This is a genomic window from Paenibacillus piri (assembly GCF_004354045.1).
Taxonomy (GTDB): domain Bacteria; phylum Bacillota; class Bacilli; order Paenibacillales; family NBRC-103111; genus Paenibacillus_S; species Paenibacillus_S piri.
Genome location: NZ_SMRT01000004.1, coordinates 230,686 through 288,356 on the forward strand (window position 1 = coordinate 230,686; position 57,671 = coordinate 288,356).

62 protein-coding genes and 1 tRNA gene (2 of these 63 only partly in view) are annotated in these 57,671 nt (G+C 49.6%); 11 read left to right on the forward strand and 52 right to left on the reverse strand.

The annotated features are described in order from the left end of the window. Both pyrE and E1757_RS11525 read right to left on the reverse strand, forming a co-directional pair. A protein-coding gene (gene pyrE / locus E1757_RS11520) for an orotate phosphoribosyltransferase (protein WP_133227921.1) crosses the window boundary here: on the reverse strand, positions 1–497 show its 5' portion. 46 nt of this gene lie to the left of the window's left edge; 497 of the gene's 543 nt are visible here — the first part of the coding sequence; its start codon is at positions 495–497; the stop codon falls past the left edge of the window. Between the two features lie 114 nt (positions 498–611). Then, a complete protein-coding gene (locus E1757_RS11525; RefSeq protein WP_133227923.1) occupies positions 612–2,270 on the reverse strand; it encodes a PucR family transcriptional regulator in 1,659 nt (552 codons plus the stop codon). A gap of 168 nt (positions 2,271–2,438) precedes the next feature. Here E1757_RS11525 and E1757_RS11530 point away from each other — a divergent pair, with 168 nt between their 5' ends. After that, positions 2,439–2,732 carry a hypothetical protein gene (locus E1757_RS11530; RefSeq protein ID WP_133227925.1) on the forward strand — a complete coding sequence of 98 codons (294 nt, stop codon included), beginning with the start codon at positions 2,439–2,441 and terminating at the stop codon, positions 2,730–2,732. 247 nt (positions 2,733–2,979) lie between these two features. Then, complete coding sequence (locus E1757_RS11535; protein WP_133227927.1) at positions 2,980–3,240, forward strand: YpbS family protein; 261 nt, start codon at positions 2,980–2,982, stop codon at positions 3,238–3,240. A 282-nt stretch (positions 3,241–3,522) separates the two neighbouring features. Here E1757_RS11535 and E1757_RS11540 read toward each other — a convergent pair whose 3' ends face one another. Together E1757_RS11540 and fumC are read right to left on the reverse strand one after the other, a co-directional pair. Beyond that, positions 3,523–4,188, reverse strand: a complete 666-nt coding sequence (locus E1757_RS11540; RefSeq protein ID WP_133227929.1) for an NUDIX hydrolase — start codon at positions 4,186–4,188, stop codon at positions 3,523–3,525. An 84-nt stretch (positions 4,189–4,272) separates the two neighbouring features. Then, positions 4,273–5,655: a class II fumarate hydratase gene (gene fumC, locus E1757_RS11545; protein WP_133227931.1), complete on the reverse strand. Its 1,383-nt coding sequence runs from the start codon at positions 5,653–5,655 to the stop codon at positions 4,273–4,275. A gap of 234 nt (positions 5,656–5,889) precedes the next feature. On the opposite strand from fumC, the gene E1757_RS11550 reads away from it, so the two are divergent. Beyond that, the gene (locus tag E1757_RS11550; protein WP_165972084.1) at positions 5,890–6,642 is read left to right on the forward strand and encodes a PAS domain-containing protein; all 753 of its coding nucleotides are present in this window, start codon (positions 5,890–5,892) and stop codon (positions 6,640–6,642) included. A 475-nt stretch (positions 6,643–7,117) separates the two neighbouring features. Here the strand turns inward: E1757_RS11550 and E1757_RS11555 are convergent, their stop codons facing one another. Then, complete coding sequence (locus tag E1757_RS11555) at positions 7,118–8,050, reverse strand: aldo/keto reductase (RefSeq protein WP_133227935.1); 933 nt, start codon at positions 8,048–8,050, stop codon at positions 7,118–7,120. A gap of 246 nt (positions 8,051–8,296) precedes the next feature. Here E1757_RS11555 and E1757_RS11560 point away from each other — a divergent pair, with 246 nt between their 5' ends. Then, positions 8,297–8,599, forward strand: coding sequence for a hypothetical protein (locus tag E1757_RS11560; RefSeq protein ID WP_246079150.1), 303 nt, complete (start codon positions 8,297–8,299; stop codon positions 8,597–8,599). A gap of 241 nt (positions 8,600–8,840) precedes the next feature. Further along, on the forward strand, positions 8,841–9,020 hold the full coding sequence (locus E1757_RS11565; RefSeq protein WP_133227937.1) for a DUF4025 domain-containing protein: 180 nt from the start codon (positions 8,841–8,843) through the stop codon (positions 9,018–9,020). A 194-nt stretch (positions 9,021–9,214) separates the two neighbouring features. Here the strand turns inward: E1757_RS11565 and E1757_RS11570 are convergent, their stop codons facing one another. Continuing rightward, complete coding sequence (locus E1757_RS11570; protein WP_133227939.1) at positions 9,215–10,075, reverse strand: DUF421 domain-containing protein; 861 nt, start codon at positions 10,073–10,075, stop codon at positions 9,215–9,217. A 203-nt stretch (positions 10,076–10,278) separates the two neighbouring features. On the opposite strand from E1757_RS11570, the gene E1757_RS11575 reads away from it, so the two are divergent. Beyond that, the gene (locus tag E1757_RS11575; RefSeq protein WP_133227941.1) at positions 10,279–10,485 is read left to right on the forward strand and encodes a DUF1657 domain-containing protein; all 207 of its coding nucleotides are present in this window, start codon (positions 10,279–10,281) and stop codon (positions 10,483–10,485) included. Between the two features lie 187 nt (positions 10,486–10,672). Here E1757_RS11575 and E1757_RS11580 read toward each other — a convergent pair whose 3' ends face one another. Next, positions 10,673–10,858 carry a hypothetical protein gene (locus E1757_RS11580; protein ID WP_246079151.1) on the reverse strand — a complete coding sequence of 62 codons (186 nt, stop codon included), beginning with the start codon at positions 10,856–10,858 and terminating at the stop codon, positions 10,673–10,675. A 256-nt stretch (positions 10,859–11,114) separates the two neighbouring features. After that, positions 11,115–11,213 (reverse strand): YjcZ family sporulation protein, encoded by a 99-nt coding sequence (locus E1757_RS36445; protein ID WP_246079152.1) that lies wholly within the window; start codon positions 11,211–11,213, stop codon positions 11,115–11,117. A 929-nt stretch (positions 11,214–12,142) separates the two neighbouring features. Here E1757_RS36445 and E1757_RS11585 point away from each other — a divergent pair. Then, positions 12,143–12,349, forward strand: a complete 207-nt coding sequence (locus E1757_RS11585) for a hypothetical protein (protein ID WP_133227943.1) — start codon at positions 12,143–12,145, stop codon at positions 12,347–12,349. Positions 12,350–12,579: 230 nt separating this feature from the next. Here the strand turns inward: E1757_RS11585 and E1757_RS11590 are convergent. Then, positions 12,580–12,661: transfer RNA gene (locus E1757_RS11590), tRNA-Leu, on the reverse strand. 79 nt (positions 12,662–12,740) lie between these two features. Then, a complete protein-coding gene (locus E1757_RS11595; protein WP_133227945.1) occupies positions 12,741–13,496 on the reverse strand; it encodes a YqjF family protein in 756 nt (251 codons plus the stop codon). A 106-nt stretch (positions 13,497–13,602) separates the two neighbouring features. Between E1757_RS11595 and E1757_RS35755 the strand changes: the two genes are divergently transcribed. Further along, positions 13,603–13,746, forward strand: coding sequence for a hypothetical protein (locus tag E1757_RS35755; protein ID WP_165972085.1), 144 nt, complete (start codon positions 13,603–13,605; stop codon positions 13,744–13,746). Here the strand turns inward: E1757_RS35755 and E1757_RS11600 are convergent. The 5 genes from E1757_RS11600 to E1757_RS11620 all read right to left on the reverse strand — a co-directional run bounded on the left by E1757_RS11600 (position 13,706) and on the right by E1757_RS11620 (position 15,503). Beyond that, positions 13,706–14,137, reverse strand: a complete 432-nt coding sequence (locus E1757_RS11600) for a spore germination protein GerPE (RefSeq protein WP_133227947.1) — start codon at positions 14,135–14,137, stop codon at positions 13,706–13,708. The two genes, E1757_RS35755 and E1757_RS11600, sit on opposite strands and share 41 nt — an antisense overlap. After that, the gene (locus E1757_RS11605) at positions 14,134–14,343 is read right to left on the reverse strand and encodes a spore gernimation protein GerPD (RefSeq protein ID WP_133227949.1); all 210 of its coding nucleotides are present in this window, start codon (positions 14,341–14,343) and stop codon (positions 14,134–14,136) included. Before E1757_RS11605 ends, E1757_RS11600 begins: the two co-directional genes overlap by 4 nt. Continuing rightward, complete coding sequence (gene gerPC / locus E1757_RS11610) at positions 14,340–14,993, reverse strand: spore germination protein GerPC (RefSeq protein ID WP_165972086.1); 654 nt, start codon at positions 14,991–14,993, stop codon at positions 14,340–14,342. Before gerPC ends, E1757_RS11605 begins: the two co-directional genes overlap by 4 nt. 64 nt (positions 14,994–15,057) lie before the next feature. After that, complete coding sequence (locus tag E1757_RS11615; RefSeq protein ID WP_133227953.1) at positions 15,058–15,264, reverse strand: spore germination protein GerPB; 207 nt, start codon at positions 15,262–15,264, stop codon at positions 15,058–15,060. Positions 15,265–15,266: 2 nt separating this feature from the next. After that, complete coding sequence (locus tag E1757_RS11620; RefSeq protein ID WP_133227955.1) at positions 15,267–15,503, reverse strand: spore germination protein; 237 nt, start codon at positions 15,501–15,503, stop codon at positions 15,267–15,269. A 147-nt stretch (positions 15,504–15,650) separates the two neighbouring features. On the opposite strand from E1757_RS11620, the gene E1757_RS11625 reads away from it, so the two are divergent. Together E1757_RS11625 and E1757_RS11630 are read left to right on the forward strand one after the other, a co-directional pair. After that, positions 15,651–16,106 (forward strand): Hsp20/alpha crystallin family protein, encoded by a 456-nt coding sequence (locus E1757_RS11625; protein ID WP_133227957.1) that lies wholly within the window; start codon positions 15,651–15,653, stop codon positions 16,104–16,106. A gap of 37 nt (positions 16,107–16,143) precedes the next feature. Next, positions 16,144–16,482: a L,D-transpeptidase gene (locus E1757_RS11630; protein ID WP_133228422.1), complete on the forward strand. Its 339-nt coding sequence runs from the start codon at positions 16,144–16,146 to the stop codon at positions 16,480–16,482. Positions 16,483–16,531: 49 nt separating this feature from the next. Here the strand turns inward: E1757_RS11630 and E1757_RS11635 are convergent, their stop codons facing one another. From E1757_RS11635 to sleB, 24 genes are all read right to left on the reverse strand, one after another. After that, on the reverse strand, positions 16,532–17,896 hold the full coding sequence (locus E1757_RS11635; RefSeq protein ID WP_133227959.1) for a cytochrome P450: 1,365 nt from the start codon (positions 17,894–17,896) through the stop codon (positions 16,532–16,534). A 281-nt stretch (positions 17,897–18,177) separates the two neighbouring features. Continuing rightward, the gene (locus E1757_RS11640; RefSeq protein ID WP_133228424.1) at positions 18,178–18,573 is read right to left on the reverse strand and encodes a YlbF/YmcA family competence regulator; all 396 of its coding nucleotides are present in this window, start codon (positions 18,571–18,573) and stop codon (positions 18,178–18,180) included. 97 nt (positions 18,574–18,670) lie between these two features. After that, the gene (miaB, locus tag E1757_RS11645) at positions 18,671–20,137 is read right to left on the reverse strand and encodes a tRNA (N6-isopentenyl adenosine(37)-C2)-methylthiotransferase MiaB (protein ID WP_425464836.1); all 1,467 of its coding nucleotides are present in this window, start codon (positions 20,135–20,137) and stop codon (positions 18,671–18,673) included. Between the two features lie 179 nt (positions 20,138–20,316). Then, positions 20,317–20,886: a phosphate propanoyltransferase gene (gene pduL, locus E1757_RS11650; protein WP_133227963.1), complete on the reverse strand. Its 570-nt coding sequence runs from the start codon at positions 20,884–20,886 to the stop codon at positions 20,317–20,319. 250 nt (positions 20,887–21,136) lie between these two features. Continuing rightward, positions 21,137–22,003 (reverse strand): 2-oxoacid:ferredoxin oxidoreductase subunit beta, encoded by an 867-nt coding sequence (locus E1757_RS11655; protein WP_133227965.1) that lies wholly within the window; start codon positions 22,001–22,003, stop codon positions 21,137–21,139. Next, a complete protein-coding gene (locus tag E1757_RS11660) occupies positions 21,991–23,742 on the reverse strand; it encodes a 2-oxoacid:acceptor oxidoreductase subunit alpha (protein WP_133227967.1) in 1,752 nt (583 codons plus the stop codon). The genes E1757_RS11655 and E1757_RS11660 overlap by 13 nt, the downstream gene beginning before the upstream one ends. Before the next feature lie 238 nt (positions 23,743–23,980). Next, positions 23,981–24,922 (reverse strand): dipeptidase, encoded by a 942-nt coding sequence (locus E1757_RS11665; RefSeq protein WP_133227969.1) that lies wholly within the window; start codon positions 24,920–24,922, stop codon positions 23,981–23,983. Between the two features lie 133 nt (positions 24,923–25,055). After that, positions 25,056–25,316: a stage V sporulation protein S gene (locus E1757_RS11670; RefSeq protein ID WP_006286829.1), complete on the reverse strand. Its 261-nt coding sequence runs from the start codon at positions 25,314–25,316 to the stop codon at positions 25,056–25,058. 129 nt (positions 25,317–25,445) lie between these two features. Further along, entirely contained in the window at positions 25,446–26,240 is a 795-nt protein-coding gene (locus tag E1757_RS11675) for a TIGR00282 family metallophosphoesterase (RefSeq protein WP_133227971.1), read from the reverse strand. A 73-nt stretch (positions 26,241–26,313) separates the two neighbouring features. Next, a complete protein-coding gene (gene rny, locus E1757_RS11680) occupies positions 26,314–27,861 on the reverse strand; it encodes a ribonuclease Y (RefSeq protein ID WP_133227973.1) in 1,548 nt (515 codons plus the stop codon). Between the two features lie 292 nt (positions 27,862–28,153). Then, entirely contained in the window at positions 28,154–28,882 is a 729-nt protein-coding gene (locus E1757_RS11685; RefSeq protein WP_246079153.1) for a regulatory protein RecX, read from the reverse strand. 68 nt (positions 28,883–28,950) lie between these two features. Then, the gene (gene recA / locus E1757_RS11690; protein WP_133227975.1) at positions 28,951–29,997 is read right to left on the reverse strand and encodes a recombinase RecA; all 1,047 of its coding nucleotides are present in this window, start codon (positions 29,995–29,997) and stop codon (positions 28,951–28,953) included. Between the two features lie 216 nt (positions 29,998–30,213). Continuing rightward, positions 30,214–31,464, reverse strand: a complete 1,251-nt coding sequence (locus tag E1757_RS11695; RefSeq protein WP_133227977.1) for a competence/damage-inducible protein A — start codon at positions 31,462–31,464, stop codon at positions 30,214–30,216. 59 nt (positions 31,465–31,523) lie between these two features. Next, positions 31,524–32,102, reverse strand: a complete 579-nt coding sequence (pgsA, locus tag E1757_RS11700) for a CDP-diacylglycerol--glycerol-3-phosphate 3-phosphatidyltransferase (RefSeq protein ID WP_133227979.1) — start codon at positions 32,100–32,102, stop codon at positions 31,524–31,526. After that, positions 32,099–33,427: a 30S ribosomal protein S12 methylthiotransferase RimO gene (gene rimO / locus E1757_RS11705; RefSeq protein ID WP_133227981.1), complete on the reverse strand. Its 1,329-nt coding sequence runs from the start codon at positions 33,425–33,427 to the stop codon at positions 32,099–32,101. Before rimO ends, pgsA begins: the two co-directional genes overlap by 4 nt. A 142-nt stretch (positions 33,428–33,569) precedes the next feature. Next, the gene (locus tag E1757_RS11710) at positions 33,570–34,061 is read right to left on the reverse strand and encodes a YajQ family cyclic di-GMP-binding protein (protein ID WP_133227983.1); all 492 of its coding nucleotides are present in this window, start codon (positions 34,059–34,061) and stop codon (positions 33,570–33,572) included. 105 nt (positions 34,062–34,166) lie between these two features. Further along, a complete protein-coding gene (locus E1757_RS11715; RefSeq protein ID WP_133227985.1) occupies positions 34,167–35,027 on the reverse strand; it encodes a helix-turn-helix domain-containing protein in 861 nt (286 codons plus the stop codon). A 36-nt stretch (positions 35,028–35,063) separates the two neighbouring features. Further along, entirely contained in the window at positions 35,064–35,828 is a 765-nt protein-coding gene (locus E1757_RS11720) for a YmfK family protein (RefSeq protein ID WP_133227987.1), read from the reverse strand. Positions 35,829–35,943: 115 nt separating this feature from the next. After that, a complete protein-coding gene (locus E1757_RS11725; RefSeq protein WP_133227989.1) occupies positions 35,944–36,780 on the reverse strand; it encodes a hypothetical protein in 837 nt (278 codons plus the stop codon). Between the two features lie 147 nt (positions 36,781–36,927). Further along, entirely contained in the window at positions 36,928–37,185 is a 258-nt protein-coding gene (locus E1757_RS11730; RefSeq protein ID WP_133227991.1) for a DUF3243 domain-containing protein, read from the reverse strand. A 74-nt stretch (positions 37,186–37,259) separates the two neighbouring features. Beyond that, positions 37,260–38,018: an elongation factor P 5-aminopentanone reductase gene (gene ymfI, locus E1757_RS11735; RefSeq protein WP_133227993.1), complete on the reverse strand. Its 759-nt coding sequence runs from the start codon at positions 38,016–38,018 to the stop codon at positions 37,260–37,262. Continuing rightward, positions 38,015–39,301: an EF-P 5-aminopentanol modification-associated protein YfmH gene (yfmH, locus tag E1757_RS11740; RefSeq protein ID WP_133227995.1), complete on the reverse strand. Its 1,287-nt coding sequence runs from the start codon at positions 39,299–39,301 to the stop codon at positions 38,015–38,017. Before yfmH ends, ymfI begins: the two co-directional genes overlap by 4 nt. After that, positions 39,298–40,584, reverse strand: coding sequence for an EF-P 5-aminopentanol modification-associated protein YfmF (gene yfmF, locus E1757_RS11745; RefSeq protein WP_133227997.1), 1,287 nt, complete (start codon positions 40,582–40,584; stop codon positions 39,298–39,300). The genes yfmH and yfmF overlap by 4 nt, the downstream gene beginning before the upstream one ends. A gap of 96 nt (positions 40,585–40,680) precedes the next feature. Then, positions 40,681–41,448 (reverse strand): spore cortex-lytic enzyme, encoded by a 768-nt coding sequence (gene sleB, locus E1757_RS11750; protein WP_133227999.1) that lies wholly within the window; start codon positions 41,446–41,448, stop codon positions 40,681–40,683. Between the two features lie 227 nt (positions 41,449–41,675). Here sleB and E1757_RS35760 point away from each other — a divergent pair, with 227 nt between their 5' ends. After that, positions 41,676–42,017 carry a hypothetical protein gene (locus tag E1757_RS35760; protein ID WP_165972087.1) on the forward strand — a complete coding sequence of 114 codons (342 nt, stop codon included), beginning with the start codon at positions 41,676–41,678 and terminating at the stop codon, positions 42,015–42,017. Positions 42,018–42,056: 39 nt separating this feature from the next. Here E1757_RS35760 and E1757_RS11755 read toward each other — a convergent pair whose 3' ends face one another. The 13 genes from E1757_RS11755 to pnp form a co-directional block, all read right to left on the reverse strand. Next, complete coding sequence (locus E1757_RS11755) at positions 42,057–44,582, reverse strand: DNA translocase FtsK (protein ID WP_133228001.1); 2,526 nt, start codon at positions 44,580–44,582, stop codon at positions 42,057–42,059. A gap of 64 nt (positions 44,583–44,646) precedes the next feature. Further along, on the reverse strand, positions 44,647–44,868 hold the full coding sequence (locus tag E1757_RS11760) for a YlzJ-like family protein (RefSeq protein ID WP_133228003.1): 222 nt from the start codon (positions 44,866–44,868) through the stop codon (positions 44,647–44,649). Beyond that, complete coding sequence (locus E1757_RS11765; protein WP_133228005.1) at positions 44,865–45,629, reverse strand: ClpP family protease; 765 nt, start codon at positions 45,627–45,629, stop codon at positions 44,865–44,867. Before E1757_RS11765 ends, E1757_RS11760 begins: the two co-directional genes overlap by 4 nt. Before the next feature lie 227 nt (positions 45,630–45,856). Then, a complete protein-coding gene (locus E1757_RS11770) occupies positions 45,857–47,533 on the reverse strand; it encodes a ribonuclease J (RefSeq protein WP_133228007.1) in 1,677 nt (558 codons plus the stop codon). 273 nt (positions 47,534–47,806) lie between these two features. Beyond that, the gene (dapA, locus tag E1757_RS11775; protein WP_133228009.1) at positions 47,807–48,682 is read right to left on the reverse strand and encodes a 4-hydroxy-tetrahydrodipicolinate synthase; all 876 of its coding nucleotides are present in this window, start codon (positions 48,680–48,682) and stop codon (positions 47,807–47,809) included. Between the two features lie 41 nt (positions 48,683–48,723). Then, positions 48,724–49,941, reverse strand: coding sequence for an aspartate kinase (gene dapG, locus E1757_RS11780; protein ID WP_133228010.1), 1,218 nt, complete (start codon positions 49,939–49,941; stop codon positions 48,724–48,726). Between the two features lie 154 nt (positions 49,942–50,095). Further along, positions 50,096–51,136 (reverse strand): aspartate-semialdehyde dehydrogenase, encoded by a 1,041-nt coding sequence (locus tag E1757_RS11785; RefSeq protein WP_133228012.1) that lies wholly within the window; start codon positions 51,134–51,136, stop codon positions 50,096–50,098. 32 nt (positions 51,137–51,168) lie between these two features. Beyond that, entirely contained in the window at positions 51,169–51,762 is a 594-nt protein-coding gene (locus E1757_RS11790; protein WP_133228014.1) for a dipicolinate synthase subunit B, read from the reverse strand. Beyond that, complete coding sequence (gene dpsA, locus E1757_RS11795; protein ID WP_133228016.1) at positions 51,759–52,658, reverse strand: dipicolinate synthase subunit DpsA; 900 nt, start codon at positions 52,656–52,658, stop codon at positions 51,759–51,761. The genes E1757_RS11790 and dpsA overlap by 4 nt, the downstream gene beginning before the upstream one ends. 313 nt (positions 52,659–52,971) lie before the next feature. Beyond that, positions 52,972–53,418 (reverse strand): dUTP diphosphatase, encoded by a 447-nt coding sequence (dut, locus tag E1757_RS11800; RefSeq protein ID WP_133228018.1) that lies wholly within the window; start codon positions 53,416–53,418, stop codon positions 52,972–52,974. Next, the gene (locus E1757_RS11805) at positions 53,411–54,661 is read right to left on the reverse strand and encodes a M16 family metallopeptidase (protein WP_133228020.1); all 1,251 of its coding nucleotides are present in this window, start codon (positions 54,659–54,661) and stop codon (positions 53,411–53,413) included. The genes dut and E1757_RS11805 overlap by 8 nt, the downstream gene beginning before the upstream one ends. Positions 54,662–54,736: 75 nt before the next feature. Then, on the reverse strand, positions 54,737–55,792 hold the full coding sequence (locus tag E1757_RS11810) for a polysaccharide deacetylase family protein (protein ID WP_246079155.1): 1,056 nt from the start codon (positions 55,790–55,792) through the stop codon (positions 54,737–54,739). A gap of 316 nt (positions 55,793–56,108) precedes the next feature. Next, positions 56,109–57,671, reverse strand: partial view of a polyribonucleotide nucleotidyltransferase gene (gene pnp / locus E1757_RS11815; RefSeq protein ID WP_133228022.1) — the 3' portion only. It continues 537 nt past the right edge of the window; 1,563 of the gene's 2,100 nt are visible here — the last part of the coding sequence; its start codon lies beyond the right edge, outside the window; its stop codon occupies positions 56,109–56,111.

Consider the following 57,671-nt stretch of genomic DNA (forward strand, 5'->3'; position numbering starts at 1 on the left):
GTAAACAGCGATTTCAAGCTCAGACCCTCGCGCTCCAGATTGATCCTGCCTTGCACGCCCCGTTCGATGACGCACAGCACCGCTCCAAGCCGAGCGCCGGACTTCAACAGATCCGCCGCGCTTAATAAAATTTGTCCGCCGGTCGTGGCTACATCCTCGATGATGCATATGTTTTTGCCGCGAATATCCGGTCCTTCCGTCAGCTTGGCCGTTCCGTAATCCTTCGGCTTCTTGCGGACGTATACCGCCGGAATACCGGTGCTTATAGACAGCGCGGTCGCGACAGGAATTCCGCCCAGCTCCAATCCGGCCAGCAGCTCCGTATCAGGCGGAAGCAGCGGTTTCAACTGCTCCGCAATAGCGGTGAGCAAGTTCGGGTCGGATTCGAACAAATACTTGTCGAAATATTGATCGGATATTTGACCGGAGCGCAGTTGAAACGTACCTGCAATATGAGCGGTTCTATAAATAATGCCGGCTAATTGACGATGATTCATCTTTATCCCCCAGACTTGATTTGGTTGTTTGCAGCCATTCAAATCATAGCCGGTAGTGAAAGGATAATCTATATCCGAATGGACAAAAAAAAGAACCGACATTCGTCGATTCGGCTAACTATCGATGCCCGCTTGCTTCATTTGGTGTAATTTCAGCCCGATATGCAGCAGCAGCCGCCGTTCGGCGTTATGGATGCCGCCATCGGTCAGCTGTTCGATTTTTTGCAGCCTGTATTTCATCGTATTGACATGAATGAACAGCTTCTCCGCCGTTCCCGATAACGAACAGTTTTGGGCAAAATATGCCGCCAGCGTCATCACGAGATTCGAATGATGCACCGCGTCGTAATCCGCCAGTCTGCCTACCGTCTCCGCATATAATTGTTCCAGAACGGCCTTATCCGGGAATGGCGTCAAAATACGATAAACACCCAGGTCCTCGAAATGGATACAACCTTGGACCGCCGCCGGCTTGCCCAGTCGAATCGCCTGAACGGCTTCGGTATAGCCGGAGTGAATTCCGTCAAACCCCGGATGGGACCGTCCGATTCCAGCAGTAAAGGTCATATCTTCATAAACGTCTGTCAGATGTCGGCAAACTGCCGCTGCCCATGTCCTGATCGGTTTGCTCGAGGCATCGCGGGCTTCGGATAACGGCTCGTTCCGCGGACGGAGTATGACAATCGCATCCTTCAGCCATATTGCGATTGCCGCGGACGGCTCGACCCGTAAAAACGACTGAACGCTAAGCAGCAGTCTGCGTTTCCATTCCGGGCGATCCGCTCCATGCAGCGCACCGGTGGTTCCGCGCTTGGAAGACTCTCTCTCCTGCGATTCGATGCACAGCACATCATAGCTTTCGGACAAATCCCAGCCGAATGCCCGGCCCTTCTCCAGCGCCGCCTTTTGATCATGCACTTGTCCGAGCAGCACTTCGGACAGCAGATGGTCCTTATAGTTCTGCTCGACGTCGGCCTTCGTCAACCATTTGAGAAACTCCAGCGCGATCAGCACCATCGTCCTCTCCAGCACGATAAAATCCCGCTCGTTAAACTGTCTGTGCGTCTGCCAGCATGTCATGTCGCCCGCCAGCTCTTCGTTGATCAGCAGCGGCGTCACGATGCATGGGGTTGGACTCCCGTTCAGCAGGCGCTGCATCCGAATCGGCCGTTTCGCGGCTTGCAGCTCGTTTTTTTGTGCGTAGGTCAGCGGTGCGGGCTTCAAGCCTTTATCCAGCTCCAGCATCGATAAATCCGAGCCGACTGTGATCGTATTAACCGTCATCCGCTCCACTGCTTCAATGACGGCAGCTATTCCTTTGCCTGCCATAGCCAACTCCGTAATCCATTTAAAGAAACTATCCAGCTGCCCTGCGCCGGCCTCGTCGTTTTTCAAGATCAGCTGCATCAAGGGCGTCATAATTTCCAAATACGATACCTCAGGGTCGATTTCGATTACCGGCAGCTGCAGCCGGTTCCCCGCTTCAATGATGGCCTGAGGAATCTCCTGAACGTACTGCTTCGTTTTGATCGCTAGAGCCGCGCTGTTTACCGTATGCAGCTGCTCCACGAGTTGAGCGATCGCCGCCTCGTCATCCTTGATCGGATACAGACTTGTCAGCAGCAGTACGCTGCCCTTCAACCATTGAACCACATCCGGCACTTCCATAACCGTTATCGAATCGATGGCCCGGTCCAGCCCTCGTTCTCCCGCCGCCACCCGGCAGCGGGCAAGACCTCCGATCCTCATAGCTTCCCTTACGGTAATGGCCACTTGTATCCCGCCCCCACAATTGTCGTCTTCACACCATTATACATGAAGCCGGAAAGGACAGTTGAACGAAAAACGATCAAACCGGCTTGTCCAATAAAGGGCTGGAAAAATCGCCCAACAAATGTTACAATACGTAACACAAAAGCGAATTGGAGGGACTTCAATCATATGAAACGTTGGGGCAAATGGATACCATTCGTTATCGCCGCCAGCCTGCTCGCTGCCGGATGGGGCATGTGGAAAACGAATCCTGATCTTCATTTTGATTTATTGGACCACCCCGATCTGGCAAATCCCGATCGTCCCGTCAGCCAGATGCCGAACGACGGCTCCAGCTTCAGCTTTAAAATTGCCCATGAACAGCGGCTTTTGGAGCAATCAGCTGCGGCAGGGAGCACGCATCTGCATAATGGAGGCGGCACTCCGACTGCTGGAGAAAGCAACGCCGTAACGAAACGCTAGACTGCGAGCCCATTCATCGACAGCCATGTCGAATAATGGAATGCGGCTCGATGAAACTATCGACAACAAGTTACATAATGTATCATTCAGTGTATGTATCACCATGAATTTCCGGTATTCGCGATCGTCTGCCGGAACCTATCGAAAGCTGTCGGCTTATTACGGATGCATGAACGGCTTGCCCGACAAGGTCGGACGTAGTATTATATCTACCAACAGTATCTTTTAATTGAAGGAGTTTGCTTAAATGTCCGTTCATGAAGCCATCACACGCCATACCCGCAGCATGCATGCGCATCTGGAAGCTTTTCAATTGCTTGATCGGCAGCGCGAGGAAGCGATTGACCAGGCTTTGGCCCTATGCGCAGCAGGCCAGCCGTTTACCGTCGACGCCATTAACCGGGTTACGACGCAAATTAATGAGCATGCGAAGCACGGCATCTCGCCGACACGTCCTTATGTAACGGAAGCTATGGTGAAGGAATATGCCAACCGCTCTTCCCGGTAACGATGCGCACAATTATTTAACGTGGCGGGATTGCATCACACAGTATCATTCGTTATAACGAATTTTCAAAGCGTGTAAGGGAACGTTTCCTCATAAAAACCGTATGGCCAAAAAGCTCTGCACAGAACAACCCGGTGCAGAGCTTTTTATGTGTTGAAAGTATAAGTTTTATATTTGGCTCCGGGTATTGGATATCTCGCTCAGCTCGCCTGCCGGATCTCGCACGCCATTAACGTCGCATTGCAGTGCCAGGCACGATGCTCAGTCCGGACCTTATTCATTTCAACGCGAATCCGCGCAGGCTCCGCTTCTGTTTCCGTCCCGATCCGCGACCTTAAGCATCATTTCGAAGTATGCCGGCTCACGCGGCACGAAGTTTTCCGCGCCAAATTCGCGTTCAACAGGACGCAGCACTCCTTGCTCATCAGTTTCAACGCCGGTCGCATGGAGCTTGCCGCTCCCAAGCTTCCCTCCGGCCAGCCGTCTGGCATCCCCGAATGAAATCCGGTACAATCCCGTAACCTCGTCGGCCTGCAGCCTGTAGTCTTGCAGCGGTTGACTGCAGCGGTATACGAATACGTGGCAAACTTCCCGATCGATCCAGCCGTTCTCCAGCCTTTTTTCTTCGCGGAAAATACCGCATGGCTCCAGCTGCCCGAACGAAACCGAAAGACCCAGCTCCTCCTCCAGCTCCCGCTTCCCGTCCTCGATCCGTTCCCCGGCCAGCAAATGTCCCGCACATGAAATGTCGAGAAAACCGGGAAACGTATCTTTGGCGTGATGACGCTTTTGAAACAGTAATGCCCTTTCTCCGTTCTGCTCATCTACAATCCAGCATTGAAACGTATGATGCCAAAGCCCTCTCTCATGCACTTCCGTGCGAGGCGCGATGCCGGCAGGCTGAAGCTGCTCGTCGTAAATATCAAAATATTCCTCCGCTTGACTCATATCCGCATACTCCTCCGTTCGGTCATGGAATCGATCGCTTTCCCCCATTATACCAGCGCGCAGCGAATTCCCCCTACTTTCCCTCTACTTCGGATGAATCATATCTTCCGGCCGCACATAGGCGTCAAACTGCTCGGCGGACAGCCCGCTGCGCAGCGCGGCTTCTTTCAGCGACAGCCCTTCCTTGTGCGCCTGCTTCGCGATCGCCGCCGCTTTCTCATAGCCGATATGCGGATTCAACGCGGTGACAAGCATGAGCGACTGCTCCAGGTAGCGTTGAATGACGGCACGGTCAGGTTCAATGCCAACCGCGCAGTTGTCGTTGAAGGAAACGATCGAGTCCGACAGCAGCCGTGCGGACTGCAGGAAATTGTAAATGATGACCGGTTTGTACACGTTCAGCTCGAAATTGCCCTGACTCGCGGCAAAACCGATCGTCGCATCGTTCCCCATGACCTGACAGGCCACCATCGTCATCGCTTCACATTGTGTCGGATTGACCTTGCCCGGCATGATCGAGCTTCCCGGTTCATTCTCGGGTATGACGATTTCGCCGATTCCGCAGCGCGGGCCGCTGGCCAGCCATCGGACATCGTTGGCCAGCTTCATCAAGTCCGCCGCCAGCGCTTTCATCGCTCCATGGACGTAGACGGCCTGATCATGGCTGGTCAACGCATGAAATTTATTGTCAGCCGATACGAACGTTTTGCCGGTTTCCTCGCTGATCGCTTCGGCGGTCAGTCTGCCGAAATCCGGATGCGCGTTCAGGCCCGTACCGACCGCTGTGCCGCCTATCGCCAGCTCCTTCATCGTGCCGACGCTCTCCGCGATCATCCGGCCCGTCTTGTCCAGCATCGCCCACCAGCCGCTGATCTCCTGCCCAAGCGTTAACGGAGTCGCATCCTGCAGATGGGTGCGGCCGATTTTGACGATGTCGGCGAATGCTTCCATCTTCCGCCGCATCGTCGCCTTCAACATCTCCAATGCCGGAAGCAGTCGATCCTCGACTGCAAGCACCCCGGCAATATGCAGCGCCGTCGGAAACGTATCGTTCGAGCTTTGCGACCGGTTCACATCATCATTCGGATGTACCCGCTGCACGCTGCCCTGCGCCTCGAGCAGCTGATTGGCACGGTGGGCGATCACCTCGTTTACGTTCATGTTCGACTGTGTGCCGCTGCCCGTTTGCCATACGACGAGCGGAAAATGATCATCCCACTGCCCCGCCCTGATTTCTTCGGCCGCAGCTGCGATCGCCGCGGCTTTCTCCGGTTCCAGCTTGCCGAGCTTCCGATTAGCCAGCGCCGCCGCCTTTTTCAATAATGCAAACGCCCGCACGATCTCCTGCGGCATCCGTTCCGTGCCGATCTTAAAATTTTCAAGACTCCGCTGGGTTTGAGCCCCCCATAATTTATGGGCGGGTACGCGGATTTCTCCCATCGTGTCCCGTTCCACCCGAAAATCCATGCTTGAAGCACCTCCAGTTCATAAAAGCTAATCATATTGTACCCTTATTTTCCAGATGATTAACGTAAAAGGGACTAAAAATCATACATGGCTGCGAATAATTTTGAAGAGCAGCATCCTCCTTAAAGACTATAATTGTTTAATAAGCGGTTTCATTTTCATATGAAATGGTTAAATAGTACAAGCGGTGCTGACTTGAATCAAATTTTTGCCGATGTAGGAGGAATCATATCTATGTACACCCTGGACAGTCGGTTTACGGATGCGGAAGAAGGCATGTATTATACGTACGAGGACGATAATGAAACGAAGTTTGTCGAGATGAATCATGCTTTTGCCAAGTTGATTGGCCGCCCTAAGACCGAGCTATTATCTCTGACGCCCGACATTATTTACAATCCTGAATCTTCCAAAAAGCTGCATCAAAAAAAGCAGCGGCTTCAACAAAAGGGCTATTTGTATTCAGAGGAACAGCTCATCGGTCACAACAATGTCAAGCTGAATGTCGAAGTGCACAGCAGCAAAGTGCTCGGTGCGCAAAAAGAAATTTACTTTCACGTCGTCAAGGAAATATCCGAAAAAAAATGGATTGCCAGCCAAGTCAGAAACAAGCTGATCCTCGCTTCCGGCCTGCTAAACGGACAAATGAAAATTACTCATATATACAATCATTATGAGCCACTTCCATTTACCGGAATGGAGCAAGATATTTGCGGCTCCTCGCTCTTCTCGTTCGTCGACCAGAACGACCTGATGAAGGTGAGACGCTGCTGCGCCAAGGCGATCGAATACCGTAAGGAAAAGCAGGTTACGTTTCAAACCAATGAATTATACTCCACAGGCGCCGTCAAGCTGCGGGCCGTTGTCAAGCCGATGGTAAACGGCAGCAACGAAGTCACCAAAATCGCCTTTGTGCTGTGCAGAGCCGACAATGCCGAGGAGCTAAGCGAAACGCTTCCGGCACCGCTCCTTCTGGCCTGCCTCTAGTACATAGGTCTGCATATACGCTAGGATAAACGGCTTCGCCGTCCTTCGGGAACGGACGCGTTTGTCAATGTTGTGCAAAGCAAAGTATATAATCTTATACTTTGAACTAAAACAACGGCTACCCTTCCAACACGGATAGGCAGCCGTTGTTTTTCGATTGTTTTTCTGTTTCGATCGTTTTTCTTGCTTTTTCCTTGATTGCATAGTATAATAAGAAAATTGTATCAAAAAGCAAGCAGCCTCAAAATTTTTATTCCCCGGTTCGCTTACTGTTCTACCACCCATAAAACTTTCAAATTCCAACAACCCTAAAGAATTTGCCAAGATGTTTACTGATTCACACTGGCGCGGTCTTCGGAGCCGCAAGGATGAAAGAGAGGTAGGGCTTTCGTTGTTTTAGTATTCAAACGTGTTTTTAGGCCAGGATAGATTCCTGCGGCCAGGTAGGTTAAATTGATACAATTACAGAGCCATCTTATTCAGCATCAATTGCTGCGATTGTTTTCCGGCTCAAGGTATCCAAAGCATTAAGCTCCTCGGAGGTTAATACAATGTCAACCGCTTCGACATTTTCCTTCATATGCTTAATGCTTTGCGAACCGACAATGGCTGTCGTCAGCGCTTGCTGATGAAGCAGCCAGCTGATCGCGATTTGCGAGAGCGCTTTATTTTTCGAATCGGCGATTTCTTTCAGCAGCTGAATCAGCTCTTTTTCTTTTTCCAAATGATCGGGTGAAAACAGCCGTCTTGTTGCGCGGAAATCGTTTTCGTCCAATTTTTTGCCGCCCAAATGGAACGCTCCGGTCAAGATGCCTTTGGCAATCGAGCTGTAGCTCATAATGCCGATCTGCTCCTGCATGCAATAAGGCGCAATCGCGTCTTCAATGGAACGGTGCAGCAGGCTGTATTCAGGCTGGATGACATCGATTTGCGCATACCCGGCAGCCTCTTTCAATTGCTCCAGCGAAAAGTTGGACACGCCGATCGCGCGGATGAGGCCCTCTTCCTTCAACTTGTTAAACTCGCTCAACGTTTCCGAAACCGGAATGTCGAAGCTTGGCCAATGAATATAATAAATATCGATATAGTCGGTTTTTAAGCGCTTCAAACTCGCTTCTGCCGAACGACGCACATCGCCAGGGGCCAGGTTGGCGCGGCTTACTTTAGTCGAAATCACGGTTTCTTTACGTTTACCTTCCAAAGCTGCACCGACGACTTCCTCCGAATGCCCGGCACCGTAACCTTCAGCCGTATCGAATGTCGTAATTCCCATTTCGAACGCCGCTTGGATCGCTTTCATATTGTTGTCGTCGCTTGTAAACTCCCACGGTCCGCCGCCGAGCTCCCAACAGCCGAACGTGATGCCGGAGACCTGCAGATTCGTTTTGCCTAGCGTCTTTGTTTTCATGTCCGATTTCTCCTTACCTGCCAGTTTATTACGGGTTTCCACCTATATTCGGCACTTTCCGCCTTTTTATCATACCTTATCCATGCTTATATTTCCAATTCGGCTAGTTTGGATATTCAATTATAATTTTGTAAAAATTAATTGACAAGCCTTGTCAACTATTGACGAAACCAATCTTTCCCGTTAAAATAAGCTGGAATTGCATAATTGCGATTTTTTTCCATATTAATCCTTGAGGTGATACGAATGAATAACGAAATGATGACTCCGAATACTGTGCCATATCAGACTCCATATTCCCAGCAAGGTCCGATCATGACAGTGAAAGACTGGATTTTAACCTTTATCATCAGCATCATTCCGCTTGTCAACATTATTATGCTGTTTGTATGGGCATTCGTTGACGGAACGAACCCGAATAAGAGAAATTATGCCCGCGCTTCTTTAATCATGGCTGCTATTGTCATTGTTTTGTACATTTTGATTATTGCGGTAATTTTTGCCTTGTTTGGCGCCGCCGGCGGCTTTTCCGGAAACCAGTTCTTTTAGTCGATATCGCTGCTGGAAAGACCGCAAGCCTGACCGCGAGGTCAGGCTTTTTAAAATGGGCATAAAGCTCAAAAATTTTAAACGATGCCTCGCATTTTACGAAAAGCTCAGTAAAGATATTTTAAAGATTGAACAACATTGAAGAGGCCTCGACCCGAGCTTCTCTAAAAGAGCGTGCATAAAAATCGAAATCAGGTGACATGATGAAAAGGCAACCCAACAAAGAGAGTGGTGAACCATTATGGAACCAAAGTACTCCAAGCAAACCGACGAGACTCTGTACGACCAGGAAGACGGACAGGCCGTCACGCGCGAGCAGCTGAGCGATGTATATTTCGCAGGCACCAGCGACGGTACCGTACAGCTGGATGACCGCACGGTGCATGTATCGGATACTGGCTATGAAGCGGCTGAAGAATAGAAGCAGCATAATTAGCTTCCTCTTGACGGCAGGCAGTTCGTGCGTAAAGCAGCTGTCCGCCGTCTTTTTTTTAACGGCTGTTTATCCGATTACGGCTTTATCGGGTTAAGACCCCCACCTCTAAGGTGGGCCTTGAATCAGGTGGGGTAGAGTCCCCCATCTGATTCCCCGATGTTCAGCAAAGCTGAACGAGTTCACTGGGTCAAATAAGGCTTCACATCGGCGATAACCTGTGTCATCCGTTCCGAGCATGCGGCGTACATTTGTTTGGCCGGCTTCGTATCCGTCGACAGACAGAACATTTCGATATCTGCCTCGCATTTTTTCAACAGTGCCAATAAAGACGCCTTTTCTTGCGGAGCGGGCACTTGAATTTTATCGTCATATAAATCGACATACAGCTGTCCGTACGAATCGACTTGTCCGAGAAACACATTTTCTATCGGTACGCCAAGCTTTTCCAGCTGCGTACGCAGCCATTTCGGATTTAAGCCGATGACGGCGAGCGGCTCTTCCATCATTTGACCATCCATAATTACAGCTTGCGGCACCTGTTCCGGCCCGACTTTGATACCTAGATGATACGGCGTTATCGGCTGGTGCTCTTTCTTCACAAGCACATTGATTTCCCCGTTAGCCTCCATGACTGCAAATTCTACATCTGCCGCTCTGAACACGCTTCGCTTCCGCAGCTTGCTCAACAATTCGTCGGAGGTCAGCCGTTCTTTTTTCAAATTGTCTTCCAGTATTTTTCCATCTTCAATCAGAACGGACGCTTTACTGTCGATGAAGTCTCTGGCTCGTTTGCTCTTTAGCTGTAAAAATTCGATACCGAGTGAAATCGACACCCATACGAGCATCGATACCAGACCCAAATACCAGTTCGATTCCAGATCTAAAGAAACGAATGCCGCCAAGTTCCCGATCGTAATTCCAGTGATATATTCAAAAAACGACAGCTGGGAAATTTGACGCTTTCCTAATATTTTGGTCATCAAAAACAGAGCAACGACTGCGACCAGTGTCCGGACCGCGATCTCTACCCATTCCGCCATAAAATCAGCCCCTCCCTTAACAATCACTCAAAGTAACGATAGTTCCATTATTTGATTTCGGGTGCGATTTTACCAAATATAATTTCAGGATGAACAGTCATAAATTGACAGCGGCCTCGTTCATCGACTTCGTATGCCGCTCTTCATTTTGGGATAGATTAATCAGGGTCGATACGTCGGAACAAGAAAGGAAGTGATTGAAAATGACCGTCGGATCTCAAGTGAAAACTTGCTTGGCTTCTTTAAAAAGCGCTCAAGCCAGCCTTGAGCAGTTTGCTTTGAACACGCAAAATCAAGATGCCAAAAATGCATTTACCACTGCTTCCCAAACAACGCAGCAAGTGATCAACGACATTCAATCTCGGGTTCAGCAGCTGGAAAATGAAGAACCTCAATATAAAGGATTTTAAGCAAAGGATAAACGGCATCGCCGTCCTAAGAGGACGGGCGCGTTTGTCAAGGTTGTGCGAAGCAAAGTCAATACAGCGCAGCAAAAACAGCAGCTCATCGAGCTGCTGTTTTACGTTCAAATGCCTTATCGAGGTGCGCCTATATTGTTGACGGCATACATCTTCCGAGTTAAGCGCTGTTGAGTCATTATTTTGCAGGATACTCCGCTTTCAAAGCTTCAAGACTGTTGTACTTGGATGTCTCAAATACGAGTTTGGCCGGCGTTTTATCTGTTTTGTTTTTCAGGATGTGACCATAAAATATACCGTTCATTTCAAAGACGCACATGGTGCGTTCTTCTTCGTTTAACAACGCATAACGTTCAATGATCATGAGCTTTCACCCCATCGGAGATTATAATTGAATTCTAACATAGAGAACCCATTTGCAAAAGAAAAATCAATGGAGTGAGACTTGAACCTGCGCGCCTGGCGGTTACTGCCCTTTTAAATTTAGGATGGTGAATCCATGACCTATAAAAACAAAAAAAGCCTTCAATCACGAAGGAAAGAGGGCTTTTTTGGGGGTGGGATAGCGCGGATACAATGACTAATAGCCAAATTTAACTTGATCCGAAATAGTCAAGCTGTTAAATCCAAGAACAGGAAACGATAACAAGAAGAATAAACAACACGAGAATCACACCTGTAGATGTAAAGAAACCGGCACAGCTGCCAACTGCTCCCATTGTTTTTTGCCTCCTTCCGCTTTAAGTTATGTATCTTATGTATGTCAGGAGTCTAGAGATTGGGCAGTTCATATAATCAGGCTTGTGCAAATGGAAATGTATCGTTCCATATTTGTTAAACTTTCATAAGATGTGATCAGGGTCATCCTCCAACTGACCCTCTCCTCCCTTCTAATTACTGAGTAGACGGTTGCAATCATTGGACCGTCTATTTGGTATCATGACCCAAACAAAAAGCCCCCAACCCGAAGGAAAGAGAGCTTTGCTTTTTGGATATTATTCAGGGTGGGAGCATGACTTTAATATCCAATATGTGGTTCACTTTAGCTCCTTCACACATTTTATTTTCGGACAAAACTGTTTCATTCCATCCCACTGCCCCCATAAACAACCCCTGCACTTTTTAGGTTGCTTGGGCTTAATTTCAATGCTCAATGAGTCTCTCTCCTATGCTCTTCATTTAAACCTGAATATATTTCCCAACTATTAAGCGAAATATTACTTATATACACTTTTTTATAATATCAGATTTTATATGTTTTCAGCGGAGCTGAACCATTCTGATATTGCAAGAAAAGCTACATCTAAAACACGAATGTATCTTCCTCGAAAGGGCTTCGATCAGAAGCTTTAAGGACAGAAGATTCGCATAGAAACAACAGACGGTAATCTTGAAGGTTTGCTTGATGGCGTTTTCATCGCTTTGCAGTTTGGCTTTAAGCATCCCGTATCTTCCTTCAAAAATAGGGAGATCGGACGTATCGAGATTTTATTGCGTCGACCATGTCAGTGTAGCGGCTCAATAGCCGGATGTTTTTGCGAATATCTACATAGGATTTTCAGTATATAACAATGAGGATACCAGTCGTTCATTTCTTTGCTAAATACATCGATATAAGATAAGATGATAACGAAGGGATGTGCTAAATATGTTAAAAGAATTTATTAATAAACAAGTCACGATTCTTTTTATTGACGGTGGAAGTGTCAGCGGCGGAACACTTATTGAGATGGACGAAAAATTTGTTAAATATCAATCGCCACAGAGCCTGAATATCATACCCATCACATCAATCAAAAGCGTCACTCTTCAATCAGGCGAAAATCATAATGCTACTGTCAGAGGTTTTAGATAAATCCAGGGCCATATTTATGGCCTTTTTTTATTGTTTGTGTGTCGCATTTAAAAACGGACAAGATGGTTCTTAAACCGTTGCAGCATACCAGATCAGATTATTTAGAAGTAAGTTCAATCCCTAAAAATAACATCCTACGGACTCATGGCCGAAAGACCATTTTGCATACACTTATTACCCTAGTGACCTAAAACAGAAAAAAGCCTTATACACTAAGGCTTTTCAACATATGCGGTCGGCGGGATTTGAACCCGCACGTCCATGGGACACTACCCCCTCAAGATAGCGTGTCTGCCGTTCCACCACGACCGCGAAGTAACCGGAATTAGAATATACCACACATGGAGCCCCAATTGCAAATATGCATTTTTTCCAGCCGCGCAAGCAAGCGTCAGCTTGAAATTTCGGCCTTGACCAGGGGCCAAATCCATACGTCCTGCATGTGAGAGAAATGCAGCAGCGGCTTGGACTTCATGAGGCGGATCCCTTGACCTGAGGCCATGCTGTTATGCCTAAACTCCGCTTCAGCCGATTGCAGGTTCCAGGGCAGATGATGTATGTCGCCGCGCCAGATCGTACCTTGGCGATCGAAGGTGTACAAACCATATCTTTCGGTCAGCCAGTGTTCCATCGAATGCGGAGTACTGACAAACTGCGGAGAAGCCGGGGCATACGCAGCTTCCAGGGAAACAGCCGCACCTCTGCCATCCCTTCGATGGCTGCTGTAATCGATATGACCTGTCTGCCTACGATTTACCCGCATATCGGCATAAAAATAAGGCAGGTATACGAACCGTCTGGCTGCCATAACCGCCAACCGGTGTGCCGCATCCAAGCTGAAAAAGTAAACGCCGGGCTTGTCCCCCATCGTTACATATGTTCTTACATTCAACTCGGCAAATGCGTTGGCAAACGGGATTGGCGGAAGGCCGCGCAATCGGATCCTTTCCATCCGAAACGGCACAATGCCGATCCAGGCATAGCCGTCAAATATATCGAGCTCAAGACCCGGCGGTACGAGCTGGCGCAGCTCATCATACCGAACCGGCCAATGCGCAAACAGCAAGTCAAGCCAGCGCTGCTTCATCACCCAGAGGCGTTCGGGCAGCTTCCAGGGACGATGGGCTGTCACCTTCAGTGGGTTCATTACGATCACTCCCGCTTCAAATTCATATGTAGAAACATAACCAGGATGCCGACTGGATAAAATAAAATTAGAATCCAATTACACCAATGAATTATAGGAGGAATCGATGAGCTCACAATTTACTTTAGCCAACCTGTCGCCCGAGCTGCTGTCCGAACTGAAACATTTCGAGGAACGTATTCGTGCGGACGCCAATCAAAACATTGTGCTCATTGCCTATTCAGAGGAGACTGCTGCGAAGAAGAAGTAGCCGCAGGCGAAGTCTTTGAGGCGGGTTCGGTAAAAAAATGCCGGATATGCAAAATACGCGATTCGGCTTTTATTCTTTGATTTCCGCCTACCTGCAGGACCGATGCAGCCGTTACCCCCAAGACGTAAACGCAGCCAACATGGATTCGACTGCCCGATTGATCGAAACTCGTCTGCACCGGATCGTTATCGATTGGCGGTAAAGGTATTTCTCTCGAATAAATATCAAAATCGGCTAAATTGCCTTCCTTCCCTTCAAACTCGGGCAGCTCTCTTTGTACGGCCAAAACTTTGGTAACCGGTTGGATCATCACGTTATCTCCGATTTGTAATACGGCGGATTGCGAGACCGTGTTTACCTTCATATCCCAAACGGATGACCATCGATTCATGAACTGCCTTCCTCCCCGCCCCCAGTAGCGGACTCAGAGGATAATGGTGTTTCCACTCCTACAATGACGGATTCCGGCGGCGTATCGAAAATGGAAGAGCAAATAATTTGTTCCGTATCCCCGATTAGAAAAACAGATGAGCTGGAAACGCCGACAACCCGAACATCTCCTACACAGAGCGATTTGTTCGTTACTTGGAAGTTCATATTTCTTCACCTTCGTTCTGTTGTGTTAATTTATTAAAATAATTCCCTACAGCCTTCCTGATATCGTTGCGGGTACGGAACAGTACGGAATCCTTGATTGAAGACATGTTGTCGGCAGAGGCTGCCGGAGCCATCTGCTGCAAATAATACTGCGTGCGAGCTTCCGTCTGCTTCAGAAGATCTTCTACGATCATTTTTTGATGCCAGGCATCGAGCTCTTTCCCATATTGAGCTTGTAGATGTTCTAATTGTTTGGGCACGTGCGTTTCGACATACTGCTTCATCTCCTTTCTAATAGATGCTTGCAGCTCATCCAACGGCTGATACGGTGTTGTGCCGCCTGTCTGCCCACAGCCCTCGCCCACGTTTCCCTCGCCCGCATCCGTAATCGTATTCCCGTTTACTGCCAACTCCTCCAATGCGCTTGGGGTGAGGCCAATATTCATCGTTCCGTCCAGCTTTTCCACTTTTAACTGATCGAACTTATACTCGATCTTATCAATATGGACTCGCTTCTGTTCTTTTAATGCATTCATATCAGCCTGCAGCGATTCGACCGATTTTTGCAAATCGGCTATTTGCCCGGCCTGCACCTCGATTTGCCGCTGCATCTGTTGAATATAGAATGCCCATTGCTGCCAGTAATTCATCTTTCCGCACCTCCCCATTCATCTTATGCATGCAGAATGAAATAGGTGTTAGCCCATTTGCCCGTTACCTTGGATTCGGTAGCGGCACAAGCGAAATGGCTGAGGTAGAAGCCTGCAATTCCGCTGCAGGCTCCGTGTAGCCGCCAGTATTGTACAGGTTGGACAACGGCTTGATTAAACCCGCGCTGCCGATTTGCAGCACCGAGGAGTTGGAAACGCTGTTGACACGAAGCTGGTGGATCACAATGTTTTGATTAACAACCAAATTCATTGCTAAACGACCCCCTGATTTCCGATATCGGTTACTGATGTGTCATTTACATCCTGATCGTTCGTATTGGTGTTGCTGATCGCGTTATTCGTATGGGCCAAATCACCGGTATTAAAGGAGCCTGCACCGGCAAACGTTTTGGATGTGCTGGTTGGCGAAATTTGTATGGTATCACCGATTTGTACGACAGAGCTCGGGCCTACGCTTAAAATTTTAATGTTACCGACAATTGCTGGCATAGACTTTTCTCCTTTTTCCGTTCATCCTACAGTGTATGTCGGCATATGCCCGTAGGCTACTACCTGCCCGATTAAATTGCGCTGCTGTATCAACAAAGGCATTTTCTTCATATATATAAATAAATAGGCGAAAAGGAGCGATCCGTGATGAGTCGAAGAGATACTGATAACAAGTCACGTTGGCACGAAATCGAAAAATTTCTGGGCAATAAACTTCCCCCCGTTCCTTCAAGCGAGCAGTTGGATCTATTGAAGGATACGACCTGGGTTGAAGATTACGTTCAGCAAATATTCGAGAAATCGTTGCCGAAAACTGGGGTGGTGCGCAGCTTGCGAACCAAGCCTGAGATATTCGAAACCCATCACCATGTTATCGTTAAATTGGCATTGGCCCAGCAAGCCAATCCGATCATAAAAGTCAGAACCGATTTGATTAAAATCGAAAGTATTGTGAACAGCCAAAAGCCGCAGCTCATCCGTCTTCCCTGCCATGTTATTCCGAGCACGGCGAGAGCCTCTTATAGAGACGGCATATTGCAAATCAAAGTCCGGAAAAAAAGATTAAATAAAACATACCATGAAGTCAATGTCAGATATTTATAAAAATGACCCTGCCAATATTCTGTATATAAAGGTGTGGATGAACATGTACCGCATTATCGTCGATTTATCGGACCGGAAGTTGTATTTGCTCGACAATAATATTGTAACCCGCGCATTTCCAATCGGCATTGGCAAAGTGTTAACCAAAACCCCCGTCGGCATTTACACGATTATTAACAAAGTCCCGCATCCCGGCGGGCCTTTCGGCGTTCTCTGGATGGGGCTTTCGAGGCCCCATTACGGAATTCACGGAACTAACGCTCCCGGTTCAATCGGTCATGAAGTTTCTCACGGCTGTATCCGGATGTACAACGAAGACGTACTTGCATTATCCCGGCTCGTACCGATCGGTACGCAAGTTACCATCCGGGCCTGAATACGAAAAAAGAAGAGTCTGCGAAATCGCTCTCCTTCCTTCTGTTTATTTATTGTCCGGACTTTCGTTTCGTAACGCTCATCCTTAAGCCCGATTTGGGCCGAAGCGTGATCAGCGGTTCGGGTTCGACGTCGGGGTGGTTCGGCACAAGACTGAGCTTGTAAGTGCTGGCAATCGTAGCGAGGACAAGCGCCGCCTCCATCAGTGCAAAATTGTTCCCGATACATACCCTCGGTCCTCCGCCAAAAGGGAAGTAAGCAAATTGCGGAATCCGCTTCAACAGCTCTCCATCCGCAAAACGTTCGGGAATAAATTGCTCCGGGTGATCGTAATATTTGGGGTTGCGGTGCATAACGTACTGGCTCATCATGATAGTTTCTCCCGGTTTGAACACATGGCCCCCGATCTCGACTTCTTCGGTCACTTCGCGATTTATTACCCATACAGCCGGATAGAGTCGCATCGACTCCCATATGATCTGATTCAAATATTCCAGCTTTCCGATATCCTCCACCGTAGGCTTCCTGTCTGCGAGCTCCCGATCCAGCTCCTGCCACAGCTTTCTCTCCACCTCCGGATGAAGCGACAGCAAATACCAGGTCCAGGACAATGTGTTTGCGGTCGTCTCATGGCCAGCCAAAAATATCGTCATTACCTCATCGCGCACCTGCCGGTCCGTCATGCCGCTGCCATCCTCTTCATCCTTCGCAGCAAGCAGCATGGACAGCAGGTCATCGCCTGTATGGTCCGCGGGCTGCCGGTTACGGCGTTCTTCGATGATGCCGTATATGACCTCGTCCAACGTTTGCGCCGCTTGTTTGAACTCTACATTGCTTTTGGTTGGAATGCTTTCCGGGATATCGAAGATGGAGGTGGCTTTGTTGCTCACATATTTCATTCCCACTTCAACCGCATGCCCGATTTCAAGGAGCCCTCCCTTCAGGCTGGTGCCAAACATCGTGTGCGTAATAATGTTTAAGGTTAGCTCCATCATATCGTCGGTAATAGAACGTTCTTCTCCGTTATTCCAATCTGCGAGCAGCTGCTCAGTTAACTCGACCATCGAATCCGCATAGCGGCTTACCCTGTCTTTTCGAAAGGACGGCTGCATCAGCCGGCGCTGGCGCAAATGCATCCCACCTTCGCTGGTCAATATGCCCTCGCCTACGACCGCTTTGGCCGTCTGCAGCCCTTTTGCTTTTTTAAACGATTTTTGTTTCGTTTGCAGCACTTCTTTAATAAGCTCAGGATCGCTGATTAAATACAGATGTCGGGACGGGCCAAACCGCAGATATGCAATATCTCCGTACTGCTGCTGGGTTTCGATTAAAAACGCGAGCGGATTTTTACGAAATGCGAGCAGGTTGCCCGAGATCGGGAGTCCTTTAGGTCCTGGTGTTTTCGTGGTCGGCATTTTTTTCCTCCTCAAAGTTTCGTGAGAAAACTTGCGTCGTAAGCACAGCCTTAAGTTTGCTTTTTTAGCTGATATTTAGTATCCGTCGTTTGCCCGATTCTATACCCATATAATGTAAGGATAAACGGCTTCGTCATCCTTCGAGAACAAGCGCGTTTGTCAAGGTTGTGCAAAGCAACATATAAAATCGTATACTTTCTGCTCAACCAAAAAAACCGTCGGCATCGGCGAAAACCGATGCTGACGGTTTGAACGGCAAGAACAATACATGGACACGCGAATTAACTGGCTGAACTCGATTCGACCGTAATTTTCTCGGAAACCGTGTCGCGAATGACAGACATGACCAGCTGCAGCAAATAATTGATATCCTCCTGCGACTGGCGGAACTCGTTGACGATAGGAATCGAATCCAGCTGATTTTGCAGCTCCTCAATCTCTTTTTCGATTTTCTCGACCATTTTTTTATTTTCAAATGACTCGAAGGCTACAATTTCTTTCTGCTTCTTTTTAATGGCGCTGATGAGCGTCTGAATCTGATCGTTGGACGATATCTGAACTTCCGCCTTTTGAAAAAATTGAACCTCATTGGAAGTCGAGATTAAATCCGCCAATTCTTTCGCTTTTGCCATAATATCCTCGCGCACGATCATTTCCGTATTCGTAAAGCATTCCATATTGCTGCATTGCATTTGTTCATGATCGTGGTCATGATGGTTATGATTATCGTGTCCTGACACTGGCCGGCACGCTCCTTGTCCAATATTTATTGTTTTATTTCGCTACAGCGGCGGACACCCATTCGCCCTTGATGTACCAGGTTTGGGCATCGGTTATTTGAACCGGTACGATTTTGCCGATCAAGTCCTTCGGTCCGGTTAAATGAACCAGCTTGTTCGTACGAGTACGGCCGGCCAAAACGTCGGCATTATTTTTGCTTTCGCCTTCGACCAGGACGTCCAGCAGTTGGCCCTTCATTTTATCGTTGCTTTCTTTGCTGAATTGGCCCAACACGTCATTAAGCCGGTACAAACGGTTCTTCTTTACTTCCATCGGAACGTCGTCGGTCATATCGGCTGCCGGAGTCCCTTCGCGAGGGGAGTATATGAACGTATACGCACTATCGTATTTAACCTCTTTGACTAACGCGAGCGTTTCTTCAAACTGCTCTTCCGTTTCGCCAGGAAAGCCGACGATAATGTCTGTTGTCAGACTTACATCGGGAATCGCTTCTTTGATTTTGGCAACGAGCTCCAAATAATGCTCCCGCGTATATTTGCGGCTCATCCGTTTTAATATCTCATTGCTGCCCGATTGGACCGGCAAATGGATTTGCTCCACCAGATTGCCCCTCTTCGCCAAAACCTCAATCAGGTGGTCGTCAAAATCACGTGGATGCGACGTCGTAAAGCGGACCCTGGGGATATCGATTTTCGAAATATCGTTCATCAGATCGCCGAAACGATAATCGCTATCCTCAAAATCTTTCCCGTAAGCATTCACATTTTGACCGAGCAGCATAATTTCCTGATAGCCCTGTCTCGCCAAATCTCGCACCTCGGCCAGCACGTCCTGCGGCTTCCGGCTGCGCTCTTTGCCGCGGGTATACGGTACGATACAATAGGTGCAAAACTTGTCGCAGCCATACATGATGTTGACCCAGGCCTTAATGCCTTCGCGTTTTTTCGGAAGATTCTCGACGATATCGCCTTCTTTGGACCATACCTCGATAACGATTTCTTTGCTGAAATATGCTTCCTTTAACAAAAACGGCAGTCTATGGATATTATGCGTACCGAAAATCAAATCGACGAACGGATGCTTCTTCAAAATTCGATTGACGACCGCTTCCTCCTGCGACATACAACCGCATACACCGAGCACCAACGACGGCTTTTCGGCTTTTAAATGCTTCAAATGGCCCAGCTCTCCGAATACTTTGTCCTCGGCATTTTCGCGTACGGCACATGTATTCAGCAATATTACATCGGCTAGACGGCGGTCTTCCGTCGGCTTGTAGCCCATCTGCTCCAGAAGTCCCATGATCGTTTCCGTATCATGCTCATTCATTTGGCAGCCGTAGGTTTGGATCAAATAATATTTGTCATGGCCGAAAGCACGCATTTCTTCCGGAATGTCAAAATCGTAATGGACCTGAATGTCCTCTTTCCCCCGTTTTTTTGCATCGGTGAGAGACGGCGGCTGAAAATATTTCTCGTAATCTTTCGTTTCCTTAGGCAAATGGTGCACCTTCCTTCTATATAAACAAGTCATTTATGAATAGTCTTGACGATAAATTATAACATTTTTCCTACGGCAGTTCCAAGTCCCTTAAAAAGGCGAATTCCGCACAAAATGCTAAACGCCAAAAATTCTCTGCGTCAAGCAGAGAATTTTCGTTCAAGCGCACATTGCCGCAATTACAACAAAATTTCAGCCATATCTCCCGTCTTGACACCTGCAGCATTCGCTTCATCCGTATCGATATGCATATCGAGCGCATATTGATCGGAGACCCGCGCCAGCACTTGCTCAAAAATGAGGGCACGCTCGCCCGACACTTTGACTGTTAACAGTTGCTTGTCCTTAATACCCCAACGTTCGGCATCGCTTGTATGGAAATGGATGTGCCTGGCAGCCACAATGACGCCTTCGTCGACTGTAACCTCGCCGGCCGGACCTATAATCTGAACACCCGGTGTGCCTTCCGTTTTTCCCGATTCGCGAACCGGCGGATTCAGTCCGACAACAAACGCATCCGTGCGCGATATTTCCAGCTGTGTTTTACCGCGGGCCGGCCCGAGAATGCGTACTTTATCAAAACGGCCTTTCGGCCCTGCAACCGCAACGGTTTCCGCTGCGGCATATTGTCCCGGCTGGGATAACTCTTTCAATACTTTCAGCTCGTAGCCGCTGCCGAATAATTGTTCGATATGCCGCTCGGACAAATGAATATGTCTTGCGGAAACGCCGATTGGTACTTGTTTCATTGCGTCCACCCCGCTTATCTCTATATGTAAATCTATTTGAGGCTGTCGATGTACGATTGGAAGAGGCTTGCCTTTATCCCTTTCCATCGGCTGTTTCTATTATAGCGTTTTTCCAAACCAGAATAAACAGCTTGGCCGTCCTTAGGGACGAGCGCGTTTATCAAGGTTGTGCGAAGCCAGGTATAAAATCTTATGCTGATTAACTTAAAAAGCATATGGCGGTGAGCCATATGCTTCTGGTATGACGTGATTATTTGAATTCGGCAACCAATTTGTCAAATTCTTGTTCCGAAATTTTAAGATTTTGCTTGGCAAGCGCTTCTTCCTTAAAGCCGGGAACAAGATTTTCGTAGCTGGTTTTGCTCGTATTTTGATAAATTAATCCGGTAAGCAATCCGTTCGTTTCCATAATCTTGGTCATCGCCATAACACGGTTGGATGGATCGTAATCCGGCGTTTCTTCCAGATCCACGATGTTTTCTTTGAACCAGTCGTAGGTGTTAACTTTGTTGAACGTGACACAAGGGCTGAATACGTTGATGAACGAGAATCCTTTATGCTTCATACCGGCTTCGATCAAAGCCGTCAGCTGCTTCAGATTGCTGGAGAACGATTGAGCCACGAATGTCGCGCCAGCGGCCAAAGCCACTTCCAACGGAGACAATGCGGATTCAATGGAGCCCGCAGGCGTACTTTTCGTTTTGAAGCCTTCGGAGCTCCGCGGCGAAGTTTGGCCTTTGGTCAAGCCGTATATTTGGTTGTCCATGACAATATAGGTAATATCGATATTACGGCGGATCGCATGTACCGTATGGCCCATACCGATCGCAAATCCGTCCCCGTCGCCGCCTGCCGCAAGCACAGTCAGCTCGCGGTTAGCCATTTTCAAGCCTTGCGCGATGGGAAGCGAACGGCCGTGTACACCGTGGAAGCCGTATGCGTTAATGTAACCGGAGATACGTCCGGAGCAGCCGATACCGGAAACGACGCCCAACTGTTCAGGCTCCAGGCCAACGCTGGCAGCCGCTCTTTGAATTGCCGCTTGAATCGAGAAGTCGCCGCAGCCCGGGCACCAGTTCGGTTTAATATTGTTACGGAAGTCTTTTAATGTTGCCATACAAGATTCAACTCCTGACAAAATGTTGTAATTTCTGCCGGCAAGAACGGGTTACCGTTATATTTCAGCAAGCTTTTGATCTTATCCGCATAACCTACGTTCAATTTGATCAAGGATGCCAATTGAGCCGTAGCGTTGTTTTCAATGACAACTACCGTTTTGGCCTTAGCGATATATGGCTTCAATTCTTCGGCCGGGAACGGATGCAGCAGACGAACCGTTGCATGGTTGGTTTTAATGCCTTGAGCCGACAGGCGCGTTCTCGCTTCGTCGATCGTACCGCCTGTGGAGCCCATGCCGATAATGAGCAAGTCCGGCTCTGCATGAGGAGCATCGACCAGGATCGGGTTCGTTACCTTGATATGGTTCATTTTCTCCATACGTTTATCCATCATCTTCTTGCGGTTATCCGTGCTCTCCGACGGGCGGCCTTCCTGGTCATGCTCGACGCCGGTCACATGGTGAATACCGTGTTTTTGGCCCGGAATTACGCGCGGCGATACACCGTCATTCGAATATTCATAACGCTTGAACAGTTTATTCTCCTCGTTAGCCGGAAGCTCGCCTTCGATCAGACGTCCGCGTTCGATTTGAATTTTATTGTAATCCAGCATCTCGCAGGATTGTTTGCCTAACGAAAGCTGAAGGTCTGTCAGCAAAATAACCGGACATTGGTATTTCTCGGCAAGGTTGAACGCCTGAATCGTGTCATAGAAGCATTCTTCAATTGTCGAAGGCGACAACACGATCTTCGGAATCTCGCCATGCGTACCGTAAATCATCGCGTACAAGTCGGATTGCTCCTGCTTGGTCGGAAGGCCGGTACTTGGACCACCGCGCTGCGTGTCCACGATCACAATCGGCGTTTCCGTCATGCCGGCAAGACCGATGGCCTCCATCATCAGGGAAAGACCGGGACCCGCCGATGCCGTCATGGTGCGGACACCGCCGTAGTTGCCTCCGATCGCCATCGTTACCGCAGCGATTTCGTCTTCCGTTTGAATAACAGCGCCGCCGAATTTGGGGAGCACCTTGGTCAAGTATTCCATAATTTCAGATGCGGGGGTAATCGGATAGGCCGGCATAAAACGGCAGCCTCCGACAACGGCGCCAAGGCCGATCGCATCGTTACCGATCATAAACAATTTTTGCTTGCCGTCCGCAGGCTCCAATTGGAACTCTGGCAGCGGACCGCCGTTTGCTTCCAAAATAAATTCAGCCGCTTTACGTACCGCTTCGATATTTTTCTCGACGACGGCCGGACCTTTGCGTCCGAATTCTTCTTCCACCGCTTTATTAAACACTTCCAAAGGCAGCCCGAGCAAAGCCCAAGATGCGCCGGAAGCAGCCATATTTTTAAATAGGGAAGTTCCTAGCTCTTCAGCAATAGCCGTAATCGGAACAGGGAACAAACGGGCTTTGACGCCTTCTGGTACCACAGGATTAAATTTCGCATCGGCCACGATTACTCCATTCTCCCGAAGCTCAAATGCGTTTAAATCGATTGTTTCTTGGTCAAATGCAACAAGGATATCCAGATCGTCCGAAATCGCACGAATAGGCTTTGTGCTGATTCTGATCTTGTTGTTGGTGTGCCCTCCCTTGATACGAGAGGAGAAATGACGGTACCCGTACAAATAATATCCAAGACGATTCAACGCCGTAGAGAAAATTTTGTCGGTACTTTCAACACCTTCCCCTTGTTGTCCTCCGATCTTCCAAGATAATTGGCTAATCACCGTTGTCCACTCCTTCTGAATAGTCACTGACTTTTTGCAACAGATCAACTTATGGTTAAAAGAAATTTAATAATTGGATAAAAAATTTCTTTCAGTTGTCATCCAAATTTTATGATTTTACGCGCTAAAAAGCAAGTGGTTTACGACAAAATGAAACATAGTATTTTTAGATGATATCTATATCGAAATTAGATTGATTATTTACTGAACGATATCCATTCCAGATGTAAACGTTTATTTACAGCGCAGGCAAGTTTTTAGCGAAAAATGAGTGCCAATTTCCGAATAAAAAGCCTTCAACCGACTCCTTGCTGTAATACCGGCTAAGTTTTTCCGTCAAATTAGCGAAATGTCCGGCATGCTCCAAACCAGGTATTTTCGTATCGATTCCGTCAAAGTCGGAGCCAAGCACCAGATTGTGTTCCCCGCCCAAAGCGCAAATATGCTCGACGTGCCTGAGCAGCGAATCAATCGAAGCGCTGCCGCCGCCGCTCGCAAACGATGGGACGAAGGTGAGACCGATTCGACCTTCCATCCGAATCAACGTGCGGATCTGGTCGTCGTTCAGGTTGCGGGGGTGGCTGCAGACCGCTCTTGCGTTCGCATGCGTTGCTACGATCGGCTTCGCGGAATGGTCCGCAAGATCCCAGAAAGACCGAACCGATAAATGAGACACATCTAATATTATACCCAAATCATTGCACTCTTTAATAAACCTTTTCCCTTTATTTGAAAATCCGCTCTGTCTTGGTTCCAATACACCGTCTGCCGCCCAATTGGCATGATTCCAGGTGACGCCGATCATACGCACGCCAAGCAGCTGCAAGATTTGCGTATACAGCGAATGGTCGTTAATCGCATCCGCCCCTTCCAGCGTAAGGATCGCTCCGCGCTTCGTTCCGTTCATCACCTGCTCCAGGTCGGACTTGTTTTTGATGACGATCCACTTGTCGGTTTGTGCAACCTTGCGATAAAAAATATTTATGTACTCCAAATAATGATCGAAGCGGGGCTGCCGGACTGCTTCGGATAAATAAATGGCGAAGCATTGAATTTTAATATCCGATTTGACCACATGGGCATAGCTGACATCCAGCGCGGTTTGATGCGGGTCGTAAAAGTCAATCTCCGGGTGCTCGACCATTTTCCACAATACATCGCAATGACCGTCGATAATCATCGGCCAACTCCCTCCATTCTCATGGTTCGTTTCTGAAACTCCAAGCGCAGCCGGCATCCAGGATAAATTAAAAAAACCTGTCTACAATGTAAACAGGCGGATAACCAAACCATATTTGGATGGATAGGAGCTATTATCTAGGCTCTACGATCAGTTTAATAGCCGTCCGATCCTCACCATCGATCACGATGTCGGTAAACGCTGGTATGCAAATCAAATCAACCCCACTGGGAGCCACAAATCCACGGGCAATCGCTACGGCTTTAATAGCTTGGTTGAGGGCGCCGGCACCGATCGCTTGCAGCTCGGCTGCCCCACGCTCACGCAATACCCCTGCTAACGCGCCAGCTACGGAGTTAGGATTGGACTTTGCTGAAACTTTTAATACTTCCATGAAAAGTACCTCCTCGGGAATGATGGATTGCTTCCAGTACTATTCATATTCTAGGAATTTGCGGTTAATTCCTTCTTCTCGAAGATGGTATTTTCTAATAATTTTGAATCGTCGTTCAATTCTGATTATTTATTCAAACAGCAGCTGGTCCTCATCCATCCGTATGAGCTGCACCTTTTTACCGAGGCCGGTCGCAGGATCCAAATCGATGCATACCGCGTGAAAATGCCACTTCCCTTCGTCCACGACAAAGCGGACCGGCAGCTGCGTCCTGAATTTCTGCATGACTGCCGTTCGTTCCATGCCGAGAATTCCGTCACGCGGCCCTACCATGCCGACATCGGTGACATATGCCGTGCCAAGCGGCAGAACGCGCTCGTCATGCGTTTGAACATGCGTATGAGTACCTACCACAGCCGACACCTTCCCGTCCAAATGCCACCCCATTGCAAGCTTCTCCGACGTTGCTTCCGCGTGGAAGTCAACCAATATATACTTATGCTTTTTTTTCTGCGCCTCTAAAATGGCGTCCGCTTTTTCGAACGGACAATCCAGCGGCGGCAAAAAAGTACGCCCTTGCAAGTTGATAATAAGCAGCTCCTGGTCTTTCACTTTGATTGTCGTATAGCCCCGGCCCGGCGTCCCTTTCGGAAAGTTGGCCGGTCTGACCATCCGTTCCTCGTCATCGATAAAATCGAAAATTTCTTTCTGGTCCCACGTATGATTGCCCATCGTAAGGCCATGCACGCCCAGCTCGAACAGTTCCTTGGCAATGTTTGCCGTTATTCCTCTCCCTGCAGCCGAATTTTCCCCGTTTGCAATAATAAAATGCGGATTCAGCTTTGTTTTCAATTTCGGCAAATACGTTTTCATCGCATTACGCCCGACCGACCCGACAATATCACCGATGAATAAAATTCTCATGCCTCGAAGTTCTCCCTTCTTGTATAAGCCAAAAGAAAAGTGGCTTAATCAGCCACTTTTCCCCATTGTACTATTATTTTGCATATTCGACTGCACGTGTCTCGCGAATGACGGTTACCTTGATATGACCCGGGTAATCCAATTCGCCTTCGATCTTCTTCGTTATGTCGCGTGCCAGGCGGAAAGCTTCCGTATCGTCCACCTTCTCAGGCTGAACCATGACGCGCACTTCACGACCTGCCTGGATCGCATACGACTTCTCGACGCCTTCGAACGATTCCGAAATTTCTTCAAGCTTTTCCAGACGCTTGATGTACGTCTCAAGCGTTTCACGGCGCGCTCCCGGACGGGCTGCCGACAATGCGTCTGCCGCGCCGACCAGCATGGCAATGACCGATGTGGCTTCACAGTCGCCGTGATGCGATGCAATACTGTTAATGACGACAGGGTGCTCTTTGTATTTCTTGGCAATTTCGACGCCAATTTCAACGTGAGACCCTTCAACTTCATGATCCAATGCTTTACCGATATCATGCAGGAGACCGGCACGTTTCGCCAATGTCACGTCTTCCCCGAGCTCTCCCGCCATCAATCCGGTTAAGTAGGCGACTTCCATCGAATGCTTCAACACGTTTTGTCCATAGCTTGTTCTGAATTTAAGTCGGCCTAAAATTTTGATCAAATCCGGGTGCAATCCATGAACACCGGTTTCAAATGTTGCCTGTTCCCCGTATTCACGGATGCGCTCATCCACTTCCTTGCGGGATTTCTCGACCATTTCTTCAATGCGAGCGGGATGAATACGTCCGTCTGCAACTAACTTCTCAAGCGAAGTGCGGGCAATCTCACGGCGAATCGGATCAAAACCGGACAAAATGACGGCTTCAGGGGTATCGTCAATGATCAGATCGATTCCCGTCAATGTCTCCAAAGCTCTGATATTTCTTCCTTCGCGACCGATAATGCGGCCTTTCATTTCTTCATTCGGCAGCGAAACTACGGAAACGGTCGTTTCGGCTACATGATCCGCAGCGCAACGTTGAATGGCGAGCGTAATAATCTCGCGCGCTTTCTTGTCGCCTTCTTCTTTAGCCTGCTGCTCGATTTCCTTAATCAACTGCGCCGTTTCATGCCGAACTTCTTGTTCCACGTTGCTCAGGATGATTTGTTTCGCATCTTCCATCGTCAGAGCGGATATCCGCTCCAGTTCAGCAACCTGCTTTTTGTAAATTTCATCAATTTGCGATTGGGTTTCTTCAATTCTTTTCTCTTTGTTGGCGACCTGCTCTTCTTTCTTTTCTAGAGATTCCAATTTTTTATCCAGCGATTCCTCTTTTTGCAACAGACGTCTCTCTTGTCGTTGAGTTTCATTTCGACGATCACGAATGTCTTTTTCAGCTTCGGTCCGGAGCTTGTGAATTTCATCCTTCGCTTCCAGAACCGCTTCTTTCCTTAGTGCTTCCGCCTCTTTAGTCGCGCTTTCCTTAATTTGCTGGGCGGCGTGTTCAGCACTCGAAATCTTCGCTTCTGCAATGGATTTGCGGATAAAATAACCAATCCCTAAGCAAAGTGCACCAACAACGAGAACGATTAAAATCCAGATGACCGGATTGTCTAGCATCCAGTTCACCTCCTCGTTGTTTCTCCAAGGGGTAAGCTTGGGACAGTATGGTTTTTAATCCGTTTTACAAGCGTAAGAATTTAAAGTAAAAATTGGCGATTTTACTTTTGCGAATTTTCCCGTTAAGCAATCAGGAAGATTCTTGTATAAAAATACATATGATTATTTTATCTTTTGTCCGAGAAGCTTGTCAAGGTGTCCGGCACAGAATTGGTTCGGTTACAGCTTACGGAAAGAGGTTTCCAAATAATCCCATCAAATTAAATGGCATTAACAACTAAAATTAATGATGTTAATCATCAAAATCGGACTCCGCAAGCTCCTCCTCTTCCCAATCTCCCGCCGATCCGATTTGTTTCATTACTTTTGAAATGACCCCCGAGCTGTACCCTCTGCGCTGTAGAAAAGCAATCGCCTTTCTTTTGGCTTTGAGCACGTCTGCGGCCGCTTCCGTACGATATTTTTTTAACGCGAGCTCCAGCGCGCTGCTGTATTCCGTATCTTCGTCGATCTGCTCGATCGCTTGGTTGATCTGCTCCGGCTTTACACCCTTTTGCTTCAGCTCCTGCTTAACCCAGTTGCGTCCCTTCTTTTGCGAGCCGATCCGCTGTTTGGCCAATTGCTCTGCAAATAACCGGTCATCGATATACTTCTCCCGCTTCAACCGTTCCAGCGTGTCTGTAATCAACCGCCCGTCGTATCCTTTTTGCTTCAGCCGGAAGGTCAACTCTTGCTCGGAGCGGAGTCTTGACGCAAGCAGCCTTACCGCGTCCAAATATGCGCGCTGCTTGTCCTCCGCTTGAGCGATCTCGTTCATCTCATTGCGGCTGACCTCCACACCTTTGACAAGCCGGTATTTAATCAGTATATCCTCATGGATGGAGCAGGCGAATTGTTCATCAATATACAGGTTGTACCGGTCTTTCGATCGCTTCTGCCGTTCGACCTTCGTTATCGTTCCGGTTACGCTCCGCTCTTTCGTCTCATTCGTCGCTTTCATCTCGTTCCACTCATTATCCAAGTTGAATAACACCCCGATTATAAGGCAAAGGCACCTTCTACCGATCGTAAAGGTGCCTCTTAACCTGCTTATTCGATTGCCGCCAAATCTTCGTCTTCTTCGACCTCGTCGAGGTCGGAGCCGTTCGCTACGATCAGATTGCTGTTCTCGCGTATTTTCTTCTCGATCACGTCAGCGATCTGCGGGTTCTCCTTCAGAAACTGCTTCGCATTCTCGCGGCCTTGTCCAAGACGGTCGTTGTCGAAGGAGTACCAAGCGCCGCTCTTCTGAACGATATCCATTTCCGAACCGATATCGATAATGCTGCCTTCCTTGGAAATGCCTTCTCCGTACATAATGTCAATTTCCGCTTGCTTAAATGGAGGCGCTACTTTATTCTTTACGACTTTGATACGCGTGCGGTTACCGACCATATCGTTGCCTTGCTTGATCGTTTCAATCCGACGCACATCGAGCCGGACGGTGGAATAAAACTTCAACGCCCGCCCGCCGGGAGTCGTCTCCGGATTGCCGAACATGACGCCGACTTTCTCGCGGAGCTGGTTAATGAAGATCGCGATGACCTTCGATTTATTGATGGCGCCGGAAAGCTTACGCAGCGCCTGTGACATGAGACGGGCCTGCAGACCGACGTGGGAGTCGCCCATCTCGCCCTCGATTTCCGCTTTCGGCACCAGCGCCGCAACCGAGTCGATGACGATAATATCGACGGCGCCGCTGCGGACGAGCGCTTCCGCGATCTCCAGCGCCTGCTCGCCCGTATCCGGCTGGGATAACAGCAGCTCGTCAATATTAATGCCCAGCTTGCTGGCATACAGCGGGTCCAACGCATGCTCGGCATCAATAAACGCAGCTTGTCCGCCCGCCTTCTGTACTTCGGCGATAGCATGCAGTGCCACCGTTGTTTTACCTGACGATTCCGGTCCGTATACTTCTATAATTCTGCCGCGCGGAAAACCGCCGATACCTAACGCAATATCGAGAGCCAATGAACCGCTAGGGATCGTTTCAACTTGCATATGGGTGGATTCACCCAGCTTCATAATGGAGCCTTTCCCAAATTGCTTTTCAATTTGACGAAGGGCACTTTCCAATGCTGCACGCCGATCTGCCAAAACAGTCACTTCCTTTTTTCGTATTTGGATAATTACATGATAACTGGTTTTGTTTGTGTTGCCAAGCATTTTTTTACGAACATACATTCGATTCGATTTCAAAAGAAAAACCGTAACAAAGTGGCCACGACTTGTTACGGTACTTCCGTATATCTATTATATGACATCTCAGCCAACCATTTCAAGCTTAATTTTGAGGGATGAGCCACCCTGCTTTTATTCAGTCCGGAGCAGCTTCCACAGCTGATACAAAGCGCTTTTGGCGGCGCGCCATTTGATCGAGGCCCGGTTTCCGGAAAGCTGCAGCCGTTCTACAACCGTATCGCCCTGCTTGCGCGCAACTCCCACGTAAACGAGTCCGACCGGCTTGCCCTCCGACGAATCCGGACCGGCTACACCGGTGATGGACACCGCATAATCGGAGCCGGCCTGCTCCCGCATCTGTTCGGCTAATTGGCGCGCCGTTTCGCTGCTGACGGCTCCGGGCGCATCCGGACCTTCAAGGACGTCCATAGGCACGCCCAGCAGCTTGTGCTTCAATTCATTGGTGTAGCAGACGATGCCTCCCCGGTACACGGCGGAGCTGCCGGGAACGGAGGTGATCATATCGCTGAACAAGCCGCCCGTACAGCTCTCCGCAGCCGCCAGGAGCAGCTTGCGGCCACTCAGGATGCGGACGATCTCCTGCTCGAGCGTAACGTCCTCGGCCGCATATATATGCTGCCCCAGCCTGCCGCGAATTTCGCGCTCGACCGGGTCGAGCTTAAGATCCGCCTCCGCTTGTGTTGCCGCCCGTGTGGTCAAACGGATCGCCACCTCGCCTTCTTTGGCGTAAGGAGCGATCGTCGGGTCGCTCTGGCGCTCGATCAAATCCAGCAGCTCGTGCTCCAGCGACGATTCGCCGATCCCGGCGAACTTGAGCATGCGCGAAAACAAGGGCTGCGCCTGATTCATTTTCGACGAAATCCACGCCGCCGCATACCGTTCGAACATCGGCTTCATTTCTTTCGGCGGGCCGGGCAGCAATATATAGCTGGTACCGTCCTGCGTCAGCGCCACGCCGACGGCAAGCCCGTTATCGTTCGCCAGCGGATCGCTGTTCTCCAGCATCAGCGCCTGTCTGCGATTGCTCTCTACCATATGTACTCCGCGCGTGCGGAACATCTCTTCGATCTTGTCCATGGACGGCTGGTGCATTACGATTTGCCGGCCAAGAGAAGCGGCCAGCGCATCTTTCGTCAAGTCGTCCTGCGTCGGTCCGAGACCGCCGGTGCATATAATCAGATCGGCCCGGCTTTTGGCCGTCTGCAGCGCATTCGTCAACCGCTCCGTATTATCCCCGACCACGGTCTGGTAATAAACCCCGACCCCCAAGTCCGCACAAGCCTGCGCCAAATATTGCGCGTTCGTATTCAGAATTTGTCCCAGCAACAGCTCGGTGCCTACCGCTATGATCTCCGCTTTCATCGTCCCATCCCCATCTCCTTATAAAATAAAACAAAAACAATAGGATCATCCTACTGTTTTCATTCGTTAAAATTAATAACGTGCTTATTTTTAATAAAGTAATCGAAACCGGAATACAGCGTTATAATCGCCGCCACCCAGCTGGCAAACATATCGAACCGGAAATTGATAAAGGCAAACGGAAAATTGTTGATCAGCAGCGCGATAATAGCGGTGATCTGCGCCGCCGTTTTCCATTTCCCCCACTTGCTGGCGGCAATCACATGCCCTTCCAGCAGAGCGATCTGACGCAGTCCGGTAACCGCAAACTCCCGGCTTATAATGACAATAACAATCCATGCCCCTACCTTCCCCATCTCCACGAGCGAGACGAGAACGGCGGACACCAGCAGCTTATCCGCCAGCGGATCGAGCAGCTTGCCCAAGTTGGTGACGAGCTTCCGCTTGCGGGCGATATAGCCGTCCAGGCTGTCCGTGCTGGCGGCTACGATAAAAATAAGCGCGGCAACGATCTGGTTGTAGGTGATGGTGAACTGCTCGACCCGTATATGCGGAAACTTCAGGTTGACCAGCAAAAAGAACATGATAATCGGAACTAGGAATATCCTCGCCAAGGTAATCCTGTTGGCCAGGTTCATGCTACAACCTCCCCGGACAAATCAAACTCGAATGAATGGGTAATTCGGACTTTGGCCACTTCCCCAATTGCAAGCTGCGAGCCTGTTACAAATACTTCGCCGTCAATTTCCGGCGCGTCGAATTGCGATCTGCCGACATACACATCGTTGCGGCCGTCATACTTTTCGATCAGCACGTCGATCGTTTGTCCGATCCGGCTGCCGTTGCGCAAATTGGAAATTTCCCTTTGAATTTCCATCAGCGTATTGGCGCGGAATTCCTTCACCTCGTCGGAAACCTGATCCGGCAGACGGGCGGCCGGTGTATCCTGCTCCTGCGAGTAGGCGAAGACGCCCAACCGGTCAAACTCGATTTCGCGGATAAATTGCTTCAGGTTTTCAAAGTCCTCCTCGGTTTCGCCGGGGAAACCGACAATCAACGAAGTCCGCAGCGAAACGCCCGGAATGCGCTCGCGGATTTTGGCGATCAAGGCGCGTGCGTCCTGCTGCCGGCCGGGTCTCCTCATCCGCTTCAAAATACGGTCCTCGCTATGCTGCAGCGGCATATCGACGTATTTGCAAATTTTCGGATTGGCGGCGATCGTATCGATCAGCTCATCCGTGAAAAATCCCGGATAAGCGTAATGCAGGCGCACCCACTCGATTCCCGGAACCTCGGATACTTTGTTCAGCAGTGCCGGCAGCATGAAGCCGTCATACAGATCGGTGCCGTAATTGGTGGAATCCTGCGCGATCAAGCTGATTTCGCGGACGCCCTGCGAAGCCAGCTGCTCGACTTCGGCAATGATCGATTCCATGCTTCTGCTGCGGAATTTGCCGCGCATGATCGGAATGCTGCAGAACGTACAGGCATTGTCGCAGCCCTCGGCAATTTTGACATACGCCGTATAACGGGGAGTTGTAACCTGTCGCGGCAGCGATTGTTCATAATTGAATATAGGGTTGCCGACAAGCACCGGCTTCTTCCCGGCCAGCGCTTCGTCGATAATATCGTTGATTTTGTCAAAATCTCCGGTGCCTACGATGCCGTCGATTTCCGGCATTTCCTTCATCAGCTCTTCTTTATAGCGCTGCGTCAAGCAGCCGGACACGATCAGCGCTTTAAGCTGACCCGTTTGTTTCAAATCTGCCATATCGAGGATCGTATTTACCGATTCTTCCTTCGCCGCATCGATAAATCCGCATGTATTGACGATAATTACAGTCGCATCTTCCTTGTCGCTCACCAGTTCGTAGCCACGTCCAAAAACCAAACCGGACATAATTTCGGAGTCTACGAGGTTTTTCTCGCAGCCCAACGTAACTACCTTCACTCTCTCTGTCATGTAAACTGCCTCCAATATATAGACCTAACCTATTTTAGTATCAAGTATAATACAACGGAATGAACAGTGTCAAAAAAAGAACCTTTACAGAAGCCGCTTCAGCCCTCCCGCAAAGGTACAGAGTACACACCGGTGTATTCGGTTAACGGAAATTCAAAAACTGCAAATCCAGAGGAATATCTTCCTTGCGGAGCAGCTGGATGATCTGCTGCAGATCGTCTTTGCTTTTGCCGGTTACTCTTATTTGGTCGCCTTGAATTTGGCTCTTCACCTTCAATTTGGAATCGCGGATCAAAATATTGATTTTTTTCGCGTTATCCTGATCGATCCCCTGCTTCAGCTTAATGCGCTGGCGCACGGTCTGGGAAGCGGCGGGCTCCACTTTGCCGTGATCGAGGTTTTTCAGCGATATGCCCCGTTTGGCCATTTTTGAGTATAAAATATCGAGTACGTTTTGCAGCTTGAATTCATCGTCGGATACGACGACCAGCTCATCCTTTTCTATCGAAAACTTGCTTTTGCTGTTTTTGAAATCAAACCGGTTGCCGATTTCTTTTTCAGCCTGGTTAATCGCATTTTTCAATTCCTGCATATCCATTTTCGATACGATATCGAACGAACTTTCCGAGCTCATGGGTTCACTTCCTTTTCATGCATGGCATAATTTCCTAATATCATAACATAAAAAGACACCTTGGGCCAATGGAGCGCCTTAGAGTGTCTTTGCTGCTGCTCGTTGTCAAGCTTTTTGCAATTCGATTTGAAACCGCTTCGGGTTAGGGGTATCGCCAACCGGGATGACCGTGCCGTTCACCGTCAATTCGATCGCATTGGAGCGGCCGACAATAAGAAAAGCTGAATTGGTCAGCTCCCACGATTGGGATTTGCCGCTGGCATACGTTCCCTGCTCGACCACCTCGCGGCTTTGTCCCAAAGAATCGATCTGAACCCAGCAGGCATCGCCTGTCACCTTCATTTGAATCGTCAGCTTGTCGGCGTTGGAGACGGCGTAGTAATCCGTCCCGCTCTGGCTTTTCGTCAGCTTAACCTCGGTTTTCGGGGCCGGGGGTGGCGGCGGAACGACAGGATCCGTTTTCTTGTCGTTTATCGGCACAGCGGCAGTGCCGTTATTCGCATTCGCGGCCGCAGGATCCATCTTCTTGTCGGTGATCCGGTTCTGCTCATTGGCCGGCTTGACATCGTCCATATGATTCGGATAATTCATATTCAAATAATAATAAATAATCCCCAAAATGAGCACCACGAATGAAACCATCATAATATTCGACGCCCATTTTCCGATCTTCTCGGTGTTGCGCCCCGATCGTTTACTGCGGATCGGTTCGATATTCTTTTCCGCTTCGGTTGCCGGGATTACGTTCTGGTAAAGCCTCAGCACCTCGTTGGGGTCCAAGCCGACCGCCTCGGAATAGCTCTTTATAAAAGCCCTGACATAAAAATTGCCGGGCAAAATTTTGTAATCGCCTTCTTCAATCGCTTCTAAATATCGCTTGCGAATTTTTGTCGCTTCCTCCAGGTCCTCCAGCGAAATTTTATTCTCCATCCGCGCTTTACGCAGCAGCTGGCCAAGTTCGGACATGTTCTCACCTCTTTTCGACACCGTCCCGGTGCAATTCTAGTAGTCGGCAAATCCATTCGTAAACGATTCGTAAGAAATTTCTTCATCCGGCGTATGGCGGAGCTCTACAATATAATTAAAGTCATCATACGTATATTCGGATTCGCGAATAAAAATATCCGGATGTTCAATGACCTTTGTCGAAGGCATGCTCATAATTTCCTGCAGCAGCGAATAGTGCTTTTCGTTGGAGCGCAGCGTGGATACGATCCCGTCGATGATGAACACATTGTTCGACGACATTTCATCCTCCGACAATTGGCTTCGGACCGTCTGCCGCAGCAGCGTGGAGGAAACGAACGTCCAGCGCTTGTTCGAGCATACGCTTCCCGCAATGATGGACTCCGTTTTGCCGACACGCGGCATACCGCGCAGTCCGACGACCTGATTGCCGTCGCGCTTGAAAATTTCACCCAAAAAGTCAACGAGCAAGCCAAGCTCATCCCGCGTAAACCGGAACGTTTTCCGGTCGTCGGAATCTCTCTCGATGTAGCGGCCATGACGAACAGCCAATATATCGACAAGCTTGGGCTCGCGAAGCGCCGTTATAGTTATATTATCCACTTTTTTCAACATTTTACCCAACAAATCAATTTTTTCATCATCATTTGTTTGCAAAAGCATGCCGCGGGTACGGTCTTCCACTCCGTTAATCGTTACGATGTTAATATCGAGCATCCCCATTAAGGATGCGACATCGCCCAGCAATCCCGGGCGGTTTTTAAATATTTTATATTCCATATACCACTGCTTGCTTTCCATAATCTGCACCTCATAATTTGTCAAGTGAGCTTCTTTATCATATTTTTGTAATAGTTTACGAAAATATTCTACAAATTTCGCTAAATTCCTTCCGTTCCGATGAAAAAGTTTAAAGTTACTGCGGCTTGTTAATAGTCAATTCCTGCGTATCGTAATTTGTTACTCCCGGCGTCCATTGCTTTTCAATCAAATCGAACAATGAAGCAAGCAAGGGCTCCCACTGTACCTGAATCGAAGTGAGCGACATGTTCACAATCGGCACCTGGAGCGATTTCATCCGCTGAAGCACGCTCGCATCCAATGGCGAATAAACGACAATCCAATCCGGCACGTGCTGCCTGACCTGCAGCTGGAATTGCGGGTACCAGCCTTCGGCGTCGGATAGTGAAATCGTTTCGGCCTCCTCGGAAGGGGCCCACATCGACGGAATCGGCCTGGACGAAACCGTAACCCACTCGAACCTTTTGCCGATGATTTGCTGCTGTTTGACCCATTCCTGCCATTGCTTTTCCATAAAGCCGTCGCCGGTCGTTCTCCAAACCAGGTTATCTCCGCTCGCGGCAGCTGGCTGCTGCGATACGGAATCGTCCAGCAGTATCCATCGTTTATCCGTTATCGCGACAGCTGAGGCCGCGGCCTGCCTGGTAAGCTCATTGCCTATCACAATGACGTAATCGTATGGCGTTGCTTTTATTTTATCGGCCTGCACCGCCTCGAATGCGTCCGTATGTATCCATTCAAATGCGATATGATGCGAATCGCGCCAATTCAGCAGCGTTTTTTGCACCGCCGCTCCCATCTGCTCGTTCAAATCGGGCTTCGTTATCATCAGCACCGATTTCTTCGATTGCAGCAATTCCTGATTTATTGCAGGAATATTTTTGCCGCAGCCGGCAATCAACACCATCAAGCCGAACAACATCATCATTGCCAATCGTTTATTCATCTTCAAGCTTTTTCTGTCCGCCTTTCATCAACCTGTTTCGTTAAGAGTTAAGAGATCAATCCATATAAGTATAGCATGAAAAGCGCGGAAAAGCCTCCCATGACAGGAGGCCCGAAGGTAAGAATGGTTCATGTTGGACTGTGCGCAAACGGATCAAAGCTTCTCCGGCGAAACCAGCTTCACCATCAACCGCGCAATTGTATTTTTCTCGTTCTCGTCGGCTACGTCCCAAAGCTCTTTTAAAATGCGCTCCTCTTTGTTTTCCGGATCGACTTTGTCGGCCAAAAATTCGCCGATTTGAACGGCCAGCTTGCTGATCGTATCGTCATTCATACCAAACTTTTCAGCCTGCTCCACCCGGTCGTGCAAAAATTGCTTCCAGCGGTCGAAAACCTTCAACACAGTTGCCATAGGGAAGTCCTCCTTTTATATGAATTAGCAGTACAAAAATAATGTTCGCAAAAAGGAGGGAAACTATGCAGGATTCAGGTCAGCCATCCGCCGTTGGGACTAATGATTTGTCCGGTAATATAACCGGATTCAGGCAGAGCCAAAAAGTAAACGAGCGATGCGATTTCATCGGGCTTGCCAAAGCGGCCCGCCGGAATTTCGTTCTCGATCGCCGTTTTCTCGGTGGAGTCGAAAGCGGCCATCATTTGCGTATCGACAGCTCCCGGCGCTACCGCATTGACCGTGACTCCCGAAGGGGCTAGCTCCTTCGCCAGCGCTTTCGTAAACGCATTGATGCCGCCTTTTGCCGTGGAGTACACAACCTCGCAGGAAGCGCCTGAGATGCCCCAGATCGAAGAAACATTGATGATGCGGCCGTATTTTTGCCGGATCATGGGCTCCATAAACTGCTGCGTCGTCAGGAAGGTCCCTTTCAAATTAACGTTGATGACATCGTCCCACTGTTCTTCCGTCACATCGGACAGCAGGCCGTAATGGCTGATGCCCGCATTGTTCACCAAAATATCGGGCACCATCCGGTGCTGCTCCAGCTTTTCCTGCAGCCGCAGCAGCTGCTCCCTGCTCCGCAAGTCCGCGCTCGCCGTCAACACTTTGGCGCCGTGCTTCATACAGTTTCTGGCCGTCTCGTTGGCCGCTTCATGCGACTGCAAATAATGAATCACCACGTTCATGCCGACGGACGAGAACCGCTCTGCAATTGCGGCGCCTATGCCGCGGCTCCCGCCCATCACGAGTACCGTCTGCTCGGTGAACGGTTTCCCCGGCGTATTCATTTGCGCTCACTTCTGACAATCGATACGGCCAGCTGATTCCAATCAAAATGATGACGCAGCCGCTCATTCACATCTTCAATCGTAATTTGCTCGTAAACCGGCAGCACATCGAACAGGTCGATTTTTTTGAACCGGTATTTCGTAAATTCATTGGCAATCGCTTCCGGCGAGTTCAACGAGCGCATAAAGCTGCCGATTTTCTTTTTCCGGCTTCTTTCAAAATCCGCCGCTGCCACGCCGTTCGCTTTAACGCGATCAATTTCTTCGCGCAGCCGGGAAATCAGCTTTTCGGGATCCTTCGTGTCCCCCCCGAACGCGGAAAATGCGTAATTGTCGCCAATGTTATATTCGCTGCCGAAGCTGTCGGAGATGAGCTGCTCGTCATACAGCTTCTGATAAATGGCCGAGCTTGGACTGACGAGCGTATCGAGCAGCACCTTCATCGTCAACTCGCGCTTCAGCATTTGTTGGCCGGTCGCTTTTTGCTCCGGCTCTTTGCAGCCGAACAAGCATTTGGGCAGCGATACGGGAAGGACAATTACTTTTTCCTTCTCCTTGACGGCAGCCGGCTCCTGTTCGAACAGCCTTTCAATCGCGCCCTGCGGCTTGTAATCTTTGGCCGCCTGATTTTGCCTGACAAGCTCCATGATCTCCTCGGGCTTGACGCCGCCGACGACAAACAGACTCATATTGCTCGGATGGTAAAATGTATGGTAGCAATCGTACAGCAGCTCTTTCGTGATGCGGGAGATGGATTCCACCGTTCCGGCGATGTCGATATGCACCGGATGTTTATGATACATCGCTTCGATAAGGCCATAATACGAGCGCCAGTCCGGGTTATCCTGATACATTTTGATTTCCTGACCGATAATGCCCTTTTCCTTCTCGACGTTTTCATCCGTAAAGTAAGGATTTTGCACAAAATTGATCAAAGTCAGCAAATTATCATGAATATGCTCGGTTGCCGAAAATAAATAGGACGTCCGATCGAAGCTTGTAAACGCATTGGCTGAAGCGCCGCGCGAGGCGAATACGGAAAAAATGTCGCCTGTCGGCTCCTCGAACATTTTATGCTCAAGAAAATGGGCAATCCCGTCCGGTACTTTGAGCGGCTGGGCGCCCTGCACCCGAAAATGGTTGTCAATGGAACCGTACTGCGTCGAAAACGTCGCATATGTTTTGGAAAACCCTTCCTTCGGAAGCACATAAACCGACAGACCGTTCGGAAGCTGCTCGGCGTACAAGGTTTCTTTGACATGCGGATATGGAATTACCTTCATGCCTGCTTTCCTCCCTTCCGGTCACGCAAAAAGTAGATCGTATCCAATTTTACCTGCCTGGCGACTGTCTGGATCGCAGCTTTATCCGTGACGAGCACATCTTCAATGAGCTTAGGTACCGTTCGTTCAACACCGGACAATATATTGTTAAAATCAAACGAGATCAGCTCAAATGCCGAATCCTGCAGCTCTCGTAAATGGCCGGAAATCATCGCCTTCGTCTGCTGCAGCTCCGTATCGCTGATGTCCCCCGCTTCCATCGCCTCCAGCTGCTGGCGGATGATCGCGACGGCTTTATCGTAATTGTCCAGTTCAATGCCGGACTGGATCGTCAAAATGCCTTTATGACCGTCCAGACGCGATGAAGCGTAGTAGGCAAGGCTTGCTTTTTCCCTTACATTCGTAAACAGCTTGGAATGAGGGTAGCCCCCTAAAATGCCGTTGTACATCAGCATGGTCGGATAAGCCGGGTCGGCATAGGTCGTATAGCCGCGCAGCCCCAAATTCAGCTTGCCTTGGCTGACGTCCAGCTCCTCTACGACTTCGCGCACCTTCTCCACCTGCCGGTGCTGTATCTTGGCCGAGTAGCTTGCCGCTTCGTTTTGCAGGCTGAAGCTGTTTTCGATTAGCGGCATCACTTCATTCAAGCTCGTCTGGCCCACTACATAAATATCGATGGGAGATTGTTTAAGCCACTGCCCGTAATGAGCGTATAAAGCGTCCGGCGTCAAGCTATGCAGCGCCTCGATGCTGCCGAGCTGATGCAACCGGTACGGTTCCAGCTTGCACATTTCCTCGATGCAGCGTTCGGCGGCATATCTGATTTTATCGTTTATAATGGCCTCGATCCTCTTTTGCAGCGTTATTTTTTCGGAATCGACGTATTTATCGACGAACTGGCCGTTCGCCAACGCTGGCTGCGTAATCGCCTCGCCGATAAAACGGATACCCTGCTCAAGCAGCGACTCCTTGCTGCTGACAAAATGATCCTGAATCAGATCCATGCGAAATTGGACCATCTGATAATCGCCGCGTTTGTATATATCGAAACCGAAGCCTGCTCCGTACAAATCGTCAAGCCGCTCTCTGAATTGCTTTGTTTCCGGGTAGGACCGGGTACCGCGGCGAAGCACGAAAGGAGTGAACGCCGTAGGCGTAACGGTGTCCTCCAATAAGGGGGCGCCTATGTATACCGAAACGGCATACGTTTTGAATTGGTCCGTCGGCAGGACGTGGACACGAATGTTACCGGCGTTGCCGCGTTCAAATTGAATGTTTTTCAATGGGACATGACTCCTTTCCAGTTTCTTCTTATCCTGGTTCCATTATATTCCTTTAGAAACAGAAGAAGCAACCGAAAGCGGCTGCTTCGCGCTAACCTATTTGCAAAATATATGTTTACCGATTTGCTTCACCTGCGGACGGCTCCAGATCCATTTGGACGTAGCCGTTACGGGGTTAAAATAGTAGATGCAGCCGCCGGTCGGGTCGGAGCCGTTCAATGCTTCGCGCACCGCTTTTTTGGCATTTTCGTTCGGTGTCAGCCATATTTGACCGTCTGCTACAGCTGTAAAAGCGCCCGGCTGAAAAATGACGCCGGATACGGTGTTCGGAAAGCTGCCCGATTTCACCCGGTTTAAAATAACAGCCGCCACGGCTACTTGACCGATATACGGTTCGCCGCGCGATTCACCGTAAACAGCATTCGCCATCAGCTTCAAATCCTCTTCCGACAGGCCTAGATTGCTGGAAGGCGCCAGATTACCCGTCGACGCGCCTCCCGTCGGAGCTCCGCCTCCGGCGCTTGGCGGCAGCTCCGCTGCCGTCGGCTTGTAGTTTTTGGTCGCTTCCCATAATTTCAGCTTTGACTTGCTTCCGAGTATTCCGTCGACCTGTAAGCCGAATTCGGACTGGAACCATTTTAATGCTCGCAGCGAGTTATAGCCGAAGTCGCCGTCAACGGCGCTTTGGTAAAAGCCTAAAAATTTAAGTCGTCCTTGCATCTCATACACGTCGTTACCGGTATCACCGTATCTGACGTCATTTTTACTGAAGGTTTGCTGGACATCGAGATGATGCTTCATCTGGTAACCCGCAAACAAAACGAAAATTAAGCAGAACGTAATAACTATTAACCGTTTGTTCATCCTATTCACCTTTCCCAAAATCGTATTGGTAACCTTTTTAAGGTTATTATGAGAAAGGAAGGGCGCTTCTATGCAAACAAAAAAACGCGGACAGCTCAAGCATCGAACAAGGCTTACCAACTTGACCGACTCCAGCCTATTCTTAAACCCATTTGCATTGGGTCAAGCATCGGCGGTTACTACAGCGGCATAAAATGTTCCATCACTGCGAAAAGAGGTGGAAAAGCATGGTTTACAACCCTTATCATTACCATCAATACCATACCTACGGATATCCTCATCACTATTACCCTCACCACCACCACTATATCCGCATATGCATGGTGGTATGCATGGGCATCACGGCGGTATGCACGGACATCATAGCGGTTGGCATGGCGGTCAACAAGGAGGCTGGCATGGCGGTCAATATGGTCAACAAAGCTGGCATGGAGGCCAAGGCGGTCATATGTACGGAGGACAGCGTTCCAACCGCAAATCCAAATAACCCCAAAAAAATCTGCAGGGAAGCGCAGCAAGCGCTTCCCCAATTTATAACCGATACAAGCTCCTTTTATTTGATGTATTAAAAAAGCGTACCGCCCGAAAAGAAGCGGTACGCGAAATATTTAAGAACTCAATCGGCCTTGATATTGCTCCAAAGAAACCAGTACCTCCCGCGGCTTGCTTCCTTCGTACGGTCCGACGATCCCTTTGGCTTCCATGGAATCGATCAGCCTTGCGGCTCTTGTGTATCCGACACGCATACGCCGCTGCAGCAATGAAACGGAAGCCTGCTTGGCTTCGAGAATAATTTGTACGGCCTGATCGTACAATTCGTCCTCCATCTGATCCGGGACTTCCCCTTGCTCCTCGATTTGCGGGACCATATCCTCTACATAATTGGCTTGTCCTTGCGTCCTGACAAAACCTACGACCGTTTCGACTTCGTTGTCCGACAAAAAAGCGCCCTGCACCCGGATCGGTTTCGAAGCTCCCATAGGCAAATAGAGCATATCTCCCCGTCCCAGCAGCTTCTCCGCCCCGGCCATATCGAGTATGGTGCGCGAATCGACCTGCGACGATACCCCGAAAGCAATACGCGATGGAATGTTCGCTTTGATAACGCCGGTAATAACGTCAACCGAAGGCCGCTGTGTGGCGATAATCAAATGGATGCCGGCAGCCCGGGCCATTTGAGCCAAACGACAGATTGCATCCTCTACATCGTTCGCCGCAACCATCATCAGATCCGCCAACTCGTCAACAATGACGACAATATAGGGAAGCGGCGTGCCAGTCTGCGTATCCACCAGCATCGTGTTATAGCCCTCAATATTGCGCGTCCCGCTCTTGGAGAACAGCTCGTATCGCTTCTCCATCTCCAGGACGACCTTCTTCAACGCCAAGGAAGCTCTTCTCGGATCGGTAACGACCGGTGCCAGCAAATGCGGGATGCCGTTGTATACGTTCAACTCGACCATTTTGGGGTCAATCATCAGGAATTTGACCTCGTCCGGCTTCGCCTTATACAAGATGCTTGTAATAATACCGTTAATGCAAACCGACTTGCCGGAACCCGTAGCGCCGGCAACGAGCATATGCGGCATACGCGCCAAGTTACCTACGATCGGCTGACCGGAAATGTCGCGGCCGAACGTAATTGAAAGCTTCGAGCTGGATTCCTGAAATGCGCCGCTTTCCATCACCTCGCGCATCGTGACAATCGAAACCTCCGTATTCGGCACCTCGATGCCGATAGCCGATTTCCCCGGTATCGGAGCTTCCATCCGGATATCCTTGGCGGCCAGCGCGAGTGCGATATCGTCAGTCAGGCTGACGATCCGGCTAACCTTGACGCCGACATCCGGCTGAATTTCGTACCGGGTTACCGATGGACCGCGCACGACCTCCAGCACTTTCGCTCTGACGCCAAAGCTTTCAAGCGTAGCCTCCAGCTTGCGCGCTACCGCCTTGTAATCCAGGCTGTCGGCTCCCTTGCCTAAGTTCGGCTTGGCCAATAATTGAAGCGACGGCAGCTCGTACGGTATGGAGACCGGCTTGTTGTTGATCGTGAAATCTTCCTCCGCCGCAGGTTCGTCCGGGCCGCCGGCGGCCGTTGCGGGAGCTGCCGCCGCATTCGTCGCAAGCGCAGTATGCGGCGATTGCAGATCGGAAGAGGACGATTCCTTCTGAACATGCTCTTGAAAGTCGCGAATGACAGGAATCAAAGGATCAGGGTCGGCATTGCGTACATATGCGGTTTTCTGCTCCTCTTGCTCATCGAAATAAGCCGGATCCCGTTCATCATCCGGATCGTTTGGATCAAGCTCGCCTTCCCCATCGCTCTTTTGCGCTTTGTTGGGCTGCAGCAAGTCAAAGAAGACCGAACGTTTCTTTCCGGCTTTCTTCTCTTTGCGCTCAGGCTTCAACGTCTCTTCATCAAATTCATCCTCATCCGGAATGTACGGAAGCGGGGCCGCTTTCTTCTTCATCGCCGCGGCCGGCTTCCGGTTTCGGCGTTCCAGTATTTTGCGCCGTATGTACTGGGCCAGCAATGTATTGGAAAAGGAGCGGCTTCCTCTCAGCTTTTCCATTACATCGACGATGGACAGACCCGTCAGCAAAATAAACCCGATTATAAACAGCGTATATTGTATCAGCTTCGCTCCAATATTCACAAAAAGCGCATATAAAATTCCGTACAAGGAGGCGCCCAGCATGCCCCCGCCTACCTCATTCGCAAGGATTATTTTTCCTTTATCGGATGCCTGCAGCCCGTCGACCATACTGTTCCACGACTGGCTCATGATCATGCCGGCTGTAAACTTGCCTTTCGGATATAGCTGCTCGAATAAGCTGATATGGCTCATGATCAAGAGCGATAAGAGCATCAACAGGACGCCTGCTTTACGGGACGTTCTCCATATAGGCCACTGCCGCTTTACCATGACATACAGACCGACATAGATGAAGATAAGCGGTATAATGAAATCCCAGGCGCCCAATACAAAGCGGAACAAATAGGTTAGAGCGCGGGCTACCGGTCCTTCTCTCGATAAAGCAATGATCGATAGGGTTAAAATGACTATGCCGTATAATTCGTATTTCAAATTTGTTCGGATTGCTTTACCTTTCCTTTTTGGCCTGGCCAAACGGCTCACCCCCAATATCAAATTATACCATACTTTGGGGATAAGCCAAGGAGTGACCTTTGGACTAGATAACCGGTTGAAACTCGATAATTCGTCCGGGGCTGTACTGCGGATTCAAGTAATGCTGCGGGTTGCAGCTTGTAATTCGGATGATGGACGCCTGCGTTGCGTTGATCGGCTGTACCTGCATCGTAATCCCGTTTACGGTTAGCTGGATGCTTGTATCTTCCATTTGCTCGATTCCTTCCAGCACAACTTCCAACGGCAAAACCGTATAGTGAATCATTGGACAAAGCCTCCCGCTGCCGCATTTCTCCGTTCTTCCATGCGCCGGTTCAATTCGCGAATGGCTTCGCCTACACCGCCGATCGCATCGATCAGGCCAAACTTGACCGCATCCACACCGATAACCGTCGTTCCGATATCGCGGGTCAATTCACCGGTTTTGAACATGAGTTCCTTCAGTTTTTCTTCGGTTATCCGGGAATGGCTCATTATAAAACGGAGAACCCGCTCCTGCATTTTATCCAAATACTCGAACGTTTGCGGTACCCCGATCACAAGCCCGTTTAACCGGATCGGATGAATCGTCATGGTAGCCGTTTCGGCGATAATGGAAAAATCCGAAGAGACCGCGATCGGCACACCAATCGAATGTCCCCCGCCCAAAACAAGAGTTACCGTAGGCTTGGACAGGGTCGCGATCATCTCGGCGATAGCGAGTCCCGCTTCCACATCGCCGCCAACCGTGTTCAAAATAATAAAAACACCTTCGATTTTCGGATTTTGCTCTGCAGCGACAAGCTGCGGAATCAAATGCTCGTATTTGGTCGTTTTATTTTGCGGAGGCAGCACCATATGCCCCTCCACCTGTCCAATAATCGTCATGCAAAAAATATTGGATTCGTTTACCGGGACATTCGTCTGGCCCAGCTGTTGTATACTGTCGACCACGGCGCTTCTTTTGCTTTCGTCCACCCCCGGCCCCCCCGGTCCAATTGGTCCCGGCTGATTCGGTTGAGGCTCCTGCTGCCTGTAATTGTTCATCGTATATCCCCCTGATCCTCCATTTTTGACATCACCCCTAGTATGTATCGACATCCCGAAATCATACAAGGATAAACGGCTTAGCCGTTCTCAGGAGACGAGCATCAACCAAAAAAACCGCCCCGAGCAGCGGTAAACGCTCTCTTAGGCGGTTCTTCCTTCGAAATGCCGGTTCATTGACATTTGCTATTGATTAAGGTTTCAAGTTGTCGACTGGTGGTTTTGGATCAAACTTCCATAATGATTGGAAGGATCATAGGTCTTCTTTTGGTTTGTTCATATAAAAATCGTCCAAGTGCATCTTTAACATGGGTTTTTAACGATGCCCATTCGTTTACATTCTCGTTCATCAACCTGTTCAACGTATTGGAAACAATCCGGTTCGCTTCATCCAGCAAGCCTTCCGATTCTCTGACGTACACAAAACCTCTGGAAATAATATCGGGACCGGACAGGATCGTTCCGTCTTCCTTGCTCAATGTAACGACAACGACCAGTATGCCGTCCTGAGACAACAGTTTACGGTCACGAAGCACGATATTGCCGACATCGCCCACGCCCAAACCGTCTATCAATATGTTGCCTGCCGTGACCTTCGAGCCGCGCCGCGCAACGCCGTCCTGGAATTCTACCGTATCGCCGTTATCGACGATAAAAATGTCTTCCTTGGCGATGCCAACGGATTCGGCCAGCAGGCCGTGTTGACGAAGCATCCGATACTCGCCGTGAATAGGGATGAAATATTTCGGCTTCATCATATTCAGCATCAGCTTCAATTCTTCCTGGCTGCCGTGTCCGGATACGTGAACGCCGGTAACCGAGCCCGGTCCGTAAATGACATGCGCACCGATTCGCATCAGCTCGTCAACGGTTCTTCCGACATAGCGTTCGTTGCCCGGAATCGGCGTCGCTGCGATGATCACCGTATCGCCCGGCAGTATATCTACCTTGCGGTGCGTCGATCTAGCCATTCTGGTAAGAGCCGACATCGGCTCGCCTTGGCTGCCCGTCGATAAGATGGCTACCCGATCGGCAGCCAGCTTATTGACTTCCTCCGGCTCGATCAGCATACCGTCAGGTATGTGCAGATAACCGAGCTCGCTAGCAATCGTTACAACATTGACCATGCTCCGTCCGACGACGACCAATTTTCTGCGGGTCGCTTCCGCCGCTTCGATGACCTGCTGAATACGATGAATATTCGATGCGAAGGTTGCTATTATGACCCGCTGCTTCGCCTTCCGGAACACTTCCTCGATCTCTACGCCGACGCTTTTCTCGGAGCCCGTATATCCGGGACGCTCTGCGTTCGTGCTGTCCGACAACAGCGCCAGCACGCCTTTGCTGCCGATTGCCGCCATCCGGTGCAAATCTGCATATTGATCGTTCACGGGCGTTTGGTCGAACTTGAAGTCACCCGTGTGGACCACATTGCCTTCCGGCGTTTCGAGGCATACGCCTACCGAATCAGGGATACTGTGGTTGGTCTTGAAGAACGTAGCCGTCATGCAGCCAAGCGTCAATTCCGACTCCGATGAAATTAAGATTCGTTTTGTATCGCCCAGCAAATTAGCTTCTTTAAGCTTCGTTTCGATCAAGCCAAGCGTAAGCTTCGTTCCGTACACCGGAACATTCAAAAATTTCAATACATACGGAAGACCGCCAATATGGTCCTCGTGGCCGTGTGTAATAATAATACCTCTTACTTTATCCCGGTTCTCCGTTAAATAAGCGATATCCGGTATGACAATGTCAATTCCGAGCATGTCCTCTTCAGGAAATTTTAAACCGCAATCAATAACTACAATATCGTTGCCGTATTGCACAACGTACATATTTTTTCCGATTTCACCCACGCCGCCCAGGGCAAAAATCGAAAGTTTTTCTATATTTTTCTTAGACAATGAAAAATACCTCCTATTTTAAAATTGACGACGAATTTTTGTATGAAGCCAAAGCCAAAACCTATACTAAAACCGCACCAGTCACTTGCCACCATTATACCTGATTAAAAACTACAAACACAAGTTTGTCCGCCTTGATAGGGGTTGTTCCTCTAAAAATAAACGGCTCCGCCGTTCTATAGGGACGAGCGCGTTTGTCAAGGTTGCGCGAAGCAATTTTTAACAACTAAAAAATAAAACCGATGCTGTTGAAAGCACCGATTTTGAGTAAACTCATTCAAACAAGGATGCTATGAATCGTCCTTCTTCTTCGGTTGCATTCATTAAAGGCATTCGCAATCCGCCTACCCGTACGCCTCGTGCATTCAAAGCATACTTAACGGCTGTAGGATTCGGAACACGATGAGGGCATTCAAACAATCCTTTAAACACAGGATGAAGTTTTGCATGAATTTGTGCCGCTTCACGAACATTGCCTTGTAAATAACAGTTTATCATATTTTTCATATCTTTTCCAATCACATGACTGGCTACGCTTACGATGCCGTAACCGCCGATGGCCAACACCGGCAGCGTCATGTTGTCTTCCCCGCTGTAAACCCGGAAGCCTTCGGCCGCTCCGTTAACAATTTGCGTCAGCTGGCCAAGATCCGCACAATCTTTGGTTGCGACGATATTGGGCAGATGCGACAAGCGGATCGTCGTGTCCGCATTGATGTTCACGCCTGTGCGGCTGGGCACATTATACAAAATGCATGGAATCGATACCGATTCCGCCACTGCCTTGTAATGCTGGTACAATCCTTCCTGTGACGGCCGGTTGTAGTAAGGCGCCACAAGCAGCAGCGCGTCCACGCCGAGCTTCTCCGCCTCTTTGGACAAATGAATCGAATGAGCAGTATCGTAGCTTCCCGTACCGGCAATAATTTTGCAGCGGCCGTTGGCATGCTTGACCGCGTAAGCGAACAGCTTCAGCTTCTCCTCCTCCGTCAGCGTCGGCGATTCGCCCGTCGTACCGCATATGACCAAGCTGTCGTTGGCCTGCTCATCAATTAAATAATCCATCAGCTTGCCCACTTGATCCCAGTCCACTTGCAAATTAGCATCAAAAGGCGTAACCATGGCCGCAATCAGTCTTCCGAATTCCACGACAAACTCCTCCTACATTATATATAGCCTTGCATAATCGATTAACTGTGCAGTTGAAACTTTTTGTGCAGCGCACGGACCGCCTTCGCCATATCTTGTCCTTGAATAAGAACCCAAATCGTAGTATTGGAATCCGCCGACTGCAATATATTTATATCTTCCTCCGTCAAAGCTTCGACAATTTGCGCCATAATCCCGGGCACTCCATTCATGCCTCCGCCGATAATGGAAACTTTCGCGCATTGCGAAGCTGTGAGCGGTTTATAGCCAAGTTCGTTTAAAATACGGATTGCCTTTTGCGCCTCATCGTCGAATACGGTATACACGACGCCGGAAGGATTCACGTTAATAAAATCGACGCTGATATGGTTCTGGGCCATCGCCTTGAATACTTTCAGCTGCAGATCGTATACGCCTTCCCCGGCATTAACCCGAATTTGCGTGATCTTGTCGAAATTGGCAATCCCGGTTACAATCCGGTCTTGAATTGATTCATTGCTGTCGTACGTCGTATCCGCCATCGTGACGAGCGTTCCCGGATCCTTGCTGAAAGTAGAGCGGACCCGAATCGGAATCAACGCGTTCATTGCGACTTCAACGGCGCGCGGATGAATCACTTTGGCTCCATAATGAGCCATATTGCATATTTCCATATACGAAACGACAGGCAGTCGTTTGGCATCCGACACAATTCGCGGATCAGCCGTTAAGATGCCGTCCACATCCGTGAAAATATCGACCATTTCGGCCTGTAACGCGGCGCCTAAAGCAGTGGCCGATGTATCGCTCCCGCCCCGTCCCAGGGTTGTCAAATCGCCGTGCGACGTCTGTCCCTGAAAACCGGCAACAATGACAACGTTTCCTTGCTCTAATAAATCGACAATTCGCTGCGGTTGGATAGACATAATTTGAGCGTTGCCGTACTCATCGTTCGTCGTTATTCCCGCCTGCGCGCCTGTCAGTACGGCAGCTTGTATGCCGTTCGAACCGAGCAGGCTGCACAGCGTAGCGGCCGAAATCAGCTCTCCGCAGCACAACAGCATATCTTTCTCTCTTGGCGGCAATTGATTGCCGTTGTTGCGAATCAAATCAAGCAGCGTATCAGTAGCATAGGGCTCGCCTTTTCTTCCCATAGCGGATACGACAACGACTAGCTTGTAGTTTAGCGCCAATGCGTCTTGAATGTGTTCGATGACATGAGCTCTGGCTTCGACAGTGGAAAGGGACGTGCCTCCGAATTTCTGCACGAGAATGTTCATGAGGTCCCCCTTGAAGAACTTTCATCAGAAAGCCTTCGTTCAATAAGCAGTTCCATAATAAACGGCTTCGCCGTTCTTAAGGGCGGCCGCGTTTATCAAGGTTGATTCAGGAAACAAAGCCGGGCTTCCTTATAGGGGAAGCCGGCAGCGGTTGTTACTTTTGTTCGATTGCGATATATTCCGCGATTTGTACGGCGTTCCATGCTGCGCCTTTCAGCAGGTTATCGGAAACGATCCACATATTAAGCGCGCGCGGATTGCTTAGGTCACGGCGTACGCGGCCTACATAAGTGTCCAGCTTGCCTGCCGCTTCCGTCGCCAATGGGTACACCTGCTCGGCCGGGTTATCTTGAAGAACGATGCCCGGTGCGTCGGCGATCAGCTGTTTAGCTTCCTCAACGTCAAAGTCCTGCTTCAATTCGACATAAACCGACTCCGAATGTCCGTATACGACAGGAATGCGGACACAAGTAGCGGTCACTTCAAGCGAATCGTCGCTCATAATTTTTTTTGTTTCGTTGATCATTTTGATCTCTTCATAAGTAAAGCCGTTATCCATAAATTTGTCAATTTGAGGAATAGCGTTGAACGCAATCTGATGCTTGACCGGAAGCGATCCGACAGGCAAAATTTGCGGTTCTGCGTCGTTGCCGGCCAACACTTCGCGGGATTGTCGAAGCATCTCGTCAATGGCGCGGGCTCCTGCACCGGAAACCGCCTGATAGGTGGACACGATAATGCGCGAAATGCCGTAACGGTCATACAGCGGCTTCAACGCTGCAACCATCTGAATGGTCGAGCAGTTCGGATTCGCGATAACGCCTCTATGCTCGCTGATTTTATCGATATTTACCTCTGGAACGACAAGCGGCGTTTCCGGATCCATCCGATATGCGCTTGTGTTATCGATACAAACGGCGCCGTGCCGGACCGCATGCGGAATCAATTCCAGACTCACGCTGCCGCCCGCGCTGAATAAGGCGATGTCGACTCCCTGGAAGCTGTCAGGAGTAGCCGTTTCGACTGTCATTTCCTGTCCTATAAATTGCAGCTTGCTGCCCGCAGAGCGTGCCGAAGACAGCAATTTCAGTTGTTGAATCGGGAAGTTGCGTTCTTCCAACAAACGTAAAATTTGTTCTCCTACTGCACCTGTTGCTCCTACGACAGCAACGTTAAATAATTTTTGATTCGACATTCGTTCGTCTCTCCCCTGTGCAAATTCATTATTTAGTAATTGAACCGCTCGATAACCATCGGTTGAAGCTGCTTCCCTTGAAGCGCCGACTCGCAGGTTTCCAAGATCAGGTCCATACGGGCGACCAACGAATTCGGCTTCGCCGTAGGCGCATCTTGACCGAACGGAACAAAGTATATGTTTTTGGTTATTAGCAGCTTGCTGATGTTCATGGCATTCAGGCCAAGTCCGTCATTCGTGGAAATCGCCAGTACAAGCGGACGCTGGTTGCGCATTTGGGCTTTGGCCGCCATCAATACAGGACTCTCGGTCATCGCGTTCGCAAGCTTGCTTGTCGTATTTCCCGTACATGGCGCAATGACCAGCACATCCAGCAGCTTGGACGGGCCCAGCGGCTCCGCGTCGACGATGGAGGAAATGATATCACTCCCCGTAATGTCTCTCAGCTGCTTCTGCCAATTTTCCGATGTGCCGAAGCGGGTATCCGTTGTAAGTATCGTATAAGAAACGATCGGAACCACGCGGGCTCCGGCATCGACAAAACGCTGTATTTGAGGCATGACCTCTTCAAACGTACAATGCGAACCCGTTAAAGCAAAGCCTACTGTTCTACCCTGCCAATTCATTCCGTACTCCTCCTCTGTGCTAGATCATCAAGAATGATGCCGCTCAAGGTATCGGCGATGATGCGACCGGCTGTTTTCGGCGCAACAATTCCAGGGAGTCCCGGAGCGAGCATTGCTTTGATGCCTCTGCGTTCGGCAAAACGGAAATCCGTTCCTCCGGGTTTGGAAGCCAAGTCAATGATCACTGCACGGTGAGGAATATTGGCAATAATTTGTGCTGTGACTATCATAGACGGAATTGTGTTAAAAAGCAAGTCAATATTCGCCACCTGAGCGTACAAATCCGACGTGTAAAACGGCGTAAACCCCATCTCCCAAGCACGTGCGTAGTACTCCGGCTTGTTCACGCCTACCTTCACGTTTGCGCCGAGTCCTTGCAGACTGCGCGCCACTGTAATTCCCGTTCTGCCGAACCCGAGCACCATCGATTGGGAGCCGTGAATCGTGAAATCCGTATTCTGGATTGCCATCATCAGCGCGCCCTCGGCAGTCGGTATGGAGTTATAAATCGCAACATCGTCACGATCAAACAGTTCGATGAGTTGAATCGAATGCTTGGTACACAAATTACGCAGATATGGCTTTGCCATACCCGTAAAAATTTTGCAATGCTTAGGCAGCGCCTGAATATGCTCCTCCGTCAAGCGCAGTTCGGATGCGGTGAAGATGCTTTCCACGTAGCCTTCATCGTCCGTTCCGACCGCCGGCAAAATGACTGCATCCGTCCCCTCAAGAGTCTCCGGGCTAAGTGTCGCTCTCGTAATACCGCTAAATTGATTTTGCAGGTTGTCGAACCCGATCAGTATAACGGAAGCATCCAGCTCCGAGCATTTATAGATCACCTCAAGCTGCCGGGCATCACCGCCAATCAGAGTCACTTGAAATCCTGTAAGCATTCATTCTCACCTCTTTCTAGTTGCTTTCGATAACTCATCTTATGCTCGCGCCCAAGGATGGGTTACTGTAACGCATAGAAAGGGCTGATGCCGGGAGAGCGGCGAAGCTCCCTAAATTCCTGCCCAAATAAAAAAACCTCTATCGAGGCCTATCCAAGATGAGCGACCGCGATTTAAATGTAGGTTTTCTTGCAATGATAGAAAGCTTCAGCTCCGCTGAAAACTTATACTTTCTATCATTATAAAAAAGCATTTTCCCGGTCAGCCGAAGCCGGCCGGAAAAATGCAACATTCCGCTATGATTTCAATTACTTCATTTGGTGCCCGTATGGCCGAAGCCTCCGGCGCCGCGGTCCGTGTCCGCAAGCTCTTCCACTTCCGCCAGCTGCACCCGCGGCACCACCTGAAACACCATTTGCGCGATTCGCTCATTCCGCTCGATGGCAAACGATTCGGTGCCATGGTTAATGAGCAGCACCTTGACCTCGCCGCGATAATCGGCATCGATCGTCCCCGGCGAATTTAACGCGGTAATGCCATGCTTCAGCGCCAACCCGCTGCGCGGCCGGACCTGGGCTTCCAGCTCCGGCGGCATCGCCAGGGCGAAGCCCGTCGGAATCAGCACCCGCTGGCCCGGATCCAGCCGAACCGGCTCGCCGACGGCCGCATAAAGGTCGAAGCCGCTGGCCAGTAGCGACATTTTTTGCGGCAGCTGGATGTCCTCATTGCCGGGCAGCCGCTTGATTTGCACATTATACAAGTTGATCCCTCCTGAAGCCGTCAATCACATCGTCCTTTTGCCCGACCATCGCCATTGCAAACGGGGATGAAAGCATTTCGTTCGTCAATTCCCGAATATGTTCAAGCTGGACACGCTCTATGCGCTCGATAATTTCGTCAAGGCTGTAATGCCGACCGAGCATAAGCTCGTTTTTACCGAGCCGGTTCATTCGGCTGCTCGTGCTTTCCAGACTCAGGATGAGACTGCCCTTCATCTGCTCCTTGCCTTTTTTCAGCTCCGATTCGGACAAGCCTTCCGTCTTGAGCTCATGCATCATCTCCATCGTCACCTTCAAGACGTCAGCCGTCTGCTTCGGCGCGGTGCCCGTATAAATCGTAAACATCCCGCCATCCTGGTAGGAAGTATGGTACGAGTACACAGAATAAGCCATACCGCGCTTTTCTCTGATTTCCTGAAACAACCGCGAGCTCATTCCCCCGCCGATCGCATTATTCAGCAAAACCATGGCGTACAGCCGGTCGTCCTTGGCCGAAAGGCCCGGCAGCGAAATACAGATATGATTTTGCTCCGTTTTTTTCTGATGATATTCCAAATTTCCGGCAAATGGCGGCGCGGAAAACGAATGCTCGGAGCCTTTATTTTGAAAGCCGCCGAAATGATGTTCCATCAGCTCGATAATCGAATCGTCCACATTGCCCGCAATGGCGATGACCGTATGATCCACCGAATATTGTTCCTTCATATATTGACGCAGCGCATTAGCGTTCATCGCCGACAAGTTTTGTTCGGTGCCGATAATGGTATAGCCCAGCGAATGGTCCTCAAAAGCCGCCTTGGCGATCAGATCGTGCACCATGTCATCCGGTGTATCCTCATACATCGAAATTTCTTCGAAGATGACGTTCTTTTCTTTCTCCAGCTCGGCCGGATCGAAGGTGGAACGGAAAAACATATCCGCCAGCGCTTCGACTGCGATCGGCAAATGCTCATCCAACACTTTGGCATAATAGCAAGTGTATTCCTTCGACGTAAACGCGTTGACATTGCCGCCAATGCCGTCGAACAATTCTGCTATATCTTTGGCGGAATATTGATCCGTCCCCTTGAACAGCATGTGCTCGATAAAATGCGAAATGCCGTTAATGTCCTTGCTTTCGTTACGGGAGCCGGTTTTCACCCAAATCCCGAAGGATACGGAGCGGCAAGTCGGAATAGGTTCCACGATGACCCGCAGCCCATTGTTCAAGGTATATTTATTCAATGAAAGGAGCCTCCTCGGAAAGTCTCGAAAATTTCATATCGACGATTTATGTGTAAAGCCTTATTAATATTACCATTATTGCTCAGCAGACTCAACTTCGGGCACCCGGTTTGTGGAAATAAGCTCGCTAACCGTCCCCAACGACAGCCCTTTCCTTTTGATCGCCTGAATCATGGACTCCAGCGCTTCGCTCGAGGATGCCGTCGGATGCATCAAAATGAGCGAACCCGGCTCCACCCGCATTTCTATTTTACGGACAATGGTGGCGGGCGCCGGTTTTTGCCAGTCCAATGTGTCCAATGTCCACAGGATCGTTTTCAGCTTCAGTTCTCGCGCGATATCGACGGTTGTCTGGTTAAAGTCGCCGGACGGCGGAGCAAACAGTCCGTTATTGACGCCGAGCTCCTTGTCCAGCAGCTGCTGCGTCTTAAAAATTTCGGAATAGGTCTGGTCGCGCGACAATGTGCTCATATTTTTATGGGAATAGGCATGATTGGACATCTCATGGCCTTTATTTTTGATGTCCTGGGCGGTCGGGATATTTTTCTTCAACCAGCTTCCATCGAAAAAGAAGGTGGCGTGTACGTTTTCTTTTTCCAATACGGACAATATTTTGGGTAAATACTCGTTTCCCCATGCCACATTGATCATTAATGAGACCATCGGTTTTGCCGGATTGCCCTTGTAAATCGGATGCGAGCCCAACTGTTCCAAATTGATAGCCGGGGGTATCTCTTTCATGATCAAATGCAGTTGACCCGGCGTTTGCTTCTCCAGGGTGAGGGCCAACGACTTCTCTACGTCAACCTCGACCCCATTATAGCCCGGAATCGCTTTCCAGACTTTATCCAGGCGGGCGTTGACGGGGGCGATTCTGCGCTTCTCCGCTTCCTGCCTGATTTGCTCCTGAAGCTGGACCGCCCGGTCATGCTGACGCCTCCCCCACTCCGTGTTTGCGGCTGCAGCCGTGGATGGAGAGTCCAAATGAAACGGCCCGGATTCCGCAGCATGAGCCGATTGCTGCTCCGCATGCCGAACGAAGGACTTCAAGCTGTCCGAATTTTGCAGCAGCAGCATCACGGAAATAAACAAACAGGTCATGACAACTACCTGAACATGAACATGTTTCATAAGCCTACTCCTGTCGATAGAATCGTATGTCCCATAAATATGCACCGAGGGACAAGATTAGACCAAAACCTGGCCACCCAAAAGTGACGCGAAGCTCTGAAGCATTTTCCGCTAACCCGTGTTCGCTGGGTTTCATCAGGAGTTAAGCAGCTCTTGATCTTACTTTTGGGGGAGCCCCCCGGAGCTGCGAATAAATTCCTAGGTAAAAACAAAAAGAGACAGAAATGCTCTGGCTCTTTGTCTTTGCTTCCATATGAAGTTGGCCTATTAGCGCGCTGCCGGCCCGATAATTCGTCAGGCCGGTGTCGGACCGGTATTATTGCGCCGGCACCTGAGCAGTCAGGACGGCTTTGCGGGACAAATTCACACGGCCCTGCTGGTCGATCTCGGTTACTTTGACCGTAATCGTATCGCCTACCGCTACCACGTCCTCCACTTTCGCTACGCGCTCGGTGGAGAGCTGCGATATATGGACCAATCCTTCCTTGCCGGGTAAAATTTCGACGAACGCGCCGAATTTCTCAACCCGTTTGACCGTACCGAGATACGTTTCGCCAACTACAACTTCCTTCACGATACCTTCGATAATTTGACGCGCCTTTTCGTTCATCTCCTGATTGGAGGAAGCGATAAAAACGCGGCCATCCTGCTCGATATCGATTTTCACGCCTGTTTCCTCGATGATTTTGTTGATAATTTTGCCGCCGGCACCAATGACGTCGCGGATTTTGTCCGGATTGATATGCATCGTAATAATTTTTGGCGCATAGGGCGACAGCTGCGACTTCGGCTCCTGGATGCGCTCCATCATTTTTCCGAGGATATGCATCCGGCCTTTTTTCGCCTGCTCGAGCGCCTGCGTCAAGATAGCACGGTCGATTCCGTCAATTTTGATGTCCATTTGCAAGGCGGTGACGCCGGCAGCGGTTCCTGCCACTTTAAAATCCATATCGCCCAAATGGTCTTCCATGCCTTGAATATCGGTCAAAATGGAGAAATGCTCGCCGTCCTTGATTAGCCCCATGGCAACCCCGGCAACCGGCGCTTTAATCGGAACCCCCGCATCCATCATCGCCAGTGTGCTGGCGCAAATGCTTGCCTGGGAAGTGGAGCCGTTCGATTCCAACACCTCGGATACGAGGCGGATCGTGTAAGGGAAGTCGGTCTCCGACGGTATTACCGGCTCCAATGCGCGTTCGCCCAATGCGCCGTGACCGATCTCGCGGCGGCCCGGAGGACGCAATGGTCTCGCTTCACCGACACTGAACGGCGGGAAGTTGTAATGATGCATGAACCGTTTGGTCTCTTCCAAATCGATCCCGTCCAATATTTGAACGTCACCCAACGCTCCCAGCGTACAAACGCTTAATGCCTGCGTCTGGCCGCGGGTGAACAATCCGGAGCCATGCGTGCGCGGCAGCAGCGTAATATCGCATTCAATCGGACGAATTTCGTCCAAGCCGCGGCCATCCGGTCTAACTTTATCATGAGTGATGAGACGGCGCACTTCTTCCTTGACGATATCGTACAGCGTTTCTTTTACATCGGCCAGCTTTTCCGGCGTTTCGGCATATATTTCTTTGAAATATTCGACCGTTTCCTCATTAGCCGCATCGATCGCATCCTGGCGGGCATGCTTTTCAGCGATTTTCACCGCTTCGACCAAACGCTCTTGAGCATACGCACGGACGGCGCGGCTTACCTCTTCATCAACGCTATGTAAAATAACTTCCATTTTAGGCCTGCCGACCTCTTGGACGAGCTGTTCCTGAATGGCGACAATTTTCCTGATCTCGTCATGTCCGAACATGATTGCCTCAAGCATAACCTCTTCCGGAACTTCGTCAGCGCCGGCTTCCACCATCATGATGGCATCTTT

Coding starts and splice junctions, on each gene's coding strand:
- E1757_RS11530 (WP_133227925.1), top strand. CDS start 2,439: ATGAAACGTTGGGGCAAATGGATACCATTCGTTATCGCCGCCAGCCTG.
- E1757_RS11535 (WP_133227927.1), top strand. CDS start 2,980: ATGTCCGTTCATGAAGCCATCACACGCCATACCCGCAGCATGCATGCG.
- E1757_RS11540 (WP_133227929.1), bottom strand. CDS start 4,188: ATGAGTCAAGCGGAGGAATATTTTGATATTTACGACGAGCAGCTTCAG.
- fumC (WP_133227931.1), bottom strand. CDS start 5,655: ATGGATTTTCGGGTGGAACGGGACACGATGGGAGAAATCCGCGTACCC.
- E1757_RS11550 (WP_165972084.1), top strand. CDS start 5,890: ATGTACACCCTGGACAGTCGGTTTACGGATGCGGAAGAAGGCATGTAT.
- E1757_RS11555 (WP_133227935.1), bottom strand. CDS start 8,050: ATGAAAACAAAGACGCTAGGCAAAACGAATCTGCAGGTCTCCGGCATC.
- E1757_RS11560 (WP_246079150.1), top strand. CDS start 8,297: ATGAATAACGAAATGATGACTCCGAATACTGTGCCATATCAGACTCCA.
- E1757_RS11565 (WP_133227937.1), top strand. CDS start 8,841: ATGGAACCAAAGTACTCCAAGCAAACCGACGAGACTCTGTACGACCAG.
- E1757_RS11570 (WP_133227939.1), bottom strand. CDS start 10,075: ATGGCGGAATGGGTAGAGATCGCGGTCCGGACACTGGTCGCAGTCGTT.
- E1757_RS11575 (WP_133227941.1), top strand. CDS start 10,279: ATGACCGTCGGATCTCAAGTGAAAACTTGCTTGGCTTCTTTAAAAAGC.
- E1757_RS11580 (WP_246079151.1), bottom strand. CDS start 10,858: ATGATCATTGAACGTTATGCGTTGTTAAACGAAGAAGAACGCACCATG.
- E1757_RS36445 (WP_246079152.1), bottom strand. CDS start 11,213: ATGGGAGCAGTTGGCAGCTGTGCCGGTTTCTTTACATCTACAGGTGTG.
- E1757_RS11585 (WP_133227943.1), top strand. CDS start 12,143: ATGTTAAAAGAATTTATTAATAAACAAGTCACGATTCTTTTTATTGAC.
- E1757_RS11595 (WP_133227945.1), bottom strand. CDS start 13,496: ATGAACCCACTGAAGGTGACAGCCCATCGTCCCTGGAAGCTGCCCGAA.
- E1757_RS35755 (WP_165972085.1), top strand. CDS start 13,603: ATGAGCTCACAATTTACTTTAGCCAACCTGTCGCCCGAGCTGCTGTCC.
- E1757_RS11600 (WP_133227947.1), bottom strand. CDS start 14,137: ATGAATCGATGGTCATCCGTTTGGGATATGAAGGTAAACACGGTCTCG.
- E1757_RS11605 (WP_133227949.1), bottom strand. CDS start 14,343: ATGAACTTCCAAGTAACGAACAAATCGCTCTGTGTAGGAGATGTTCGG.
- gerPC (WP_165972086.1), bottom strand. CDS start 14,993: ATGAATTACTGGCAGCAATGGGCATTCTATATTCAACAGATGCAGCGG.
- E1757_RS11615 (WP_133227953.1), bottom strand. CDS start 15,264: ATGAATTTGGTTGTTAATCAAAACATTGTGATCCACCAGCTTCGTGTC.
- E1757_RS11620 (WP_133227955.1), bottom strand. CDS start 15,503: ATGCCAGCAATTGTCGGTAACATTAAAATTTTAAGCGTAGGCCCGAGC.
- E1757_RS11625 (WP_133227957.1), top strand. CDS start 15,651: ATGAGTCGAAGAGATACTGATAACAAGTCACGTTGGCACGAAATCGAA.
- E1757_RS11630 (WP_133228422.1), top strand. CDS start 16,144: ATGAACATGTACCGCATTATCGTCGATTTATCGGACCGGAAGTTGTAT.
- E1757_RS11635 (WP_133227959.1), bottom strand. CDS start 17,896: ATGCCGACCACGAAAACACCAGGACCTAAAGGACTCCCGATCTCGGGC.
- E1757_RS11640 (WP_133228424.1), bottom strand. CDS start 18,573: ATGGAATGCTTTACGAATACGGAAATGATCGTGCGCGAGGATATTATG.
- pduL (WP_133227963.1), bottom strand. CDS start 20,886: ATGAAACAAGTACCAATCGGCGTTTCCGCAAGACATATTCATTTGTCC.
- E1757_RS11655 (WP_133227965.1), bottom strand. CDS start 22,003: ATGGCAACATTAAAAGACTTCCGTAACAATATTAAACCGAACTGGTGC.
- E1757_RS11665 (WP_133227969.1), bottom strand. CDS start 24,922: ATGATTATCGACGGTCATTGCGATGTATTGTGGAAAATGGTCGAGCAC.
- E1757_RS11670 (WP_006286829.1), bottom strand. CDS start 25,316: ATGGAAGTATTAAAAGTTTCAGCAAAGTCCAATCCTAACTCCGTAGCT.
- E1757_RS11675 (WP_133227971.1), bottom strand. CDS start 26,240: ATGAGAATTTTATTCATCGGTGATATTGTCGGGTCGGTCGGGCGTAAT.
- rny (WP_133227973.1), bottom strand. CDS start 27,861: ATGCTAGACAATCCGGTCATCTGGATTTTAATCGTTCTCGTTGTTGGT.
- E1757_RS11695 (WP_133227977.1), bottom strand. CDS start 31,464: ATGAAAGCGGAGATCATAGCGGTAGGCACCGAGCTGTTGCTGGGACAA.
- pgsA (WP_133227979.1), bottom strand. CDS start 32,102: ATGAACCTGGCCAACAGGATTACCTTGGCGAGGATATTCCTAGTTCCG.
- rimO (WP_133227981.1), bottom strand. CDS start 33,427: ATGACAGAGAGAGTGAAGGTAGTTACGTTGGGCTGCGAGAAAAACCTC.
- E1757_RS11710 (WP_133227983.1), bottom strand. CDS start 34,061: ATGAGCTCGGAAAGTTCGTTCGATATCGTATCGAAAATGGATATGCAG.
- E1757_RS11715 (WP_133227985.1), bottom strand. CDS start 35,027: ATGTCCGAACTTGGCCAGCTGCTGCGTAAAGCGCGGATGGAGAATAAA.
- E1757_RS11720 (WP_133227987.1), bottom strand. CDS start 35,828: ATGGAAAGCAAGCAGTGGTATATGGAATATAAAATATTTAAAAACCGC.
- E1757_RS11730 (WP_133227991.1), bottom strand. CDS start 37,185: ATGGCAACTGTGTTGAAGGTTTTCGACCGCTGGAAGCAATTTTTGCAC.
- ymfI (WP_133227993.1), bottom strand. CDS start 38,018: ATGAATACGCCGGGGAAACCGTTCACCGAGCAGACGGTACTCGTGATG.
- yfmH (WP_133227995.1), bottom strand. CDS start 39,301: ATGAAGGTAATTCCATATCCGCATGTCAAAGAAACCTTGTACGCCGAG.
- sleB (WP_133227999.1), bottom strand. CDS start 41,448: ATGAACAAACGGTTAATAGTTATTACGTTCTGCTTAATTTTCGTTTTG.
- E1757_RS35760 (WP_165972087.1), top strand. CDS start 41,676: ATGGTTTACAACCCTTATCATTACCATCAATACCATACCTACGGATAT.
- E1757_RS11760 (WP_133228003.1), bottom strand. CDS start 44,868: ATGATTCACTATACGGTTTTGCCGTTGGAAGTTGTGCTGGAAGGAATC.
- E1757_RS11765 (WP_133228005.1), bottom strand. CDS start 45,629: ATGAACAATTACAGGCAGCAGGAGCCTCAACCGAATCAGCCGGGACCA.
- dapG (WP_133228010.1), bottom strand. CDS start 49,941: ATGAACATTCTCGTGCAGAAATTCGGAGGCACGTCCCTTTCCACTGTC.
- E1757_RS11785 (WP_133228012.1), bottom strand. CDS start 51,136: ATGTCGAATCAAAAATTATTTAACGTTGCTGTCGTAGGAGCAACAGGT.
- E1757_RS11790 (WP_133228014.1), bottom strand. CDS start 51,762: ATGAATTGGCAGGGTAGAACAGTAGGCTTTGCTTTAACGGGTTCGCAT.
- dpsA (WP_133228016.1), bottom strand. CDS start 52,658: ATGCTTACAGGATTTCAAGTGACTCTGATTGGCGGTGATGCCCGGCAG.
- E1757_RS11810 (WP_246079155.1), bottom strand. CDS start 55,792: ATGAAACATGTTCATGTTCAGGTAGTTGTCATGACCTGTTTGTTTATT.